Raw genomic sequence first — 50,177 nt, forward strand, 5'->3', positions numbered from 1 at the left:
CCAGCGGCCGTCACCGGAGCCCGACCAGGCCTTCATCAGCTTGGTTGAGCAGATTCCCGGTGTCACCGTCACCGACCCCGCGACGGCCGCCGCGACGGGCCGAGCCGTGTGCTCAAACCTGCAAAGCGGCGGGAATCCCAATGACGCCGCAGCGGCAACCGTGAACGGTAACAACGGCATCACGCCCGCGCAGGCCGCCGCCGGCATCAACGCGGCGATCACCGCCTACTGCCCGCAATACCAGCAGTAGACAGAGCCTGTCCGGCTACAGGCTGATCTTCCCCTCGGCCGCACGCTGCCCGATGTCGGTGCGAAAGTGGCTGCCCGGCAATCGAATCGACTCGAGGATTCGGTAGGCGCGCGCGCGTGCCTCGGACAGGTCAGCGCCGGTGCCGACCACCGAAAGCACCCGGCCGCCCGTGGAGACGATTGCTCCGTCGTCGCGGCGGGCGGTACCTGCGTGCAGAACACCCTCGGCTTCGGATCCGACGACGACGTCGCCGACCCGTGGCCGTCCGGGATAATTCTCGGCCGCCAAGACCACCGTCACGGCCGCGCCGTCGCGCCAGCGCAACGGCTCGAAGTCGGCCAGTTTCCCGCTGCCGGCGGCATGCAGCAACTGGCCCAGCGGGGATTCGAGCAGGGCCAGGACCGCTTGTGTCTCCGGATCTCCGAAGCGGCAATTGAATTCGACCACTGCCGGGCCTTTAGAGGTGATCGCCAAGCCGGCGTAGAGCAGCCCGTTGAATGGGCTACCGCGTCGAACCAGTTCCGCGGCAACGGGTTCGACGATGCCGCTGACGATCTCGCGGTAGACGTCGTCGGGCAGCCAGGTCAACGGCGCGTAGGCACCCATGCCGCCGGTGTTCGGGCCGGCATCGCCGTCGCCGACCCGCTTGAAGTCCTGCGCGGGCAGCAGCGGAACCACCGTCGCACCGTCCAGGACGCAGAACAGCGAAACCTCGGGGCCGTCCAGGAACGACTCGAGCAGCACCGGATGACCCGATTCGAGCAGGCCCGCCGCGTGGGCGCGGGCGGCTTCGCGATCCGGTGTCACCACCACTCCCTTGCCGGCTGCCAGCGAGTCGTCCTTCACCACCCACGCCGGGTCGCCGGCCGGCGGCCCGAAGCGATCCAGGGCCGCGTCCAAGTGGGCCGGGTTGTCCACGATTTCGCTGGCCGCGGTGCGCACCCCGGCCGCGGCCATGACTTCCTTGGCGAAGGCTTTGGAGCCCTCGATGCGCGCGGCGTCCTTACCGGGCCCGAAGCATACGATGCCGGCGGCGCGCAGTGCGTCGGCCACTCCGAGCACCAGCGGTACCTCCGGTCCGATCACCACCAGGTCCGCCTGCACCTTGCGAGCCAGGGCGACCACCCGGTCACCGGCGGTGACGTCGACGTCATGCTGCTCGGCCAGGCCGGCGGTGCCGGCGTTGCCGGGAGCCACAACGAGCCCGGTGACCTGCGGGTCTCTGCTCAGGGCCAGCAGCAGGGCATGTTCACGGGCACCGGAGCCGATCACCAGGACGCGCACGACAGGTCAGACTAGCCGCAACGCGCCACCCGATTGGCCGAGCACCCCCGCCAACAGACACAAAATCGCATGTTGCGACCGCGCAACGTGCAATTTTGTGTCTGCTCGCCCGGCCTAGGCGCCGCCCGAGTGCATCTTCAGGGCGGAATCCACATTCGCCTTCTTGTCCTCCCCCGCGCCCTTGGCCGCGGCCTTCTTGCGCCTGGCCACTACGGTGTCGACGGCACCGTTGAGGGCTGAGCCCAGCGGGAAGCCCAGGTAGTGCGTGAGGAAGACGGCCATTTCCTTCAGCTCGGTCTCGCTGAGTTCCTCGTTGAGCAGCGCCGCGTTGATCTGGATCTCGGCGAGGTCCCGATTGCCGATGGCGGTGACCGCGGTCAGCGTCATGATTCTCTTGTCCCGCATCGACAATCCCGGCCGGGTCCAGATGGAACCGAACAAGTGGTCGACCGTCAGGTCGAAGTAGGGATCGCCCTCGATGTCGGGCATCTCCCAGCCATAGACCTCGTTCATCTTGTCCAGGCCCTTGCGGCGCAGTTCGTCCATCACGCGTCCTTCTGCTCGTCGTGCGGTACCCCAAGTCCGGCGGCCAATCGCTGCAGGGCCAGCTCGGCCAGCGGGAGGTCGACCGAAACCGACTCTCCCAACGCTAGAGCCAGGCTCAGATCCTTCTCCCCCAGCCCGCGGGTATGCAGGAACGGCTGGTAAAGGAAGTTCTCCGGATCCAGCTTGTTCATGTCCTCGCGCACCATGATCGCGCCCGGACCGCCGGTGAGCGCATCCGTGTGGCGCACGACCCGCCCCAGCGCCTGTAGGTCCAGCCCGGCCGCCTCGGCGAGCTTCATGGCTTCGCACGCGGCCGCATACGAGGTGAAGGTCAACATGTTGCGGGCCAGCTTCATTCGTGTGCCGGCCCCCGGCCCGCCGGCGTGGATGACCATCGACGCCCAGTGTTTGAATGCCGGCTTGATCCGCTCGTACACCTCGCGCTCGGCGCCGACCATGGTCGCGAGCTCACCCTTGGCCGCCGCGGCGGCTCCACCGCTCACTGGCGCGTCGACGATGTGGATGCCCTGCGGTTTGAGTTCGGCCGCCAGCTCGACCGCGGTGGTGTCGCTGATGGTCGAGTGGATCGCAATGACCGTGCCGGGCTTGGCGTTGGCGGCCAGCTCGCCGACGACCTCACGCACCTGGGCGTCGTTGAGGACGGTGATGTGGACGATGTCGGCGGCGGCCATGTCGGCCACGCTGTCGGCCGTCCTGGCACCCTTTTCGAGCAGCGGCGCCATCGCCTCGGCGCGGATGTCGTAAACCGTGACACCGCCCGGCCATTCGGTCATCTTGGTGGCCATCGGGGCACCCATGTTGCCCAGGCCGATGTATCCGAGCTTCAGCTGTGTCATGACCGGATTATCTGTCCGCCGTCGACGTTGAAGATCTGCCCGGTGATCCAGCGGGCCTGATCGCTCAGCAGGAACAGGCACATGCCCACCAGGTCGTCGGGAGTTCCCAGGCGTGACAACGGAAGTCCTCTGACGATGTCGTCGACGATCTCCTTGGGCGTGGTGGTCCGGTTGGCTTCGGTGTCGATCGGCCCAGGCGCGATCGCGTTGATCCGGATGTTCTGGCCGCCCAGTTCCCGCGAAAGTTGTTGGGTGAGGCCGTTGATGCCGACCTTGGCCAAGCCGTAGAAGTTGGCGTAGAGCCAGGCCGCGGTGGACGACTGGTTGACGATCGCCCCACCGCCGCGCTTGGCCATCTTCTTGTAGACGGCCCGGGTGCACCACAAGGCGCCGTCGAGGTTCACGCTCATGAACCTCTTGTAGTACTCCGGGTCGACGGTGAGCAGGAAGTCCAGTTTCATGCCGCCGAAGATCGCGGCGTTGTTGACCAGGTAGTCGATGCCGCCGAACTCAGCCAGGGTGCGATCGGCCATCGCTTTGGCCGAGGCCGGGTCCGACACGTCCACCGGCACACTGATGGCGGTTCCGCCGTCGGCGACGATCTGCTTGGCCACCCCCTCGGCAGCCTCGGCGTTGATGTCGGCTACCACCACCGCCGCACCCTCGCGGGCCAGCGCCTCGACGTACGCCCGGCCGATGCCGCCACCGGACCCGGTGACGATGGCCACTTTGTTCTCGAACTGCACGCTGCGCTCCTCTAATTCAGTGCCGTCGCAATGGTTTTGATTTCCAGGTATTCTTCGAACCCGGCCAGGCCCATCTCGCGACCGTTGCCCGACTGCTTGTATCCGCCGAACGGCGCATCCGCGGAGTACCAGACGCCACCGTTGACGTTGACGGTGCCGACCCGCATCCGTGCGGCGAAGCGGGCGGCCCGGTCCGGGTCCGCACTGAAAACGGTGCCGGACAGGCCGTACGGCGAGTCATTGGCGATGCGCAGCGCGTCCTGGTCGCCGTCATGGGCGATCACGGTCAGCACCGGCCCGAAGATCTCCTCCCGGGCCACCCGGGCATCGTTGCCCAAACCCGCGATGACCGTCGGCTCGATGAAATAGCCGACATCTCGGCCCGCGGGGCGGCCGCCGCCGCAGGCGAAGGTGCCGCCCTCGGCGACCGCTGAGTCGAGGTAGCCCTGCACGCGATCGCGCTGCCGCGCCGATATCACTGGGCCGCAGACGGTTCCGGGGTCGTTGGGATCACCCGGCTTGATTCCGGCCATGGTCCCCGCCGCAGCGGCGACGGCGTCGTCGTAGTGGGCACGCGGCACCACCAACCGGGTGGTGATCGCACAGCCCTGCCCCGCGTGCATGGACGCCGTGAACGCCGCCATCGAGCACGCGCCGGCCAGATCCGCGTCGTCGAGCACGACGAACGCCGACTTCCCACCCAGTTCCAGGAACACCTTCTTGATGGTGGCGGCGGCATCACCCATCACGCTGCGGCCGGTGGCGGTAGACCCGGTGAACGAAATCATGTCCACCCGCGGGTCTTTGGCGAGCAACGCGCCCACCCCGTGGTCGCTGGAGGTGACGATGTTGACGACGCCGGGCGGGATGTCGGTGTGCTCGGCGATGAGTTCCCCGAGTACCGCCGCGCACCAGGGCGTGTCGGGCGCCGGCTTCAGCACGATGGTGTTGCCGGCCGCCAGCGCCGGACCCAACTTGGCGAGATTGATCTGGTGCGGGAAGTTCCACGGGGTGATGGCGCCGACCACGCCGACGGCCTCCCGCGCGATGGTGCGCCGGGTCGGAATGCCCATCGGTGCCGCCTGGCCCAGATCCTGGTTCCAATCGTAGTTTTCGGCGGTGTCCGCCGCGAACGCCAGGTCGTTGACCGGACCCTCCAGCTGGGCTATCGAGGTGAGCATCCGCGGCGCACCGACCTCTGCGATGGTGAGCTCCCGGAGTTCTTCGGTGTGCTGCTGCATCGCTTCGCGCAACTGCCGGATGCACCGCACCCGAAGCTCGGTGTTGCGTGACCAGTCGGTGTCGTCGAAGGCGCGCCGCGCCGCTTCGATCGCCCGACCCATGTCTTGCGCGTCGGCATCCGCCGCGACGCCCAGCACCTCCTCCGTCGCCGGATTGGCGGTCGGGAAAGTGCCCGCTCTCCCTTCCGAGAACTTGCCGTCGATGAACAGGGCACTCACGCCGTCGGCCAACAGGGCCATCTACCACTCCCGCCACCTGCGCTCAGCTATCCGGAGCCGAGGCCAATCTGAATGGACAACTGTCCGATATCGTTCCTTCGAACCATAGCTTCGCACGTTGCGGCGACGCAAGGGCCGATCCCTTCAGCAGCCGGATTTGCGTCGGGTAAGCCCTGTTGAAGTGCTCATTCACGACCGGGGGTTGCCCCGTGCCACAACCTTCCTCTAGTTTGGACATGTGTCCAGCGATGCCGCGGTTTCGGTTGCCGACCAGGCTCAGCAGCCGACCGGGAGAACTCCGCGCAACCGCCGCCAGGAGGAAACCTTCCGCAAGGTCCTTGCTGCCGGCATGGAGACCATGCGGGAGAGCACCTACGCGGACCTGACCGTGCGCATGGTGGCAGCCAGGGCGAAGGTGGCGCCGGCCACCGCCTACACCTACTTCTCGTCCAAGAACCACCTGATCGCCGAGGTCTACCTCGATCTGGTGCGACAGGTGCCCTACTTCACCGACGTCAACGTCGCGATGCACGCCCGGGTGGACCAGGCGCTGCGGCATTTGGCGCTGGTCGTCGCCGACGAGCCCGAGGTGGGCGCGGCATGCACGGCGGCGCTGATGGGCGGCGGTACCGACCCCGCGGTGCGTGCCGTCCGCGACCGGATAGGTGCGGAGATCCATCGACGCATCACGTCGGCCATCGGGCCCGGCGCTGAGGCCGGCACGGTGTCCGCGCTGCAGATGGCCTTTTATGGCGCTCTGGTACAGGCGGGCAGCGGCGAGTTCACCTATCACGAGATCGCCGACCGGTTGGCCGACGTGGTGAGCCTCATTCTGACCGGAGCCGAGAAAGGCGCGGATGCATGACGATTCACGTCGGAGATCCAGAATTGGTGCTCGACCCTTACGATTACGACTTCCACGAGGACCCGTACCCGTACTACCGACGGTTGCGCGACGAGGCCCCGCTGTATCACAACGAGGCGCTCGGGTTCTGGGCCGTGTCGCGGCACAGCGATGTGCACCAGGGATTTCGCAACAGCACCACGCTGTCGAACCGCGACGGCGTCTCCCTGGACCCGGTCTCCCGCGGCCCGCACGCGTCGAAGACGATGTCGTTCCTGGCGATGGACGATCCGGCGCACCTGCGGTTGCGCACGCTGGTATCGAAGGGGTTCACGCCCAGGCGGATTCGCGAACTCGAACCCCGGGTCACCGAACTCGCCGTGCAGCACCTTGACGTCATGCTGGAGAAGGCCGGGTCCGGAACAGTGGACTATGTCGCGGAATTCGCGGGCAAGCTCCCGATGGACGTGATCTCGGAACTGATGGGTGTGCCCGTGGAAGACCGCGACCGCATCCGCGCGTGGGCCGACGGCGTCATGCACCGCGAGGACGGTGTCACCGACGTGCCGGCATCGGCGATCGAGGCCTCGATCAACCTGATCGTCTACTACCAGGGCATGATCGCCGACCGTCGCAAGAAATTGACCGACGACCTGACCTCGGCGCTGCTGGAGGCCGAGATCGACGGCGACCGGCTCACCGACGAGGAAGTTCTCGGCTTCATGTTCCTGATGGTGATCGCCGGGAACGAGACGACCACCAAACTCCTTGCCAATGCCGCATTCTGGGGACACAAGAACCCCGATCAGCTGACCCCGCTCTACACCGACCTCTCCCGGATACCGCTGTGGGTCGAGGAAACGCTGCGTTACGACACGTCCAGCCAGATCCTGGCGCGCACCGTGTCCGGTCCGCTGAAGCTCTACGGCACCACTATTCCCGAAGGTGACGTGCTGTTGCTGCTGCCGGGTTCGGCCCACCGCGACGAGCGGGTGTTCGACAAACCCGACGATTTTCTGATCGGCCGTGACATCGGCTCGAAGCTCTTGAGTTTCGGCAGTGGCGCGCACTTCTGTCTGGGGGCTCACCTGGCCCGGATGGAGGCGCGGGTGGCGCTGACCGAGTTGTTCAAGCGAATCCGCGGATTTGAGGTGGACGAGGCCAACGCCGTCCGCGTCCACTCCAGCAATGTCCGTGGGTTCGCTCACCTGCCCGTCACCGTGGAGGTTTCCTGATGCCCCGCTTCGACCCGCATCCCGCACGCCGGCCCGCGATCGTCGCGGGAGCGTCCTCGGGTATCGGTGCGGCGACCGCGGTTGAACTCGCGGCCCATGGCTTTCCGGTGGCCTTGGGTGCGCGGCGGGTGGAGAAGTGCCAGGAGATCGTCGACAAGATCCGCGCCGAGGGTGGCGAGGCGATCGCGCTGCCGCTCGACGTCACCGACCCGGAATCCGTCAAGAGCTTCGTCCGCCAAGCCACCGAGCAGCTCGGGGACGTTGAGGTCCTGGTCGCCGGTGCGGGCGACACCTACTTCGGCAAGCTGCACGAAATCGACAGCGAGGCGTTCGAGTCGCAACTGCAGATCCATTTGATCGGAGCGAATCGGCTTGCCACGGCGGTACTTCCGGGCATGCTAGAGCGTCAGCGCGGCGATCTGATTTTCGTGGGCTCCGACGTCGCGTTGCGGCAGCGACCACACATGGGCGCTTACGGAGCGGCGAAGGCCGGGTTGATCGCCATGGTCACCAACCTGCAGATGGAGCTGGAGGGCACCGGTGTGCGCGCGTCGATCGTGCACCCCGGCCCGACCAAGACCGGTATGGGCTGGAGCCTGCCCGCCGAACTGATCGGCCCGGCGCTGGAGGACTGGGCCAAGTGGGGGCAGGCCCGCCACGACTACTTCCTGCGGGCATCCGATCTGGCCCGGGCGATCACCTTCGTCGCCGAGACGCCCCGCGGCGGATTCGTGGTCAACATGGAGCTGCAGCCCGAGGCGCCGCTGATAGCGCACAAAGAACGGCAGCAATTGAAAGTCGATGAGAAAGCGTTGAATTCATGACGACTACCCTCACTGTGCCACGGGTGTCCGGCGGCGAAGAAGAGCATGGACATCTCGAAGAGTTCCGCAACGACCCGATCGGGCTGATGCGGCGGGTGCGCGATGAATGCGGCGACGTCGGCTGGTTCCAGCTGGCCGGCAAGCACGTCATCCTGCTCACCGGCGCCGGGGCCAACGAGTTCTTCTTCCGTTCTGCCGACGAGGATCTGGATCAGGCCGAGGCCTACCCGTTCATGACGCCGATCTTCGGCAAGGGCGTGGTCTTCGACGCCAGCCCCGAGCGCCGCAAGGAGATGCTGCACAACTCGGCGCTGCGCGGCGAGCACATGAAGGGCCACGCCGTCACCATCGAAGGCGAAGTGCGCAAGATGGTGGCCGACTGGGGCGATGAAGGAGAGATCGACCTGCTTGACTTCTTCGCCGAATTGACCATCTACACTTCGACCGCCTGCCTGATCGGGCTGAAGTTCCGCAACCAGTTGGACTCCCGATTTGCGCACTTCTACCACCAACTGGAGCGGGGCACCGACCCGCTGTGCTACGTCGATCCCTACCTGCCGATCGAAAGCTTCCGCATTCGCGACGAGGCCCGGGTAGGCCTGGTGGCGCTGGTGCAGGAGATCATGGACCAGCGAATGGCCAACCCGCCCGAGGACAAGAGCGACCGCGACATGCTCGACGTGCTGGTGTCGATCAAGGACGAGGACGGCAACCTCCGGTTCTCCGCCGACGAGGTCACCGGCATGTTCATCTCGCTGATGTTCGCCGGCCACCACACCAGTTCCGGCACCTCGGCGTGGACGTTAATCGAACTGATGCGTCACCCCGGCGCCTACACCGACGTCGTCAAGGAACTCGACGAGCTCTACGCCGACGGCCAGGAGGTGAGTTTCCATGCGCTGCGCCAGATCCCGAAGCTGGAGAACGTCCTCAAGGAGACCCTGCGGCTGCACCCGCCGTTGATCATCCTGATGCGGGTGGCCCAGGGCGAGTTCGAGGTGCAGGGATACCCGATTCACAAGGGCGACTTCGTCGCCGCGTCCCCGGCGATATCCAACCGGATCCCAGAGGACTTTCCCGACCCCGACTCCTTCGATCCCGAGCGTTACGAGAAACCGCGGCAGGAAGATCTGGTCAACCGCTGGACGTGGATCCCGTTCGGTGCGGGCCGGCACCGCTGCGTCGGCGCCGCCTTCGCCCAGATGCAGATCAAGGCGATCTTCTCGGTTCTGTTGCGCGAGTACGAGTTCGAGATGGCGCAACCGGCCGACAGCTACCACAACGACCATTCCAAGATGGTGGTGCAGCTGGCCCGGCCGGCAAAGGTCCGCTACCGCAGGCGCATTCGGGGGTAACCGCAATGGGATTCAGGATCGAAGCGGAGCTGGACCTGTGCCAGGGCCACGCGATGTGTGAGCTGGAGGCTCCGGATTTCTTCCGGGTCCCCAAGCGCGGCAAGGTCGAGATCCTCGACCCGGAGCCGCCCGAGGACGCCCGCGACGAGGTCGAGCGGGCCGTCGAATCGTGCCCTACCCAAGCTCTGCTCATCAAGGAGAAGGAAAGCTGATGGCGTCACACTCCCGCGAGGTACTGGAAGACTGGGTCGAGCGCTGGCTGGAAGTGAACCGGGAGGCCGAGCGCAACAGCGATTGGAAGCCGCTCGCCGACTTCTACGCGGCTGACGCGACCTATGGCTGGAACATCGGGCCCAAAGAGGACGTGATGTGCGTCGGCATCGACGAGATCCGCGACATCGCCCTGGGCCTGGAGATGCAGGGGCTGGAGAACTGGCAGTACCCGTACCAGAAGGTCGTCATCGACGACAAGCAGGGCGAGATCGTCGGGTTCTGGAAGCAGGTCGCGATCGACTCCGACGGCGGGCGCTCTGAGATCTACGGCATCGGCGGCAGCTGGTTTCGGCTCAACGCCGACGCCAAGATCGAGTGGCAGCGCGACTTCTTCGACTTCGGCCACGTGCAGGCGCTGTACCTGGACCTGATGAAGGCCGGAAAGCTGTCCCCGGGCATGCAGAAGCGCATCGAGCGCAGCCTGGCCGGCGAGAAGTTGCCCGGTTACTACCCGCTGGGTGAGGCTCCCGCACCGCTCTGGTAAGCCGTTTTCCCGGTCAGCAACACCCAACCAAGCATTTGATTTGTTATACGCGCTATGCTGCCAATCACGAGTGCTCTGTGGCACTCATCACCACGTGCCGGGCATGATGGGGCCAGGCACTCTCAATTCAAAGGCGAAATGGGGTCAGGTCCACCGTGAAGACAAAAGGCGCACTGATCTGGGAATTCAACCAGCCGTGGTCCATCGAGGAGATCGAGATCGGCGACCCCGTCAAAGACGAGGTCAAGATCCAGATGGAAGCGGCCGGCATGTGCCACTCAGATCACCACCTGGTGACCGGCGGCATTCCGATGGCCGGCTTCCCTGTGCTCGGTGGCCACGAGGGCGCCGGCATCGTCACCGAGGTCGGCCCCGGCGTGGAGGACATCGCGCCGGGCGACCACGTGGTGTTGTCCTTCATCCCGTCCTGCGGGCAGTGCCCGACCTGTCAATCCGGCATGCGCAATCTGTGTGACCTGGGCGCCGGGCTGCTGGCCGGTGCCGCCGTGAGCGATGGCACCTTCCGTATCCAGGCCCGCGGCCAGAACGTCTTCCCGATGACGCTGCTCGGCACGTTCTCGCCGTACATGGTCGTACACCGCAGCTCGGTGGTGAAGATCGACCCGTCCGTCCCGTTCGAGGTGGCCGCGCTGGTGGGCTGCGGCGTCACCACCGGCTACGGTTCGGCGGTCCGCACCGCCGACATCCGGCCGGGCCAGGACGTCGCGATCGTCGGGGTCGGCGGGGTCGGCATGGCGGCCCTGCAGGGCGCCGTCGCCGCGGGCGCCCGCTACATCTTCGCCATCGACCCGGTGGAGTGGAAGCGCGACCAGGCGCTGAAGTTCGGCGCCACCCACGTCTATCCCGACATCAATGCCGCGCTGATGGGCATCATGGAGGTCACCTACGGCCTGATGGCCCACAAGGTGATTGTCACCGTCGGCGAACTGCACGGCGCCGACGTCGACACCTACCTCAACATCACCCAGAAGGGCGGCACCTGCGTGTTGACCGCCATCGGCAGCCTGCTCGACACCAACGTCAACATCAACCTGGCGATGTTGACGCTGATGCAGAAGAACCTGCAGGGCACCATCTTTGGCGGCGGCAACCCGCAGTACGACATCCCACAGCTGCTGTCGATGTACAAGGCCGGCAAGCTGAACCTGGACGACATGGTCACCACCCAGTACCGCCTCGAGCAGATCAACGAGGGCTACCAGGACATGTTGGACGGCAAGAACATTCGCGGCGTCATCCGCTACACGGACGCTGATCGGTAACCCTGGTCCTGAGTGACCGGATTTCCGCACCTGTTGGCGCCGGGACGAATCGGCGCCATGACGGTGCGCAACCGGATCGTCATGGCTCCGATGGAGACGATGTACGGCACCCCGGACGGACTGCCGTCCGAGCGCACCCGAGACTATTTCACCGCGCGCGCCAGGGGCGGCGTCGGTCTGATCACGTTGGGCGCCACCGGCGTCGACCCGCAGCACCCCGAGAGCCCCGGTGGGTTGCACATTGGTAGCGATGCCGCCGTCGGCGCACACCGGGCGCTGGTGGCGGAGGTGCACGAGCACGGCGCCAAGATCCAGCCGCAGCTCGTGCACGCCGGGCCGGACGGGCTGGGGCCGGAGATGTTCGGTGTCGCGTCTTTGGGACCGTCGGTGATTCCGTCCTATCTGACCGGCCGCCCGTCGCAGGAGATCACCGCCGCCCAACTGGCCGAGGTGCTCGACTTGTTCAGGGCGGCGGCGCGCCGGGCCGCCGAAGCGGGTTACGACGGCATCGAGCTGCACGCCGCTCACGGCTACATGCTGCTCGGTTCTTTCCTTGCGCCACAACGCAATCGGCGCACCGACTGCTATAGCGGCCACACCGCGCGCGGCAGGTTGCGAGTGGTGCTGGAAGCTCTGGCCGCGATCCGATCCGAGGTCGGCGACGCGCTGCCGATCACCTTGCGCATCTCGGGATACGAACGCGTCGCCGGAGGCCGTCCGATCTACGAAACCGCAGGAACGGCGCCCGAACTCGTGGCCGCCGGGGTCGATGCGTTCCACGTCAGCGGCGGTGTGATCGACCGCCTCGTGACGGGCATGGTCAACGGCGCCGACGCCGGCGACGAACTGAACGTGGGCGCCGCAACCGCGGTCAAGCAGGTTGTCGACGTGCCGGTGATCGCCGTCGGGCGCATCCACGACCCGGTCCGTGCCGAAACGATCCTGGCCGACGGGCGCGCCGACTTCATCGCGATGGGTCGTCCGCTGCTCGCTGATGCCGCACTGCCGAACAAACTGAGCCGGGGGCAGGCACACCGGATCCGCAAGTGTATCTCCTGCGAAAACTGCATCGACGCAATGGAACAACGCTTCTCGGTGGACTGCGCGGTGAATCCGCGCACCGGAAAGGAACGCGCGCTGGCGGCGCCCGCTGTTGTGCGGGCCAAACGTGTGCTGGTGATCGGAGGCGGCCCGGCCGGGCTGGAAGCGGCGCGGGTGGCCGCCGAACGCGGGCATCGCGTGACACTTTTCGAGCGTGGCCGGGCGCTGGGCGGCGCACTGCGCTGGGCAAGCATACTGCATCCCGAGAATCAGCCGTTTCTGCGCTACCTGCGGCAGGAGGTAGCCCTCGGCAGCACCGAAGTTATTCTCGGCCATGCGATTTCGGTACATCATGTCGTCGCGGCGGCGCCCGACGCGGTGGTGGTGGCCACCGGAGGCCGCGTCGCGGTGCCAGCGATTCCGGGAGCCGACCTGCCGCACGTGCTCACCGGACCCGGTCTGCGGAAGATGCTGGACGGCCGACGGTTTCTGCGTCCGGCCGCGGTGCGCATGGCCAGCTTCGCCTGGATGCCCTTCGGCCGCCGGGTCACCATCATTGGCGGCGATCTGGCAGCACTCGAACTGGCCGAATTCCTGGCAGCACGAGGCCGCTTCGTCTCGATCCTCGAGGGCGGCAAGGACATCGCCCCGGAGATCGGCAATAAACGCAAGACCGAACACACCGATCGACTCGACCGCTTCGGCGTCGCCGTCCACGTCCGCGCCGTGGTCGAGCGAATCACCTGCGGCGCGGTGGTGTTCACACCGGCCGGCGGTGCCACCCGAGAAATAGCCGCCGACAGCGTGGTGATCGCCGGCACCCTCGAGCCGGACACCGGCCTGTTCAACGCGTTGGTGGACGCACTGCCCGGCACCCCGGTGCACGCCGCGGGCGACTGCACCGGTCTGGGCCTGATCCGCAAGGCCACCGAAGACGGCGCCCGCGCCGCATGTGCAATCTAAAGGAGAAAGCCGCAATGACCCAAACCGCTCAATCCCCGGCCCTGACCGCGTCTCAGTCGTCTTGGCGCTGCGTGCAAGCCCACGATCGCGAGGGCTGGCTGGCGCTGATGGCCGACGACGTCGTGGTCGAGGACCCGATCGGCAAGTCCGTCACCAATCCGGACGGCACCGGGGTGAAGGGCAAAGACGGCGTGGCCACGTTCTACGACACCAACATCGCCGCCAACCAGTTGACCATCACCTGCGAGGAGACCTTCCCGTCCAGCTCACCGAATGAGGTGGCTCATATTCTGTTGCTGCACAGCCATTTTGAGGGAGGTTTCACCAGCGAAGTGCGCGGCGTATTCACCTACCGCGTCAACGACGAGGGGCTCATCAACAGCATGCGTGGCTATTGGAACCTCGAGATGATGAAGTTCGGGCAGGAGTGACCCCGCGCGAGCAGACGCAAAAGCCCCGAAACAGCACGGTTTTCAGGGGTTTTTGCGTCTGCTCGGCAATCAGCCGATGCGGCCGATCCCGGTGATGTTGCCCTGCATGATCTTGTTGCCCATCAGCACCATGGACGCGGTTTGAATCGGGTCGCTGAGCAGGGTGGCCGACTTCGGTTGCTGGTGTAGCAGTTTCCCGGTGGTCGGGTCGATGACGGCATAGGCGAAGAGATCCGCCGGTGTGGTCTGGTCGAACCCTATGCGCGTGATGGTATAGATCAGTCCGTCGCCGGTGGACAGATGAGGCAGCGCGGCACTGCGAACCTTGCTCTCCCACACCGTGTGACACCCCGGGCCGGGGCTGTCCATGTCGACCCGGGTCATCCCGCCGACGAACGGCGCGGTCGGCGGCACCGCCGGGCCCGCACCCGGCGGGACCGCCGGATACGGATAGCCGTAGGTGCTGGCGATGAACATCGAGTTGCCCGCCCCGATCGGCGAGTTCTCACTGCCCGGCCCGCCCAGGGTCAGAACTGTCTGCTGGCACACGATGTTGCCGGTCCCGGACTGGTAGACCATCGCGTGCACCTGCGGCTCGGCGTTGTCGACGATCGTCACGTAGTCGGCGCCGGTGGGCCCGAAATACGTTGGGGTGGAACCGGTTCCCCAGCTCAACTGGCCCGGCTTGCGGGCCGGTCCACGATCGTAGTTCTGGCTCCACAAGACCTGCGGGTTGCCGCCGCCGTCGAGGTTGATCTCGTAGAGGGCGAAGGTGGTGGCGACCGCGACGCGGTTCAGTGGCGACGCCGAGATGCTGTTGGCCACTTGCTGTCCGGCGGGCAGCTGCAAACTGGCGACGCCGCCGGCGGCTTTGGCTACCCCCACCACGCCCCCGCCGGTGGCGAACCAGACATTGCCCTGGTAGTCCGGAACGACGCCGACCGAGCTGTCACCGGGCGGTATGACACCGGACAGGTCGGTGGTCTGGGTGACGGCCAGCTGCCAGCGGCCCCGTTCGTCCCTGGTGTGCGCGATGCGCAGCAGCCGGTTCGCGCCGTCGATCAGCACCAGCTGATTGTTGTTGTCCAGGTAGGCGTAGACGCCGCCGAGCAGGCCGCCTTTGGTGATATCCATGCTCGCCAGCGGAACGACCTGCGGCAGGATGCCGCCGGGATCGATCAGGTGCACCACCGGAGCTTGTGCGGTGATCGTGGTGCACAACGCCAGCACCAGACCGTCGGTGCCCTGGGTGATCGTCGGACAGGCGGCCAGCAGCGGAAACGCGAAGATCGGCACCAGGCGGGCGCCGGGGCCGGGCAGCGGTCCGGCGTCGGCCGATCCGGCGTCGTTGTGCATGGAGGCCAGGCCGTTGGGCGCCATGTAGGGGTTCGGCGGCCCCAGCGGACCGAACGCGTCGGCGGCCCGGGCCGGCGCGATCGCGGGGAGTACGGACACCGCGCATGCCGTCAGCACCGCCAGTGGAATCGCCAGCAGCGCTTTGGGACACCGCACCAAGGTCCCCTCCCGTAGATTGGGTCACCTGGGATTGTGGCGATCGCTGAGAACGACACGGCAACGGTGCGTTAACGATTCGGCCGCACCGGTTCGCGGCGCTACCCGGGCTGAGGTATGTACACCCCGATCCCCTGTGCCATCTTCTCCAGCGTGTCATAGGCCATCCACATGAATCCTCGCTCGCCCCAGCGCCTTCCGAAGCTGTTCTGGATTCGTACCGCGCCGGCGCCCCTGGCGTCGTCGTATGCGGTGATCACCATCACGTGGCCGACCTTCTTGCCGGACGCGTTGTGCATCCACTGCCCGTTGCCGGCGTAAGGAGACGGCGCGCCGCGATAGTGCGGAAAGTCGCTGTAGAGGTTGACGCCGAAGGCGACGGGCATGCCTTTGGCGATGACGGTTCGCAGGTGGTTCAGGCCGTCCGGACCGGTGATTCTGGTCATCTTGTGCTCGGGGATGCGAAAGATCGGGTCCGGGTCGATGATGCGTGCACCGTACTCGGCCCAGTTGGCTTCACACGATGAGCTGGACTTGCGCCTGCCGATGTTGGGTGCCGTGGCCAACGACGGCGTTCCGCCGTTGGCCCGCAACCAGTTCAGGCACTTGACGATCTGACCGCCCTGGCAGGTGTTCTCGGTGAGCTTGTGGGCGAGTTGGTAGCGGATGTAGGCGTAGTCCGGACCGGCCAGTCGAGCCGGGGTGCTCGGCGGCGTGTTGCTGGTGCGGGCGGCATGGAACGTCGCGAGACCGTAGACGGTGGCCCACACGAAGCAGTTCGGCATGGTCTGCCTGCCCACCGGCGGCAACCAGTCCGTGTTGACCGACGCCGCCGAAGGCAGCATGTCCAGCGGCTTGGGGATCTCGGGGCTGCCCGGTTCCGGAACGTCGGGATCGTAGCCGTAGGCGGTGAGTTCGTAAGGCTCTTCCGCTTCGGTGGCGCACGCCGGCAGCGCCGCGCTCAGGGATGCGGCGGCGGCCAGTGCGAGCATCTCGCGTCGCCCAATCCGGACCTGCATGCGGATGACCTTATTTCGCGGGCCGAACATATGCTGAGGCAATGGCGTCGATCTTCACCAAGATCATCAACCGAGAAATCCCCGGCCGTTTCGTCTACGAGGATGACGACGTCGTCGCATTCCTGACGATCGAGCCAATGACCCAAGGCCACACGCTGGTGGTGCCGCGCGCCGAGATCGATCAATGGCAGAACGTGGACGGCCCGGCTTTCGCCCGCGTCATGGAGGTTTGCCAGCTAATCGGCAAAGCCGTGACGAAGGCGTTCTCGGCTGACCGCGCAGGGGTGATCATCGCCGGCCTGGAGGTGCCGCACCTGCATGTCCACGTGTTTCCCGCCCGCAACCTCAGCGACTTCGGGTTCGCCCACGTCGACCGCAACCCGTCACCCGAATCGTTGGACGAGGCGCAGGCCAAGATCAAGGCGGCGCTGGCCGAGTTGGCATAGCGGCTCTGGCCACGATGAATCTGCATCCAGGGCACCGGTGTGCGGCGTGTCGTCACCCCTAGCGCAGGCTCAAGGCAGCCGGCGCAGGCTGGCCAGGTCGCTCAGCCGACCGGGGCGGGCACGTCACTGACCCGGGGTAGTGCCACCCGGAAGCAGCACCCCTCGCCCGGCGCGGTGGTCACCGTGACGGTGCCGCCGTGCGCTTTCACCAGCGAGTCGACGATCGACAAACCCAACCCGGTGCCGCCGCTCGCTCGCGCCCGCGACGAATCGGTGCGGTAGAAGCGCTCGAAGATCCGGTCCGCGTCCTCCTGACTCATGCCCGGGCCCTTGTCGACGATCTCGAGGACCGCGTCGTCGCGGTCGGTGCCGACCCGGATGGTGACGTCAGCGGTCACCGGGGTGTGCTGGATCGCGTTCGCGAGGAGGTTGCTCAGCACCTGACGCAGCCGCGGTTCGTCGCCCAGCACCTCCGGGGTGCCGGGCCCGTCGAACACCTCCAACGTGATGGTGCGGTTGGGATCCATGGCGCGACCGTCGTGCACGGCATCACTGGCCAGTGCCAGCAGGTCCACCCGGTTGTGCTCCAGGGGCCGCTGCACATCCAGGCGCGCCAACAGCAGCAGATCTTCGACGAGCAACCCCATCCGGCTGGCCTCGCTTTCGATCCGCGAGAGCAGCATCGAGACGTCCCGCGCGGCGCCCTGGCGGTACAACTCGGCGAAGCCGCGGATGGTGGTCAACGGGGTGCGCAATTCATGGCTGGCGTCGGTGATGAACCGGCGCATCCGTTCTTCTGAGTTTCTTGCGGTTTCCGCCGACGACTCCGAGGCGGCTAACGCCGACTGGATCTGAGACAGCATTCCGTTGAGCGCCAGGGAAAGTCGTCCCACCTCGGTGCGCGGGTCGCGCTCGGTGACGCGGCGGTCCAGCTGGCCCGCGGCGATCGCGGCAGCGGTCTGCTCGACTTCGGCCAGCGGCCGCAGGCTGCGATGCACCACCACGAAGCCGGCGATCCCGACCACCACCAGCACCGCGGTGCCGATGCCGGCCTGCAACCAGACCAGCGACCTGACCGTGTGGTCGACATCGGACAGGTCGATGGCCACCGTGGTCAGGCCACCCTGCGGTCCGCGGACCGTGACCGCGCGCCACCGGATGTCCGAGTCACTGACCGACCGCAGCGTCGTCGGATTGGGACCGACGTCGTTGTCGGGGGGCAGCGCGGGTTCGGCGTTGCGGTCGTTGATGGCCGTCATGGTGTGGCCGTCGGGGCTGATCGCGCGCACGTAGAACTTCGACGGGGGCCGGGCAGGATCAAAGCCCTGACCGTTGGCAGTGGTGTGCCGCCACGGAGCCTGCGCCCAGGTGCGGGTGGCGTCCATCAGCGTCGAATCGATCCGGCTGATCAGGCTGTGCCGCAAGATCGACGTGACGGCCACACCCGAGCCGAGCAGCCCACACAACACCAGCACCAGCGTGGCGGCTACCAGGCTTAACCGTAGAGGCACTCCCCGGCGGTACTGGGCGGACATGCTCAGCGTGGTTCGCGCAGCACGTAGCCCACGCCGCGCAGGGTGTGCAGCAGCCGCTTCTCCCCGGTGTCGATCTTGCGGCGCAGGTATGAGACGTAGGACTCCACCACGTTGACGTCTCCGCCGAAGTCGTAGCGCCAGACGTGGTCGAGAATTTTCGGCTTGCTCAACACGGTGCCGGCGTTGATCACGAAGTAGCGCAGGAGCGTGAATTCGGTGGGCGACAAGGACACCGGCTGGCCGGCTTTCCACACCTCGTGGGTTTCCTCGTCGAGTTCGATGTCGGCGAACGTCAACCGGGAATTGCGGGGTTCGTTGCTGCTGCCCTTTCCGGCCCGCCGCAGGATCACCCGCAACCGGGCAACGACCTCTTCGAGACTGAACGGCTTCGTCACATAATCGTCGCCACCGAGGGTCAGGCCGGCGATCTTGTCCTGCAACGAGTCCCGGGCGGTCAAGAACAGCGCCGGGGCGTCGATGCCGTCGGCCCGCAGCCGGCGCAACACGCCGAAACCGTCCATTCCGGGCATCATCACGTCGAGGATCACCGCATCCGGCCGGGCTTCGCGGGCGCGGTCGAGCGCCTGTGTCCCATTGCTGGCGGTGATGACCTCGAACCCCTGGAATTTCAGGCTCACCGAGAGCAGCTCGACGATGTTGGCCTCGTCGTCGACGACGAGGATGCGCGCCTCTGGTGGTGTGGTTTCTCCGGGGTGTCCCACTGTCATCGTCAGTCCCCCAACCCGAACTTGAGTACTAGCTTCAAATTCATTGAAAACTTCCTGAAAGGTCGTTGCAAGTAATCTGCTAGCAGTCTGCCAGGAGCCGCCGTATCGGCTGGTATCCGCGCGGTGTTGTCCCGCCATCGGTCGCGAATAGACTCGCAGAATGAACCTCGGCAGAACCATCGTGGCCCTTGCGACCGCTCCGGCGCGCACCGGTCTTGCCGCCGCGGAGGCCAGCCTCAATCTCGCCGGCGCCGCGGTGGCCCTGGCCAAGCAGGCACTGGGCGACGCCAGTGGTCCCAGCGGCTCCAACGCGATGGCCAACATGCTGGGGATCGACGACGCACTGGCACGGGCCAACCGCCTGGCGCGGCTGCTGGACGACGACATGCCACTGGGCCGCGCGGTGGCGCCGAACGGGCCGATGGACCGGATGCTGCGCCCGGGCGGGGTGGTGGATCTGCTGACCGCCGAGGGAGGGCTGATCGACCGGCTGACCGCCGAGGGCGGCGGCCTGCAGCGCGCCCTGCAGCCCGGAGGTCTGGCCGATCAGCTGCTGGCGGCCGACGGCATGATCGAGCGGGTGCTGGCCGAGGACGGGCTGGCCGACAAGCTCCTGGCCGAGGGCGGACTGATCGACAAGCTGACGGCCAAGAACGGGCCGCTGGAACAGCTCGCCGACGTGGCCGACACGCTGGCGCGCCTGGCCCCCGGCATGGAAGCGCTGGAACCCGCGATCGCCACCCTGCAGGACGCGGTCATCTCGCTGACCATGGTGGTCAATCCGCTGAGCAACATCGCCGACCGCATTCCGTTGCCGGGGCGGCGGCCGCGTTCGTCGTCGCGGCCGGTGCGCTCGCAACGCATCGTCGAAGGCGAGCCGTGACCAGTTAGGCTGGCACCGGTTTCACCGGCCTCCTTAGCTCAGTGGTAGAGCACTCGCCTTGTAAGCGAGCGGTCGTCAGTTCAATCCTGACAGGGGGCTCAACCTTTATGTATGACCTCCACTCATGCTTGACAAATCCGCTTCCCGCGAGCCTGACAGTATTTCGGCTGATGCTTGACAGATGTTTCGGTTGTTGCTTGACCCTCCCTCGATGAGGGAGCTAACCGTGGTCGAGGAGCGGTTCAGGCCGTGAAGTCAGTTGATGCCGAAGGGCCGCTGTTCGCCGGCTACGTCAACCCGTCCAGGCCGAACAGCAGCCCTCCGGCGCCGGGGGTGCCACCGGTGCCCGGCGTGAAGCCAACCCCACCCTTACCGGCGTTACCGCCGTTGCCGATCAGCACGGCGTCGCCGCCGGCCCCGCCGGTACCGCCGGTCCCAAAGCTCTCGCCGCCGGCGCCGCCGCCACCGCCGTCGCCGAACAGCCCGGCCTTGCCGCCGGTGCCGCCGGCCCCACTGGTAGCGACTCCGAACCCGCCGGTGCCGCCGGCGCCGCCATCGCCGGAGAGGAGGCCGGCGTTGCCGCCGGCCCCGCCGGCGCCGCCGATGGCCCCGACGCCGGTGGCGAGCCCGCCGACCCCGCCGCCGCCGCCGGAGCCGAACAGGATGCCGGCATTCCCACCGGCCCCGCCGGCCCCGCCAATGCCGCCCGAAGCGTTGTTGCCGCCGGCTCCGCCGGCCCCGCCGTTGCCGAACAGCAAGCCGGCGCCGCCGGCCCCGCCGGTGCCGCCGGTGCCCGCTAACTGGCTGAGTCCGCCGGCCCCACCGGGCCCGCCCATGCCGAACAGCCCGCCGACCCCGCCGGCCCCGCCCACGCCGCCGAGCCCGACGTTGATGGCGCCGGTGCCGCCGGCGCCGCCGATGCCGAACAACAACCCGCCCGCACCGCCCGCCCCGCCGGCCCCGCCGCCGACGAGGGCGGAGCCGCCGGCGCCGCCGTTGCCAAACAGCCCGGCGGCCCCCCCGGCACCGCCAACCGTGCCGGACCCGCCCGCGCCACCGTTGCCGTACAACCATCCGCCGGCCCCGCCCGCGGCCCCGGACCCCGCCGCCGCGTTGGCGCCGTTGCCGATCAGCGGACGCCCGGTAGCCGCCAGGAAGGGCGCGTTGATCAGGTTCAGTAGCGGACTGGTTATTGACTCGGCGCTGGCGGCCTCGGCGCCGGCATAGGACCCCGCACCCGCGGTCAGGGCCTGCACAAACTGGCCATGAAAGACCGCAGCCTGCGCACTCACCGCCTGATAGGACTGGGCGTAACTGCTGAACACCGCCGCCACCGCCGCCGACACCTCATCAGCGCCCGCGGCCAGCACCGCCTCGATGTTGCCCGCCGCCGCGGCGTTGGCCGCCCCGATCGTCGAACCGATACCCGCCAAATCCGTGGCCACTGCCGCCATTAGGTCCGGCACGGCGATCACAAACGACATCGGACACCTCCCACTGGATCATGACCCAATAAGCCAGGACAACCCGGGAGATGCCCGGGTCACCGTCGACCCTTGGGCAGGAGCGAATCATATCGCTGTGCGGGGTGCGGAATCCCGACTTCGCCTGAATCATCCGAAATGCCCGCGTGGCCGTCCGATCTCACGTGTCCTCCGTTTGACCGGGGGGCTCCGAGTTTCTCTGTTTTGGGGTTTGCTGCGTGGCCTCACGAGGACGAAGATGAATGCGGATAACCGGCGTTATCTCGTCAGGGGTGACACGACGTGGACGATCGGGACGGCGCGGCATCGGTCGACTCGCTACTGGACCGGGCGGTGGCGGCGCTGGGCAGTGGCGATCATGTCGCGGCGACGACATTGGCGGGGCGGGTGCTGGCGGCCGACCAGGGCAATGCCGACGCCGAGGAATTGCTCGCCGCCCCCGCTCACGGCGGCGAGATCCGGCGGCTGACAATACTTTTCGTCGATCTGGTGGATTCCACCGCGCTGTCGACCCGCGTGGAGCCGGAGACGTACCGTCTCGTGGTCGGCCGCTACCGCGAAGAGGTGCTGGCGATCGTGAACCGGTTCGGGGGCCACATCGGCTCGACCGCGGGCGACGGTTTGCTAGCGGTGTTCGGTCACCCGGTTGCGCACGAAGATGACGTGCGCCGGGCGGTACTGGCCGGTTTGGAGATCTCCCGGGCCGTGCCGAAGCTGAGCGCGAAGGCCAGGGCCCGCTTCGGATTCGAGATCAGTGCCAGAGTCGGGGTGCATCGCGGAGTCGTCTACCTGGACACCACTCAGGCGGACGTGTACGGGCTGGGCGCCAACCTGGCGGCCAGGGTGTGCGCCCTGGCACCCCCGGGGGCGGTGGTCGTCTCCGACCCGGTAGCACGACTGGTGCACGACGCGTTCGAGCTGGAGGCTCGCCCCGCTGCACCGGTGAAGGGCGTCGAAGGTCTGATCGACCACCACCGGGTGCTTGCCGAACGCACCTCACCGAGCCAGGTGGCGTCGGGCCCATTGATCGGGCGGTCGCGCGAATGGCAGCACCTGCAGCAGGGTTGGGCACGGGCGCAGGCGGCACAGTCGAACTCGCCGGTGGTGTTCTGCGGTGAACCCGGCATCGGCAAGAGCCGGCTGGTCGCGGCGGGCGAGGGCCTGGTCGCCGGGTCCGGCGCAACGGTGATCGAGCTGACCGGCTCGCCCCTGCACGCCGATGCCGGATTGTATCCCGTGCGCGCTTTGCTCGAAAGCCGTTGTGGGATAAATCATCTCACGGATCGATCCGACCGGCTGCGGCTCCTCGGCGCGGAGCTGGCCAGGGTCGGTTTGGATCCGGCTCGATTCATCCCACTGCTCGCACCGGTGCTGAGCATTGCCGCCCGGCACGGCTATGAGGCCGTTCCCGACGAAGGCCCCGAACTCTACGACCTGATCACCGACGCGGTGCAGGACTACCTGTTGGCCTGCCTGGGCGGTGCGCCCGGCTTGCTGATCGCCGAGGATGCGCACTGGTTCGATGCCACCAGCCTCGAGATGCTTGGCGGGCTGCTGCACGCGGCGCAGGGTCGCCTGCTGCTCGTCGTCACCGGGCGGGACAAGGGATGGATGCCCGACAGCTGGCGGGCAGAGGTGTTCGACCTCAAGCCGTTGACCGACCAGGAGTCCGACGAGCTGATCGTCGCGCTGAATCCGGGGCTGACTGCGCAAGAGCGGGCGACCGTCCGAACCCGTTGCGACGGCGTGCCTTTCTACCTCGAGCAGGTGGTGGCCGGAATGACCGAAGTCGGCGTTCCGGAGGCCCTCTACGAGCCGTTGTTCGCCCGGCTTCGGGCGAGCGCCCAGGTGGTACCGGTGGTCGAAGCGGCAGCGGTCATCGGCCGCTATGTCGATGCCGGCCTGCTACGGGCCGTCGTCGAACTGGACGCGGGCGACCTGCAACAGGCCGTCGACCGGCTCGCCGACGCGCGGGTGCTCGAACCCTGGAGCGCGCACGGCTGGCGGTTCCGCCACGAACTGCTGCGCGAGGTCGCGACGGAGCTGGCGCCACCCAGCGTGCGCCGCAAGCTGCACGCCAGAGTGGGCGACGCCCTCTGCGGCTTCGGTGGCGAGCCGGACTGGGGCCTGGTCGCCAACCACTACAAGCACGCCGAGCGATTCGACGACGCCGCGACCGCTCACCAGAATGCGTCAGCGGCGGCACGGCGGCGCGGCGCCCTGTCCGAGGCGCGTGCCCATCTCAGCCACGCCCTGACCCAACTGGACCTGTGCCCACCAAGCCCCGAACGCGACCGCCGGGAGATCGCATTCCGGCTGGGCCGGGGCTTCCTTACCGGTAGCGCCGTAAGTCCGTCGAGTCCCGTCGTCGCGCCTGACCTGGAGCGTTGCCTGGAACTGATCGGCGCCGACGTGCCGGTCGCGGGGCGAACGTCGACCGCGGAGGAACTCTTCTCCACCCTGGGCGTCCTGACCGGGTACTACACCGGCCGCGCGGACTTGAGCCGCGCGACCAAAGCACTCGAATTGCTACGCGCCGCGCTCGAGCAATGGCAGCCCGGCGCGTGGCCGCGAACCGACGCCTGGGCCGGTGTGTTGGCCTTTCTGCGCGGCGAATTCGTCACAGCGCGAACGAAACTGGAACTGGCCACCGACCCCGGCGCCACCCAGAATCGCAAGACGGAGACGGTCGGCTACCTGCCGATAGACCCGATCGTCGCGGCCCGCATTCACCTGGCTCTGGTGCGCCTGATTCAGGGCAGCCTGCCCGCGGCGGAGGCAGAGTTGGCGCGCGCCGCGCAATCGATCGAAGGCATCGGGTTCCCGCAGGAGCCGTACAGCCTCGCCTACTTGCGCTTCGTCGAGATCTGGGTGCGCATCGAGGCCGGCCAACTGGACCGGGCCTCGGCCCTGGCCGTCGATATGGTCGAGGACGCCCAGCGGCACGGCTTCGATCAATGGCGGCTGCGGGGCATCATCCAGCGAGCCGTGGCAGACGCATTGGCAGCACTCGCAACACAAGGACCGTCGCCGGCGCTCGACGACCGGATCGCGGAGATCACCGGCCGGGTCGACGAACTGCGCGCTGCCGATCTCAACGTCTACCTGACCTTCTTCCAGGGTGCGCTGGGCCGGCTGATGAGCGCCGCAGGGCAACAAAAGCACGCCGAGGCCCGGCTGGATGCCGCCCTCGCACTGGCCCGGGAGACCGAAATGACCTTCTACGACGCCGAACTGTTGCGGCTCCGGTCACACATCCATATCGACCGCACCGCTCGCCGTGCCGACCTCGAAGATGCCCTCCGATTGGCCCGCAGCCAGGGTGCACGCTTGTTCGAATTACGTTGCGCCCTGGACTATTTCGAACTGTGCGGGGAATCGGCGGGCACTGCCCTGTCCGAAGCGGTCAGCCGGGTGCCGGCAGACGGCGCCCTGGCCGAGTCGGTTCGCGCCGCCGACACGCTGACCGCGGCCGGACCGCCTTGATGCATCCGCCGCCAAACTCCTTCTGTCACAGGGCTTCACCGATGTCGGGTAGCAGGGAGATATCCTCCGGCTGGCCATTTCGGAAAAGAGCGGCGGCACCCGGTTGCGACAGCTGGTCGAGCATCTCGGTCAGGTTGCGCGGCTGGCGTTGACCGGTCGCCCGACCTGCGGCGGCGTGGCCCGTGACAGGCAGCAGGTCTTGCGCAGCATCGACGTTGAGCCCATTGCCGATCGCGCGTTGTACCTCCTGGATCTGGCCGGCGACATCGTTTTCGGCGGCCCACCACTTGGCCGCCTCGGCTTTGAGTTCGGCCTCCGCGGCGGCAACCGCTTCCGCGTTTGCTTTGGCAGCTTCCTCGCCGGTCCCCTCGGGCGGGGTGTAGGTGATCGACAGGTCTTCATTGACCTGCACCCCGGCATGCGTTTCGGCGTTGGCGATGATCTGCTTGGCGGTGGCCAGCGGGGGCATCAGGCTGGCACTGACCAGGTTGCTGATGCGCCGGGCCGCGGCATCGACGGCGTCACGCACCCCGGCCACTGCCTGGTAGTCCCGGTGGGCCCGCTCCTTGGCCGCCTCAGCAGTCCGCCCGTCACATGACGAGCCCCCGGGTCGCTGCACATAACCGAGGTAGGTTTCCGCCTGCTGCTCCAATGCCGCCACGGTCGTCGTCCAGCCGTCGATCAGGTCGAGGACCTGGTGCGGGTCGGCGTTCAAGACCTGCGACTTGGTCGGCAAGGCGGTCGTTACCTGCCGGGCGGCAGCAGGCTGGGCATCGCGTTCACCGCTGTAAGGAGTTGTTCCTCGGTGGCCAGGAACCCCTGGCGCGCGAGTTCGATCATGTCCGCGACTTTGGTGAATCGACCGGCCACCGCCGCCTTCATCGCCGGCACGGTGCGGGCCGACATATCCTGGGCAGCTGCCAATGACGGAGCCTCCGCCGCCGTCGCACCGCCGGCGATCTCGCCATGACCGGCTCGGGTGACTTCCCCGGCCAACTGTTCGACCTGCGGCTGCAACCGCGCCAGCGCGTCCAGATCAGCTTGCAGGACTTGATCGGTCACCCTTCGCCCTCCCCCGCGAACCCCTGACTGCGGCAAAGTTTACCGGCGCCAGACATAAAACCCACGCCTGCGGTCGGGCCGCGAGCACCGACGCCGCGGCTGTCGGCAGTGGATCGGCCAGGGTTCTTTTAGAAGGAAGCAAGAAACGTACAAGGTCGCCGTCACAGACTCACTTCACCAGGAATTATCCGTCCACACCGAAGTGACCGAGCAGGCCGAAATGACCAATCTCCGAACGATCAATGTGCATGGCGAGCGTGTCGCGTACCGCGACGAAGGCGCCGGTGAGGTGCTGTTGTTGGTCCACGGCATGGGTGGCAATTCGAACAACTGGCGCGACATCATCCCGGCGATGGCCAGCAAGTACCGGGTCATCGCGCCGGACCTACTGGGCCACGGTCACACCGCCAAGCCGCGCGGCGACTACTCGCTGGGGGCCTTCGCGGTCTGGTTGCGCGATTTCCTTGACGCGCTTGGCATTCCCCGGGCCACCGTCGTCGGCCACTCGCTGGGTGGCGGCATCGCCATGCAGTTCGCGCATCAGCACCGCGACTACTGCGAGCGGCTCATTCTGATCAGCAGCGGTGGACTCGGCAACGAAGTGAACCGGACGTTGCGGCTGGTTTCGTTGCCCGGGTCGGGATTCCTGTTGCAGCTGGCTTCGTCGAAGCCGGCGATCAAAGCGCGTATGGCGATTTCAGGGCTGGCAAACCGCGACGAGTCCGACCTCAGCCACCACTGGGAAGCCCACGCGGCGCTGGCGAACCGGGAGAACCGGGCGGCGTTCCTGCGCACGTTGCGGGCCGTCGTCGACCGTCGCGGCCAAGCGGTCTGCGCCCTGAACCGCCTGCACTGCAACGCCGACAAACCGGTGCTGATCATCACCGGCGACCAGGACCCCGTGATCCCGGTCGAGCACGCCTACGCCGCCCACCAGGCCATGCCGCACAGCCGCATGCACGTCATCCCCGGCGTGGCGCACCATCCGCACACCGAATGCGCCGCGGTCGTGGCGAGCCTCATCGACGACTTCATCGGCTCCGACGAGGAGCACAGGAACGCGGCGGCCGTCTCCCTGGCGGACTGGTCGGCGTCGCCGCAGCGCGCCGGCCTGCGGTCCGCAGCGGTGGTCCAGCGGATCAGCCGCCGGCGCACGAGACGGCACCTGCAGGTGGTCCCGGCGCCGAACAAGTCCCTTTGCGGCTGACCGCGACACGTGTGTGAAATATATGACTATGCTCTGAGTCCTCTCGGCAACGGTCCAGTAGGTTCACTTTGCGGCTTCAATCTGTTCGCAGGATCGTGACGTTCGGTTTCAGGGAGAGTTGTGGACGACGAAGGCACGCCGTTCGGCCGATATCGGCTGATCGAGCTGATTGGCCACGGTGGCATGGGCGAGGTCTGGCGAGCCTTCGACACCGAAACGCAGCGTGTGGTCGCTGTGAAGGTGCTGACGGCGAATCTGGCCAGCGACCCGAGTTTCGTACAGCGGTTTCGACGGGAGGCGCTGGCCGCGGCGGGGCTCAACGACCCGCACGTCATACCGATTCACCATTTCGGTGAGATCGACGGCCGTCTTTATGTCGACATGCGCCTGATCAACGGTCGTGATCTGCAGAGCATCATCGCCGACGGCGTGATGGATCCGGCACGCGCGGTGACGATCATCGAACAGATCGCCTCGGCGCTGCACAACGCGCACCAGATCGGCCTCGTGCACCGCGACGTCAAGCCGTCGAACATCCTGGTCACGCCGAACGATTTCGCCTATCTGATCGACTTCGGCATCGCCAGCGCGGCCGGGGAATCCCGGATGACCAACACCGGCAGCGTGATTGGCACTTGGGCTTACATGGCCCCCGAACGGCTGAGTCAAGGCCAGGCGGACCCGCGCAGCGACATCTACGCCCTCACCTGCGTGCTGCACGAGTGCCTGACGGGCAGTCAGCCGTACCCCGGAACGAGTATCGAACAACAGATCGGCGGCCACCTCGGCTTGCCGACGCCGCGCCCCTCAGCTTTTCGCAAAGGGCTGCCGATACAACTCGACGGTGTGATCGCGATCGGGATGGCCAAGAATCCCGACCAACGCTATTCCAGCCCCACTGAGATGGCGGCCGCGGCCCGGGCGGCGATCAGTCAACCGGCCAAGGCGCCCGGCTACCCGCCCGGTGCCGAGCCGACCCAGCACAACACCCAGGTGGTGTCGGGGCAGGCGAGTGTGCCGCGCAACTACTACCCCGCGGCGCCGGTGTCCAACACCGATGCGACCCAGTACCGGCAGTACGTGCCACCGCGCGGTGCGGATGTGCCCGCCGGCCCGCCCCCCGGCCCCACCCCGACACCCGCCGCCCCTGGCCGGCCGACGGGCTCCTCCGGCTCACCCTCGAACCGATCCTCGAACCCCAAACGTCGACGCCTCCTGTTGGCCGGCGGCATCGCAGCGGTGATAGCGGTGATCGCTCTGGTCGCCGCGTTCACCTTGCTGCCCGGCGACAAGTCCGGTACTGCGAGCACCGCGGCGGCAAACTCCGGACCGATCACCGGCACCTACACCCTCAGTTTCGGCCCGAGCATCGGCTTGAACGGTAAGCCGGAGTCGGGGATGGAGCCGCCCGGCCAGGAGACCTGGAAGCTGCGGTCGGAATGTGGCGCAAAGGGCTGTGTGGCCACCGGAACCAGGACCTCCGGATCCTTCAAGCACCCAACGAATTTGGTGTTCGATGACATCAATGGGCGCTGGATCGCGGTGGCGCTGGATACCGAAAGATGCGGCAACGAGGACATCGAGGAATGGCATTGGGTTTATCTGCTGCCACGCCCGGACGGCAGCCTGGCAGGTGAATGGATCGACGACTCGGTCAAGTGCTACAGCAAACGCAGCGTCACGTTCAGCCGGACCGGTGACGCCGACATCGCCGGCCTGCCCGACCCGGCGTCGCTGCCCGCGCGGGTGGCGTCCCCGGCTCTGGGACTGCGCGGCTTCTATCGCTCCAGGGTCACCACGGCAACCGGGCAACCCAAGCTGGGCGACCAGGATTTCAGCGTGGACACATTCTGCCTTCGTGCCGGTGACCGATGCCTGAGTCGGTTTGTCCTCACCGATTTCAGTGACCACCAACTGTTCATCTTCGCCAACAACGCCTGGACGGAGAACTCCGAAGAAGACGTCCCCTGCCCGGCCGGTGGCACCAGTCGCGTCCGGATGACCGGCGTGTTCCCGCTGCCCAAGCCGGCGGCGGACCCGATCACCTCGATCTCGGGCCATGGGATGGAGGATGTTTCGGGCAGCGCGTGCAAGGGCGGTCCGTACGACCAGGTCTTCACCCGGATCAGGGACTAGCGGCACGCCGGGGCGTCAAACCGCGACAGGCAGCCCGGTCAGGTCACTCAAGCTCGGGTTCGACAGGGAGTCCACCAGGTCTTCGGCCACCTCGAAGGGGAAGTTGAACGCCGCCGTGCCGACCCCTTCGAGGCCGTCCCGGACCGCGATCGCGAACGTGGTCGGATCGCCGGACAGCAGGCCCTCGAAGGCATTCCAGATCGCAACCTGGGGCGGCACGATCAGGTTGCGGAAGTCGACGAAAAGCTTGGTCGGCAAGTTCGCCGGCCCAACCGGGACACCGTCCCAGCTGACCAGGTTCCAGCCGCCGCTGGGATCGCCCTGCACCACCACGACACTGGTGTTGTTCAACTGATGAGTAAGCAGCAGTAGGGGATTGGGATTGTTGACGTTCATCAGCGTCCCGACCTCGATCGTGAATGCGCTGGAGTAGGCGACGTCGGTGATGTGGCCGGTCGCCGGAGAAACGACCGGGTTGGCCATCGCCGTCTCGTACATCGTCTGGACCGACCCGGTGAAGGCGCGGTTGAACACGATTCCGTTGAAGTCGGTGGAACCCGGGGCCAGCATCGGGAAGAGCGGGAATCCGAGCACCCACGCCAACGGTGCGACGAGATACGGTATGCCGAAGGGTATTTGGGGTAGACCCTCCAGCAGCCCGGCGTTGATCTCGTTGAGGCCGGGCAGTATCTGCGGGTTGGGAGTCAGCGCCATGGCCGTCTGCTGCGTTCGCAGCAACTCCGAGGCGAAGATTCCGGCGTACTGGTTCGGGGGCGCAAGGACATTGGCGATCGCCACCGCTTGTTGCTGACCCAGCGCGGTGAGTGCAACGCCGGGCACCGCCGTGTCGATCCAGCCCTGGGCGTTGGCGATCGACTGAGCGTGCCGCACGAAGTCGATCTGGATCGGCGTGCCGGCGCCGCCGGTGGGGGCCGCGCCCGCACCGGCTACGCCGAGGAACAGCCCGCCCCGGCCACCCACCCCGCCGGTTCCTGCGGCGCCGCCGTTGCCCAGGAACAATGCCTGGCCACCGGTGCCCCCCGCACCGCCGGCGCCACCCGGGCCACCGTTACCCATCAGCCAGCCGCCGACGCCGCCGGTGCCGCCGGTCGCGCCGCCGAAGCCGGCACCGCCTGCTCCGCCGGTTCCGATCAGGCCGGCGTTCCCACCGGCGCCGCCCGGCGTAACGCCCGCCGTCGGGGAATAGCCTGTCCCGCCGTCACCGAACAGGATGCCCCCGTTGCCGCCGGTCGGGTTGGCCGCGGTCCCGGTGGCACCGTGGCCGATCAGTCCCCGTCCGAACAGTAAAGTGGTGGGCGCGTTGATGATCGGGTTCAGCGTCTGACCCAGCGGGCCGGCAATCCAGGCTTCGCCGGCCGCGTGAATCGGAGCGTAGACAAGAGTCTGAAATCCGTTGGCGAGAGCCGAATCCACGGTTGAACCCAGACCGGTCAGCGCTTGGGCGGCCGCCGCCTCGGCGCTCCCGTATGCGGCGGCACTGGCACTCACCGCGCCGATGAAATGCTGGTAGTACGCAGCCGCTTGTACGGCCGCCGCCTGATACTGCTGACCGTGCGTGCCGAACAGCGCCGCGACGGACGCCGAGACCTCGTCGGCGGCCGCCGCGGCCAGCTCGGTCGTCGGAATGACCGCCCCCAGATTTGCCGCCCCCAGCGCCGCGCCGAGGTGCGCCAGGTCCGTCGCCGCCGTCGACAACAAGCCCGGCGCCGTCGTCACAAATGACATCGCGTCACCCCCGTTGGTCTCGCGCTTCTCGTCATCATCGCGCCCCACGACGGAAAAAAAGGGCATATCGGAGAATTGGGTGAACAAACGGTGAGCGTGCGGTTGCGACTAAGTGTTTGGGGTCTTCCGGTGGAGAAATGCCTGCATATGCCGCTGCGGTTCGCCGGTGAGAAACGCGGTCCCGAACTCTGCCACGCTGTCTTCGACCGCCGCGCGGACCGAGATGTCGAACCACTTGTTGAGCAGTCGCTTCTGTTGCCGAAGCGCGGCCGGTCCGAATCCGCGCAGCCGCGCGGTGAGCGCAGCGATGCGGTCGTCCAACGCATCCGGCTCGACGACCTCGTGGACCAGACCCCACGCAGCAGCCGTGCCGGCGTCGATCGTCTCGCCGGTGAGCAACATCCAGGACGAGTGCCCGGCCCCGATCAGCGCCGGCATCAGCGCCGCATGGATCACCGACGGAATTCCGACCGCCACCTCCGGCATCCCAAACCTGGCACCGGACTCGGCGATCCGCAGATCGCAGGACATCGCGACTTCCAGGCCACCGCCGAGGCACCACCCGGCGAGCCGGGCGATGACCGGAACCGGGCATGCTCGGATCGCCTCGCACAGGTCCGCAAGCCGGCGGATGAACACCTCCGCGCCGGCTTGGTCGAGGTTGACCATCTCGTTGATGTCGGCCCCGCCGATGAACGCCTTCTCACCCGACCCGCGCAACACGACGACGCGCGCCTCACTGCGTTGCCCGGCGCTGCGCAACTCGGCGGTCAGCTCCGAAATCGCCGGGCTGCCAATGATATTCAGGGGCTCGGCGTTGATCAGCTCGATGGTGGCCACGCCGGCCTGGTGCCCGGCGCGCACGAAACGGTTTTCCGTCATCGTCACACCCCCGAACTGGCGTCCTCCAACTCGTCGAGTGCCTCACCGGTGTAGACCGCCAGTCGCTGCAGGTGCGGCAGGGTGTCGCGGCAGCCGATGAACCCGAAGTTGAGCGTGCCGGCGTAACTCTGCAGGGTGATGTTCAGCGCCTGGCTGTGTGCGACGAGGGAGACCGGGTAGGACGCCTCCATTCGACTGCCCCGCAGGTAGAGCACGTCCTGCGGCCCGGGCACATTGCTGATGGTCAGATTGAAGGCGTGCGGCAATGGCGTGTTCACCCCGGCGAGCGCAGTGGCCACCTGCATGATGAACGGCGCCATCAAGGCTCCGGTGTAAGCCAGGATCGCATCCCGGTTCATCTTCGCCAGTTCGGCCTTCGCCATTCGGGTCGTCGCGGTGACCGCCGCCAACCGCTCCAGCGGGTCGGCGATGTCGGTGCCCATCGAACCCAGGATGGCGGCGACGGCGTTGCCGCCGCCCTCGTCGTCCTTCGGCCGCACGTTGACCGGCAACATTGCGATCAGAGACTTCTCGGGCAACTCCCCCAGTTCGTCCAGGAATCGGCGCAGACTGCCGCCGCAGATCGCCAGCGCGACATCATTGACCGTCGAATCATTTTCTGCCCCAATCTTTTTCAGACGATCCAGCTCGTACTGCTGAGTGGCGAACCGACGGTTGCGGCTGATCCGGGTGTTGAGGATGCAGTGCGGAGCCTGCACCGAGCCGATCAGGTTGCGGTACTCGTTGTCGCTGCGCAACTGAGTGTTGACCAGCGCCTTGGTGAGATCGAGTGTGGACCGTCCCGCACCCGCAACCGAACCCAGCACGCTGCCCACCCCGCTGACCATCCCACCGAGGTTGCCGACCACGCCACCAAGAGTGTTCAGCAGACCGCCCGCGATACCGCCGCCGGAATCCGCCTTCTCCGCCGAGACCCGGCCGGGGGTGCGGATGTTGAAGAAGAGCGGATGCGTCGTGTCGTGTGGATCTGTCGACAGGCTGCGGGCCAACATCTTCTGCCCGGTGTAACCGTCGATCAGCGCGTGGTGCATCTTCACGTAGATCGCGAACCGTCCACCCTCGAGGCCCTCGATGAAGTGCATCTCCCACGGTGGGCGGCGCAGGTCCAAGGCATTACTGTGCAAGCGCGACACCAGGATTCCGAGTTCGCGCTCGTCGCCGGGGCTGGCCAGCGCCGACCGCCGGACGTGGTAGTCCAGGTCGAACTTGTCGTCATACACCCAGGACTGAATCGGACTCAGCAGCATGTCCGGATGGCTCAGCTTCAGATTCCACGGCTCGACGACGTCGTTGGCCTTGCTCTCGTCGACGAGCTGACGCAGGAAGTCGCGCGGTGCATCGGGCGGCGGGGCGAACGGCATCAACCCACCGACGTGCATCCTGGTGCTGGACGTCTCGCCGTAGAGGAACAACAGGTCTTGCGGACCCAGCCGCCGGGCCGTCTTGGTCACGGGCTACTCCTTCTCTGGCGATTTCACCGATGTGACCGTAGCCCAAAGTCGGCACCGTCGACCGTGTGATCTCCGTCTTCTGCCAGCAGCGGTAGGACAGCTCGCCGGTCAGTCGCGAACGTGCCTGGCCAGGAAATCCAGGACGGCTCCGGCGAAGATATCGTTGCGGTCGCCGGCGACCATGTGCCCGGCGCCGCGGACATCGGTGAACTCGACCTCCGGGAAGCGCGTCAGGAACTCTTCGGCGCGTTCGCGGCTCACCAGGTCGCTCATCTGGCCACGAACCAGCAACATGGGCAAGCCGTTTTGCAGGATCGCCGCGACGGCGGTGTGCATGCGGTCGGCGTCGGTGACCTCGAACGGCGGGAATGCCGCGGTGCCGCTGATGAACTGCGGATCCCAGTGCCAGTACCAGCGGTCACCTCGGCGACGCAGATTGGTGGTCAGCCCTTCGAGGTCGGTGGGCCGTGGCCGGTGCGGGTTGTAATCGGCGATGGCGTCGGCGACTTCTTCGAGCGACCCGAAGCCGGACTCCACCCGCTCCGACATGAAGGCATGGATCCGGTTCGCCCCGGACTGTTCCATGTTGGGCACGATGTCGACGAGCACGACGGCGCCGGGCAGGTCCGGCGCGATCTCACCGGCCAGCAGCATCGAGGTGAACCCGCCGAGGGAGGCGCCGACCAATACCGGCCGGGGCGGCAATCCACGCAGCACTTCGATGACGTCGCCGGCGAAGCTGACCACGCGATAGTCACCGTCGGCGGACCAATCGGATTCGCCATGGCCCCGCAGATCCACGGTGACGGCTTGATACCCGCGCCGGGCGACGGCGGCCGCCGCGCGGCTCCAGGAACGCCGGGTTTGCCCGCCGCCATGCAAGAAAACCACCGCCCGCGCCGCCGGATTCCCCTGGCGATCGGAGACGATGCGCACACCGCCCAACCCCTGGGTGGCGAACGACTCGGGTTCGGTTGCCATCAGAGGCGATACTAGGACCCGCCCGTTTGACGGCACCGCTAGCGGGTGTGGCTGCCCGGTCAGGCGCGCGAACCCGGCACCAGCTTCAACAGGCGCCGGCCGATGCGGGTCAACGGGTTGCCCGCCGACCGGCGGGAGTCGTTGATTCTGTTCAGCGTCTGCTTGCCCTCGGCCGCATAATCCTTGACTGTTTCGTCGCCTTCTTCAGCGCGCATACCCGGTCTCCGTCCTTGATGGTGGGCTCGTATCGCGGCGCAGTTCAGCACCGCTGCACGGCGGGCCGCATTCCGTCCGGCCCGACCAACCGGGTGCCTACCCGCCGCGCTCGCCTTTCCAAACAACCGACGACCACCCCGCCGGGCGCTCGGGCGGTCGACGAGGTCCCCGCAACGCCGTCCCGCCAGCGTCCTATCTGGTCTTTTTCCCCTCAGCTTCGCCATGTTGACCGGCCTCGGACTTGATATGCGGTACGCCCGACGCCATCTTCAGGACCTTGTCGGCCATGGGGTAGTCGCCGCCGTCCGTGCGCGACTCGATGTAGCGCCGGACTCTCTCGTTGGCGAACAGCGCCGCGCCGGCCTGATCCATGTACTGGCGCATCTCGTCGGTGTCAAGCAGAACCAACTCGTCCTCCCCGCGCCAGCCGAACGCGATTTGCAGCACCCGGGCAGAGAGGTTGAAGGCCTCGCCTATCGCGATCAACTCCGCGTAGTTCGGGAAATCGTCAGCTTCCTTGCGCCGCGAGTAGGTGGCTTTGGCGAGGTTGAGGGCGGACCCGATTTCGCCGTCCGGGACATCCCGATTGAGCAGCCACTCCAGGACGCGGGCCAGATCCCTCCCGGCCTTGTTTGTCCTTGGCATCTCATAAACGTTAGCGGCAGCCCAGAAGTCAGTCAAAGGACTCAACGCAGCGATGTTTGAACCGATGGACGACTTGTTGAATCGATTTTTGTCTATATGTTTCATTTTTGGAACTCTGTGTTGTATTCTGTTGTTCAGTGCCTCTCATGGCACAAGAGACGCACTACCGGAATCGCAACCGAACCACCGGGAGACACCATGCACAACCGTTCCGGCCACGGCCGCCCCCAGGGATCTACCGCCAAGCGACTGGTGATTCTCGCGATCGCCCCGGTGGCAGCTGCCGTCATGGCGGCCGGCAGCGCGACTGCCGAACCCGTTGAAAGCGCGCGCGACGGCGGCACCGGCGAGAACAGCCGGTCGTATCAGCTTGGCTATACCAAGACGTTCAACGACCTCGACATCCTCGCCAGTCGAATGCGAGCCGAGGGATTTGCCCTGGAAGACGTCGACATCTCCAGCCGAATCCCGGCCGTCTGCGCCAACGAGGCGCAATCCGTCGATGAGTCGACGGAATTCGATGGTCCCGACTTCATGCGGGGCTGCGCCGACGGAATCGACAGCCTGGTCCAGGCCGGCCTCGTGTCCTGAGACCCTGCAAGGCGGGCGCCGGAGCCGCGCAGCGCACCGTCGGTGGGTTTCAGCCCCCGGTGCGGTTGAACTTCATGTCGTAGGGCCCGCCTTTGCAGGCGCTGCCCGTCTCGTCCTTGGTGCCGCTGCCGGTGAGCACCATGATCGGGTCCTGCTCCGGTTGCGGGAGCGGAAAGGTGCCCTTGATCCTGACGTGCGACGTCCCGCCGGTTGGACAAGACGCGTCGTATTCGTCGTCCCGCGTCCACACATTGTTGGCGAACAGCAGCAGTTGCGTGCCACTGGTGCCGTTGCGGACGAACCGGCTCAGGCAACGATCCCCGGTGCGCAGGCAGATGGTGTCCACGTTGTAGTCGGCTTCCTGCGGCTTCGGCGCGTTCGGGCCGGTGTAGGTGGTGACCAGGTGGTAGAAGCCGTGCAGCGCCTGGGCCGGCGAGATCTCGCGGGCTGACTGCTCAGCGGGGTTGGGCAAGATGGACAGATCAGCGTCGCCGACGCGGGTGAACGTCACCGACCGCTTGCTGTAGCAGTCCAGGGAATCGGTAATCCACTCGCCGACCATGGTGCCGTCCGCGTGCGGCTGCAACCAGACGTAGTTCCATTTCTCGATCGGCTTGTCGTTGCAGTTGCCGCCCTCGAGCGCCACCGCTATCCATCGTCCGCGGACGTCGTCGAAAACCAATTTCGGTGTGTGGTTGTAGGGCCCGTCGGTGCGCTGCGCGGTCGCGACGCATCCGGTGCCGTTGTTACCGTTGCAGGCCGAGTGCAGCACCCAGGTTTCCTGCGCCGGGGGTTCGGAATTGGGCACCTCTTTGCCTGAAAGGGAAAGCTTCGGGCCGAAGTCCGCCGTGTACGTACCGGTGAAGGCACCATCGTTGGCCGCGCCGGCGGGTTCGGCGGTCCCAGAGGGCTCGGCCGCCTGGCCTTCGCCACTCTTGCCACCCCCGCCGGCCAACACGATGCCGGCGACTACTGCAATCACCACCAACAACGCGCCTGCGCCCGCCAGAATCAGCGGGGCGCGGCGTTTCTTGCCCGTCTTGGCGGGCGGGGTTTCCCCGGACGAAGACGGCGACGACGATCGGGCCGCCGACGGCTGCGGGTCGCCGGCCAACCGGTACTGGGTGGGATCCTCGTTGCCGGAGCGGAGCGGGTTCGGGTCGGAAGTGGGCCGGCGCAGGGTGGGATCGGTGGCAGGCCGCTGCGGGCCGGGCTCCTGCGGCGGCGGCCGATACAGTTTCGGGTCTGATGGCGGACGGTACTGATTCGGGTCCGGACCGGGGCGGCGTGAGGGGTCGGAGTGCGGGCGCCGCTGTCCTGAGTCCGGGTAGCCAGGGCCACCGCGCCGCGGTGGCTGCGGCCGCGGCGGCGGAGGCGGCGGCTGCTTGGGCGGGGGCGCGAGTTGGGTCCGCTGCTGGACCGGCTCCGGGCGGCGCAGCGGGATCGGCCGGGTTCCGGTGACGGCTTCCCGAGCGGCCGCGGCCATGTCGGTTACCGTCGAATAGCGCTGGTCCGGGCTCTTGGCCATTGCGGTGGCCACGACGTTGTCGAGTTCTTCAGGTATGCCGCGCCGAAGGGTGGACGGCCGCGGCGGCGGCAGGCTGAGGTGTCCGCCGATCTGCTGTTCGAGGCTGTTGCCGGGGAACGGTTGACTGCCCGTCAGACACTCGTGCAGGACGCAACCCAGTGCGTAGGTGTCGCCGCGCGGGTCGGTCTGGCCGGTGGTCACCCGTTCCGGAGCCATGTAGGCCCAGGTACCGATGACGTTGCCGGTCCCGGTCATGTGGGAATCGCCCGCCGCCCGGGCGATGCCGAAGTCGATCAGATAGGCGAAGTCGTCCTCGGTGACCAGAATGTTGGACGGCTTGACGTCGCGGTGGACCAACCCGATCCGGTGCGCGGCGCGCAGCGCCGAGGCGATCTGCTCGATGATGTTGACCGCACGTTCCGGGTCGAGGGGACCCTCGGCGATGATCGCCTGCAAGTCGCGGCCGACGACGAGGCGCATGTCGACGTACAGCCGGCCTTCGATTTCGCCGAAATGGTGGATCGGCACCACGTGCGGATCGTTGAGTCCGGCGGCCGCCAGCGCTTCGCGGCGAAACCGCTGTTCGAACGTCGGGTCGTTGGCAAGGTTGGCGGGCAGGACTTTCACCGCAACGACACGTTGGGTCTCGGTGTCGTAGGCGCGCCACACCTCACCCATACCGCCGCGACCCAGCAACTCGATGAACTGGTAGCGGCCGAATGTCGTCCCTTGCACTCCGCCCCCCTCAGCGAAAGTCGCGGTGGATATTCAGCAGAACCCATTAAAGCCGCGTCAGCGGGGTAGCACGGCCGTATTGCCTAGCTAATCACGAAACCGCGACGGCCGGGATAGCGAGCGCGGCGCCGTTCCCTGAGCGCAGACTGAAACGGAAGGCCGGAAACTCCCGATGTAGGTCGAGGGGGTGCGCACATGGCATTCGACAAACCGACCCCGGTGACGGAGTTGACGCAGGAACTGCGGCTCGCCACCACGATGACCGGTGGGGTGAGCCTGGCGCTCTGGATGGCCGGCGTCGCCCGCGAGATCAACCTGCTCGCGCAGGCGTCACAGTGGCGCCGACAGGGCGGAACGTACCCAGCCGACAGCCGGCTCACCAAGGAGTCAGCCGCGTCTCTGCGGCTCTATGCGAGCCTCATCGATCTACTCGATGTGATTGTCGACGTCGATATCCTGTCCGGAACGAGCGCGGGCGGCATCAACGCGGCACTGTTGGCGTCGTCGCGGGTGTCGGGCGCGGATTTGGGCGGGGTGCGTGACCTCTGGCTCGACCTCGGTGCCATGATCGACCTGCTGCGCGACCCCCGCGACAAATACACCCCGTCGTTGATGTACGGAGACGAGCGGATGTTCGCCGCGCTGGTGAACGAGATTCCCAGGCTGCAAACCGGACCGTTTCCGCCTGTCGCGTTCCCCGGCGGCGCGCGGATCCCGTCCACCACCCTTTACGTCACGACCACGCTGCTGGACGGCGAGACCAGCCGGTTCACCGACTCCTTCGGCACGCTCATTCAGGACGTCGACCGGCGGGGACTGTTCACCTTCACCGAGAACGAGCTGACAGCTGCCGGCACGGCTCGCGCCCTGGCACTGGCCGCGCGCAGCTCGGCGTCGTTCCCTATCGCTTTCGAGCCGTCGTTTCTGCCCTTCTCCAGCGGCACGCCCGCCGAGGGGAGGGTGCCGGCCCGACCGGCGATGGCACCGTTCACCAACATCACCCGGCCACACTGGTCCGCCGACGGTGGCCTACTGGACAACCGGCCGATCGAGGTGCTGCTCAAGCGCATCTTCGATCGACCGGCCCGCCGCCCGGTGCGACGGGTGCTGCTGTTCGTGGTGCCGTCCGCGGGCCCGGCACCCGACTTGATGACCGAGACCGTGTCCGCGGACTCAGACAAACCTCCGGGTTTGCTCGATGGGCTCCTCAAGGACTTGGGAGCGATCACCACCCAGTCGATCGCGGCCAGTCTGCGGGCGATCCGGGTTCACCAGGACCGAATGCAGGCGCGCACCGACACCAAGCTTCGCCTGGCCGAAGTCGCAACCGCGATGCCGCGCGGTTCGAGGCTGCTCACCGCCGCGCTGCTCGCCGACTATGCGACCCGGGAGGCCACCCGGCACGCCCATGCGCTCACCGATGCGTTGTTGCGCCAACTCGGCACGTGGCCCCCGGCGTCGAGTGAGCGGCGCAAGAATGCCTCCGCCGACAGCATTCCGGAGAACTGGGAGTCTGAGCTCGCTATCGGCGGCGATTCCGAGCGGGTGTGCCGGTGCGAGATCACCGAATCGATCACGAGCCGCTGGGCGCTGCCGCCCGATCGGTCGCTGCCGGAAGGGCACACCGACCTGGCCCGGTACGGCCAACCCGCTTACGACCTGGCCAAGACTTGCGCGCTCGCCATCGTCCGGGCCGCATATCCGCTGGCCCAGTCAAACGCGGACATCACGGCTCTGGCCGAACTCACCAGGGGTGTGCATGCGGCCTGGCCGCCGCCGGAGCCGGTTGACCTCGGTGCGTCGGTGCGCGCGGTGTGCACCAACCCGGCGGTTCGGCAGGGATCTCTGAAGAATGCGGCCACCCTTATTGCCGCGGACTACCTGCAGCAATCCGCGGTGCCCCCCGAAGTATGGAGGAAGTTGGGCGGGGTGCTGTTGGACAGCTTCGGCACTTTGAATCGGCTGGTGGCCAATGGTTCGGCAGGGGGAGCGCAGCTGCGAACCTATCTCGCGTATCTCGGGCAGGAGCCTGATGCCGAGGGCGTGGCCTTGAAGTTGTTCGATTTGGCTGCGACGCAGCGGGCGATGCTTCCGGCGGAGGCGGATATCGAACAATCCGTTGAACTGGTGCAGGTGAGCGCCGATACGCGTAGCTTGCTCGCGCCGGACTGGCAGACCGCCCAACAGAAGCTCACGGGTATGCAGTTCCACCACTTCGGGGCTTTCTACAAGCGCTCGTGGCGGGCCAACGACTGGATGTGGGGCCGGCTCGACGGTGCCGGCTGGCTCGTGCACGCGCTGCTGGATCCGCGCCGGGTGCGCTGGATGGTCAGCCGGTGCCGCGCCGGCGACGATGCGGAACGCCCAGCGTTCCGAGGAGAAGCGGCGCCGACCGACCCCGCCGGCGAGTCCGGCGCGCGATGGTTCCTCGATCGCCTCAAAGCCCTTGGCGCTCCGGCCATTCCACAGTCCGGCTATCGGCTGCCGACCGGTATCGCTGAGGAGCGGTTGACCGAGGACATGCTGCTCGCCGAACTCGCCTTCGTCGACGACACGTCGATGCAGGTGCCACCGAGCCTGCCACTGACATCGCTGTGGTTGGCGCAGATATGGCAGCAGCGAGTCCTCGACGAGGAATTGGACGAACTGGCCGCCACCGTGATCCATACCGAACTGGGCGAAGAACCCGACTGGAGTCCGGCGACGTCGCGGAGCTGGGCCAAGAAGGTACTGGCCGCGAACCCGGGCCCGGCCAAACATGCCCTGCTCAACGAAGATCCGGTGGCCACCGAGACCTTCGCCAGCGACCGGGGCTCGCCACTGATGGCGCACACCATCTCCAAGGCAGCCGCAACGGCGTCCGGTGCGGCGGGCTCCATTCGGCAACTGCCCAGCGTCGTCAAGCCACCGCTGGCCACATTGCGGACGGTGGCGCTCGGCGGATTTCGGGTGGTGTCGTTGACTCGGGGTGTGGCCAGGTGGACACTGCTCGTCGGCGCGGCGCTGCTCGTGCTCGGCACGGCGGCCGCGATCGCCTCGGCGGGCACGGTCGGGGCCGTGGGGCTCCTCGCGGCGGGCACCGGGGGGTACCTCGTGGTGCTGGCTACGTGGCAGTTCTCCGGCCGGCTCCTGTTCGCGCTGTTGTCGATGACGGTTGTCGGGGCCGTACTGTCACTGGCCACCCCGGTGGCGCGGCGGTGGCTTTTCGGCGATGCGGCGCATCCGGGCTGGGTAGGTGCGAACGCGTACTGGCTGGGCGCACAGTGGTGGCACCCACTGATTGTCGTAGGAGCGATCGCGCTGTGTGCCACCCTCGTGTGCGCCGCCAAACCCGGCCGCAAATGACGGGCCCACGTCAGCGGGCGGCGAAGAATTCCTTGTTCGACGGCAACATCCCCAGCACCAGGATCGGCACTGCACCTAGCAGATCCAACAGTATCAGGGCCGTTGCCGCGAATGCGTGTCCGTGCGCGCCGGCAGGGATGGCCAGGCCGGTAAGGGCCAGATGCAGCACGGCCGCGGACAGCAGCACGACTCTGCTGCGCCCGCTCAACGCGGCCACGGCACCCCAGATGTAGAGGGCACCGACCGCGAGCCGGCATGCCGTAACGGCGTACATCACCGTGAACGAACCGGTATCCGCGGGTGCGACCCCGCCGCGGGAATAGGCGAAGAGTGCGAGCAAGGTCCACCCGTGGGCGACGACGAGCAACCCACCCACCACAATTGCGAGCACCGCGGCAGCGCAGACGGCAGCGGGGCGCCGCATGCCCGGATGGGTCATGTCAGAGCGCTGATTCCGTTGTGGAGCACCATCAGGCCGATCAGCACCAAGACCGCGGCCAGCATTGCCGCATGGTTCTTCTCCATCCACTGCTTGAGCCGCTCCAGCGGTGCGTCGAGACGGTCGCCCGCACTCACGTAGCCGAGGATGGGCAGGGCAACGGTGGACCCGGACAGAACGACGAACACCGCCGCGAACACCCACTTGCCGGCCACACCGAGCCCGCTGGTGCCGATGGCCAGTCCGCCCGCCAGGCACAGGATCGACACCTCGAGGCGCACCACCGTCAGCACCAGCGCCGTGATGCCGGCCCGCACCGGGGTGATGGTGTCGAACGCCCGCATCCACCGCGGCGCCTGCGAGTGTCGGTGCCGCGTCACCCACCGGTAGATGCCGAACAGGATGAGTACCGAGCCCAGCACCACGCGCAGCCAGGACGCCCACTTCGGCGGCGACGTCTGCAGACCTGCGAACAGGCCGGACCCGGCAACGAAGATGCCGGTCAGCGCCGCCAGCCCGAGCATCCAGCCACCGAGAAACGCCAGGCTCGTCGGCCTCGGCCGCGGCGCATGCAGCACCAGCACCGCCGGGATGATCGTCAACGGGGAAACCGCGATGACCAAAGCCAGCGGAATGAGCGTGGCAAGCAGTGCGCCCCAATTTCCTGTCACGGGCAGCAATCTTCGCATTGAACACGTGTGTGCACCCGCCAAACGGGGTGCAGGCGCGGCTGCGCGTGTAATGATCCCGCCAGGACACCGTTGTGGGAGGGGATTGGCGTGACAGCTCAGGTCCATCTGGGGCACGTCTTCCATCTCGCCGGGCAACCGCTGGTGACCGACGCCGCAGCCGCGCTGGTGTCGATTCCGGATGGCGCGTTGGCGATTGGCGACGACGGCCGCATCGCGTTCTGCGGTGAACGTGCTGACATCCCGCCGCAGTACCGGTCCGCGCCGGTGTCCGATCACCGCCCCGGTTTTCTGCTGCCCGGTTTCGTGGACACCCATGTGCACTTCCCGCAGACGTACGCCGGGGCCTCGCACGGTGGCGGGCAGTTGCTGGAGTGGCTGACGCAGTGCGTCTATCCGTCCGAATCACGTTATGCGTCAACAGATTTCGCAAAGCAAGCAGCGAAGTCCTTCTGTGACCGGCGAATCGCGGTGGGCACCACCGCGGCAATGGTGTTCGGATCGGCGTTTCCGCACGCCCAGGACGCCTTGTTCGACGAGACGCTGCGTCGGGGCCTGCGGGTGGTCAGTGGGCGCGGCATTCAGACCGGCGGCCCGCCGTCGGCCGCGGCGTTGATCACGTCGGAAGAAGAGGCCATCCGGCTGACCCGCGAAGAAATCGACAAGTGGCACGCCGCGGACACCGGCGATGTGCGGACCGCGCGCCTGCATGTTGCCGTCGTGCCGCGATTCTCTCTCGCGGTGAGTACACAGACCCTGAAAAACCTTGGGGCCCTGTATGAGTCGGTTCGCGATCGAGGGGTGTACTTCCACAGCCATCTCAACGAGAACGATCGCCCCGGTACCGGCGAGGTGGCCGAAACGAAGGAGGCCTATCAGGTCGACTCGTACCTGGACACCTACGACGGGAAATTCCTGCCCGGCTCGACCGTTGGCGGGGCAAGCATGCTCGGGCGCCGCAGCATCATGGCCCATGCGGTGCACTGTCAAGACGTCGAGCTGGCGCGCATGGCCGAGACCGGCACGTCCATCGCACACTGTCCCGTCTCGCAGCAGTTCCTCGGTTCGGGAACCATGCCCTGGCTGCGGACGGTGGCCTCGGGTGTGAACATCGCGGCGGGAACCGACTACGGCGGCGGTGACGAGTGGCTCATCCCCCAGGTGCTGGGGGCGGCTTTCAAGGTGCACATCTCCGAGCCCGGCGACGACGGTGTCTCGATGCATCCGGCCGAGATGCTGTTCCTCGGCACTCTCGGCGGCGCCCGCGCCTTGGACATGGAGGACCGTTTCGGCAACTTCGACGCCGGAAAAGAAGCTGACTTCGTGGTCGTCGACCCGCGACGCACCCCGGCACTGCAGGGGTTGCTGACCTACGGCGTGCGTTCCGACGATCCCGCGATGGCACGCGACCAGACACTGTTCGCGTTGCTGATGGGCATTCGCGAGACCACTATCGCGCAGACTTACGTTGCGGGCCGCCGATTGGACTGACCGGCTTGTCCTTGCCCGCTTTGACCGGGTCCGAACTCGGCGCCACGGTGAGCAGATTGCCTCGCAGACTACCGCGCGCGGTGCGGAAAGTGACCAGGATCCAGGTCAGCAACAGGCCCAGATAGGCGACTGCGGCCGCGACCTTGAACGCCGGCAGGTGGGTATGCACGGCCAGCTGGGAGGTGCCCGTGACGAAGGTGCCGACCGGAAATGTGAGGCTCCACCAGGTCAGGGCGAAAGGCATACCGCGTCGCAGCGTACGTACCGTGAGCGAGCTGGCCAGGGCGATCCACAGCACCCCGAAACCCCACACCGGCACCCCGAAGATGACGGCGAAATCGTTCATGGCGGCCGCGAGCTCGCGGTCCACCGCACCGGTCGACGCTGCAGTCGCGAGAAGCCCTGCGGCAGTGATGGATTGACCCAGCGGACCGAGCACGATCCACAGCGTCGGCACCCGCGCCGAGCCGGAAGTGCCGTACAACACCAGTCGGCTCCAGATCATCGCGATGATGTTCAGCGACGCGATCAGGGACAGCCCGAACATCGCATAACAGCCGTACAGCATGGTCTCGCGGCCGGTGCCCGGCGGCAGGTGCGGCAGCAGCAGCGCGCCCGTCGCGGCCGAAACCATCGGCGGCACCACCGGCATCAGCCATCCGCCGAATGCGGCGTCGGGCTCGACGTGCAGTTGGGTGAACATCAGGAACGGGATGCTGACGGCGGTGAACAACCCGCCGGCCGTACCCGCCGTCCACAGCACCCAGTCCAGATCGACGGCGATGCGCTCGCCGATCAAGTCCCCACTCACCAATACCGCTCCGGCACCGACGGTCATCAGCGCCATCGGCGCGGCACCGTAGAAATGCGCCATCTGAGGGTTGCGGGCGTGGGTGCGCGCCACCGTCGGGTTGCGCAGCCAGTGGCCACCGACCAGGACGATCAGCACTGCCAACAGGGCCGCGGCGAGTACCCACACACCGTGCGTGAACCCCCGCAACCCGGCCACATGGACCGGCAGGGTGGCGCCGGCGATGGCCACAATCCCGGTGCCCATGACCGAGGCGAACCAATTGGGCCCGATGTTGCCAAGAACCTCGATGCGGGTGTGCGGCGCGGTGGGGGCAGCAGGCACGGCGTCCGGGCCAGGTGTAGCCATAGCTGAGCAACCTACTGCGTGCGCCGCCCGGCCGCCGGGCGACCGGGCCCGGATCACCTAGACTGCCGGGCGTGTCGAAGGTTCGCATTTCGATGACACAGCCGGTGGTGATCGGAGTCTCCGTGCTGCTGGTGCTGGCGGCGCTGGCGATGCCGATCAAACAACGATGCGGTGCACCGGGCCGCTCCTGCGCCACCACGGTGGACGCCAACGGAGACGTACACTATTACTACGAAGTCGAACCATTGGGCGTCCTTCTTTTCGAAAATATGATGGGTTCGAATATCCCGTTGTATTACACGTCCGGCGAGGAGATCGTGAGGGTCCGCTGAATGGCAGGGCACGCTCGCTTAGCGGCACTCGTCGTGTCGGCGATGTTGATCGGCGGTGCCATCGCGTCGGTACCGGTGACCGACATCTCACTGGTCACCGCGCACGAGAGCGTCTGCGGAGCCAGCTACCTGTGTCCCACAGATCCCGCGCCTGACGGCGGCGATCAAACCACCGCTGAACGCCGGATCATCGACGGCTACGTGTCCAAGCAGGCGGGTTGCACACCCGATCTACCGGCCAACCCGCAATCGGTGACCTGGGATCCGCCCGGGTTCACGCCCAACACCGGCGGTTCGGGAAACATCAACGACTCCGATCCGCGTCTGGGCGGCCACTTTGTCGCCGACTACGTCAACGGCCGCTGGCACATCGACTACCAGTACTGCTGACGTGGCGGGCCGGCGAATCTCAGCCCCGGCACACCTGAGCCGCGAAGCGCACCGTCGTCGTCGATGGAGTGTCGAACTGTGCATTGAGGGTGATGGCGGGCCGCACCGGTGCGTTGTCTACGTCCAGCCGGGTGAGGTCGAGCAGTATCTGGATGGTGTCCGGTGCGATTCTGCGGGCGTTCGTATCCCGGTCCGGCCGCATCCGCGAGTCCGTGCCCTCGGCGGCGAGGGTGCTGGTGATGGCCAGATCGTCGGTGTCGGGTTCGGGCCCCAGCTCGGCGAACTTCTTGCCGTTGTTGGCGACGCTGTAGTTGAGCACGTAACCGACGAACTTGGTCGACTGCATTGCTGCGGGCGACGGCGGCAGCGGCTTGGCGAAGCGCACGATCAGCTGCAGCACATTGCTACGGGGATGCTTCACCTCGACACCGGACACGCTGATGCTCTCGGGCGGCCTGGGGCCGTCTTCGAGCTGGCAGCTCAGCCGGTTCGGCACACCGGCCCAGTCGTCTTGCGCCGGATCCGACCACAGGGTCCAGCCGACGCCGGCCAACGCCACGACCAGTACGACCGCCAGGGCCGCCCGCAGCGGCACCGGCAGAGCACCCCAGCGTTGGCGTAACCCGGTGGTCTGCACCGGTGGCGTTGGACGACGGCGCTCCGTCCAGTGCCCGCCGTCCCAGTAGCGCTGGCCGCCGGATCCGTCGGGATCGGCGTACCAGCCTGCCGGTGGTGCACTCGGCACGGTCATGCTCCATTCGATCGGCGGAACTCGGGGCGGGGACGAACGCGCCTTACGGCGGTGCGTCCAAAGCTTCCGGCGGCGAATCAAGCATCTGCACCTTGTCGCCCTTCCACTGGAACCCGACGATGGTCAAAGTGCCGTCGGTGCACGTCGAACAACTCTGCCGGGTCCGATAGGTGAGGACCACGGTGTCGTTGGTGGAGGCCGGCGCCTCCAACTCGGTGAACGGGTAGGCCGTTGGTGTGGCGGTTCCGACGAACGCGCCGCGGTGGAACATCAAGGCAAGGTCCGGTGAACTGCTGGTCCCGTCCTGCACCGTCACCACGATCGCGGACAGGTCCGCGCAGGCGTTGTAGTTGCTGGACGCCGGGTTGCGGTCCCACGGCTTGCCGGTCCTGCGGTCCGGTGGCACCCGGCCGAGCGCCTCGGACAGCGCCGTCGCCTGGTCCGGCCCGCAGGGGGTCGACGGTGAGTCGGCGGTCTCGATGGTGGTAGGCGCCGGCGGGGAGTTCGTCGGGGAGGGCTCGGATCTGGCTGCCCGCGGGTCCTGGTCGTCGCCGCCGAACACGAACACCGCCACGGCGCCCAGGCACACCAGAACAACCAGCGCCGCCACCACCCAGATGCTGCGCCCCGGCGCCTTCTTCGGGTCTTCGGACGGGTCGTACGCCGGCGGCGGCCAGTCCGGGTCGACCTCCTCAGCAACCATGCCTGATACAGACCTTCCGATCAGATTGTCACCTGCCGGCTCTCCCTGCCCGCCGAGCTTGGCGGATTGTAGCCTGAAGCTGCTGGTAGCGACATTTTATCGACCCCGTTACCGGCTGCGTGTCCAGGTGAATCTGCCCACATCAGCAACTTTTTGTTGGGGGGTTCGCAGCAAGCTACCGCATACTAGACGGCATGCGTCGAACGACTTCACCGCAAACCGCCGGCACGTCGCCGGCCGGTGAGCCGGTGTTCGGTCGGGTCTGCTAGTGGCGCGTTCCGGCGGTGCACACCGCCTAAAAAAGGATCGGCGTGCCGTCCGGCGGTCGTCGCGGCTCCGTAAGCGGCTGTCGCGCAGCTTTATGACGCTGGTCTCGGCGGTGGCGCTGGGAATGACCGGCGCGGGCTATTACGTGGCGCACGGCGCGCTCGGTGGCATCACCATTTCTCAGGCATTGACCGCAGAAGACCCCCGGTCCACCGGCAACACCATGAACATCCTGCTGATCGGCCTGGACTCCCGCAAAGACCAGGAAGGCAACGACCTGCCCTGGTCGATCCTCAAGCATCTGCACGCCGGCGATTCCGATCAGGGCGGATACAACACCAACACCCTGATCGTCGTGCACGTCGGCGCCGACGGGAAGGTGATGGCCTTCTCCATCCCCCGAGATGACTGGGTGCCCTTCAACGGGGTTCCCGGCTACAACCACATCAAGATCAAGGAGGCGTACGGGCTCACCAAGCAGTACGTCGCCAACCAGCTCGCCAACCAGGGCGTGAGCTCCCAACACGAACTCGAGACGCGGGGACGCGAAGCCGGGCGGGCCGCCACATTGCGCGCGGTACGCAGCCTCACCGGCGTACCCATCGACTACTTCGCCGAGGTCAACCTGGCCGGTTTCTACGACCTGGCCCAGACCCTGGGCGGCGTCGAGGTGTGTTTGAACCACCCCGTCTACGACTCGTATTCCGGAGCCGACTTCCCGGCCGGCCGCCAGCGACTGGACGCCTCGCAGGCGCTCGCCTTCGTCCGGCAGCGCCACGGCCTGGAAAACGGCGACCTGGACCGGACCCATCGCCAGCAGGCGTTCCTGTCATCGGTCATGCATGAACTGCAGGACTCCGGCACGTTCACCAACCTCGACCGGCTCAACAGCCTGATGGCCGTCGCACGCAAGGACGTCGTGCTGTCCGCCGGTTGGGACGAGGCGTTGTTCCGCCGGATGGGCGACCTGGCCGGCGGCGACGTGGAGTTCCGAACGCTGCCGGTGGTGCGTTACGACAACATCGACGGCCAGGACGTCAACATCATTGACCAGGCAGCGATCAGGGCCGAAATCGCGGCGGCGCTCGGGACGGCCTCCCCGTCCGCCGCACCCACCACCACGAGCGCCAAACCGAGCCCGTCGACCATCGTCGACGTCGTCAACGCCGGCAGCATCGGCGGCATGGCGACGCAGGTGTCCAATGCGCTCAAGAAGCGCGGCTACACCGCCGGACAGGTTCGCGACCGGGAGTCCGGTGACCCGTCGACCACCACCATCCAGTACGGCATGGGTGCGGAGACGGACGCCCAGAACATGGCCACCGAGCTCGGCGTAGATGCCCCGAAGCAACCCGACCCGTCGATCGCACCCGGGCACATCCGGCTGACCGTGGACACCACCTTCTCCCTGCCGGCCCCCGACGACACTTCGGACGCGACGAGCGGCACGACCAGCACGACCACGACGTCCACCACCAAGCCCAGCAGCGACGGCTACTACTACAACGGCACCTACACCACTTATCCGACGCCCGATCAGGGAAAGCCGATCGACGGCGGCGGGGTGCCCTGCGTGAACTAGGCGGGTCCGGCCTCAGGCGTGCGTGCCGCCGTCGATCCGGATCTCGGTCCCGGTGATGAACTTGCCGTCCTCGGACACCAGCATGGCGATGACGCCGGCGATAACGGACGGGTCGGCCATTCCGGCGCCGCTGGACTTCTCCGTGGTGGGCAGGATCGGCATCAACCGGGTGAACAGCGACCAGTCGGCGTCTCTGGGAATGTAGCCGCCGGTGGCATCGGTGATGCCGGACTTGATGCTGCCGGGCGCCACACACACAGCGCGCAGTCCGGCGGCGGCGTATTCCAGAGCCAGCGAGTGCGTGAAGGCTTGGACGCCGCCCTTGCTGGCGGCATAGGCGGCCATGTACGGGTGGGCGAAGCTCGCCGAGGTGGAGCTGAAGTTGACGATCGTGCTGCGCGCATTGGTCAGCAGGGTGGGCAACGCTTCGCGGACCACCAGGAAGGTGCCGGTCAGGTTGACGGCGAGGATGCTGTCCCACAACTCGAGGCTGGTCTGATGGGTGTGCGCGGCGCGCAGCATGCCGGCGGCGTTGACCAGTGAATCAAGCCCGCCGAGGGTGTCGATCGCACTGCGCACCCCGGCGGTGACGGACCCCTCATCGGCCACGTCGATGACGCTCGTGGTGAACCGCTCGGCGGCCGCCGCCGCCCGGTCGCGCGTGGCGGCCAGACCATCGACCGCGACGTCGGCACCCACCACGGCTGCACCCTCGTCGAGCAGGCGCAGTGCGGTGGCCCGGCCGATGCCCGAGCCGGCGCCCGTCACCAGGATCCGCTGACCGTCCAGTCGGTTCATCACTCGCTCCCCTGCTACGTCGCGCGGCTACGGCGCGAGCGTAACGGGTTCGCGTCAGTTG

Annotated in this window: 45 protein-coding genes, 1 tRNA gene and 1 pseudogene (1 of these 47 cut by a window edge); 22 read left to right on the top strand and 25 right to left on the bottom strand. The window is 67.1% G+C overall.

All coding sequences use genetic code 11. The features are described 5' to 3' along the window. A protein-coding gene (locus tag AC5Y7D_RS12885; protein ID WP_499924376.1) for a serine/threonine-protein kinase crosses the window boundary here: on the top strand, positions 1–250 show its 3' portion. The gene continues 1,316 nt to the left of window position 1, outside the view; 250 of the gene's 1,566 nt are visible here — the last part of the coding sequence; its start codon lies beyond the left edge, outside the window; the stop codon is at positions 248–250. Positions 251–265: 15 nt separating this feature from the next. On the opposite strand, the gene purD is transcribed toward AC5Y7D_RS12885, so the two are convergent. From purD to AC5Y7D_RS12910, 5 genes are all read right to left on the bottom strand, one after another. Next, positions 266–1,534, bottom strand: a complete 1,269-nt coding sequence (gene purD, locus AC5Y7D_RS12890; RefSeq protein ID WP_499924377.1) for a phosphoribosylamine--glycine ligase — start codon at positions 1,532–1,534, stop codon at positions 266–268. Positions 1,535–1,648: 114 nt separating this feature from the next. After that, complete coding sequence (locus tag AC5Y7D_RS12895; protein ID WP_499924378.1) at positions 1,649–2,080, bottom strand: carboxymuconolactone decarboxylase family protein; 432 nt, start codon at positions 2,078–2,080, stop codon at positions 1,649–1,651. Continuing rightward, a complete protein-coding gene (locus AC5Y7D_RS12900; RefSeq protein WP_499924379.1) occupies positions 2,080–2,937 on the bottom strand; it encodes an NAD(P)-dependent oxidoreductase in 858 nt (285 codons plus the stop codon). Before AC5Y7D_RS12900 ends, AC5Y7D_RS12895 begins: the two co-directional genes overlap by 1 nt. Beyond that, the gene (locus AC5Y7D_RS12905; RefSeq protein WP_499924380.1) at positions 2,934–3,683 is read right to left on the bottom strand and encodes an SDR family oxidoreductase; all 750 of its coding nucleotides are present in this window, start codon (positions 3,681–3,683) and stop codon (positions 2,934–2,936) included. The genes AC5Y7D_RS12900 and AC5Y7D_RS12905 overlap by 4 nt, the downstream gene beginning before the upstream one ends. An 11-nt stretch (positions 3,684–3,694) precedes the next feature. Further along, positions 3,695–5,164: an aldehyde dehydrogenase gene (locus AC5Y7D_RS12910; RefSeq protein WP_499924381.1), complete on the bottom strand. Its 1,470-nt coding sequence runs from the start codon at positions 5,162–5,164 to the stop codon at positions 3,695–3,697. A gap of 217 nt (positions 5,165–5,381) precedes the next feature. Between AC5Y7D_RS12910 and AC5Y7D_RS12915 the strand changes: the two genes are divergently transcribed. The 9 genes from AC5Y7D_RS12915 (at position 5,382) to AC5Y7D_RS12955 (ending at position 13,876) form a co-directional block, all read left to right on the top strand. Then, the gene (locus AC5Y7D_RS12915; RefSeq protein ID WP_499924382.1) at positions 5,382–6,008 is read left to right on the top strand and encodes a TetR/AcrR family transcriptional regulator; all 627 of its coding nucleotides are present in this window, start codon (positions 5,382–5,384) and stop codon (positions 6,006–6,008) included. Beyond that, positions 6,005–7,222, top strand: a complete 1,218-nt coding sequence (locus tag AC5Y7D_RS12920; protein ID WP_499924383.1) for a cytochrome P450 — start codon at positions 6,005–6,007, stop codon at positions 7,220–7,222. Before AC5Y7D_RS12915 ends, AC5Y7D_RS12920 begins: the two co-directional genes overlap by 4 nt. Then, entirely contained in the window at positions 7,222–8,046 is an 825-nt protein-coding gene (locus tag AC5Y7D_RS12925; protein ID WP_499924384.1) for an SDR family oxidoreductase, read from the top strand. Before AC5Y7D_RS12920 ends, AC5Y7D_RS12925 begins: the two co-directional genes overlap by 1 nt. Beyond that, positions 8,043–9,401, top strand: coding sequence for a lanosterol 14-alpha demethylase (gene cyp51 / locus AC5Y7D_RS12930; RefSeq protein ID WP_499924386.1), 1,359 nt, complete (start codon positions 8,043–8,045; stop codon positions 9,399–9,401). The genes AC5Y7D_RS12925 and cyp51 overlap by 4 nt, the downstream gene beginning before the upstream one ends. A 5-nt stretch (positions 9,402–9,406) precedes the next feature. After that, complete coding sequence (fdx, locus tag AC5Y7D_RS12935) at positions 9,407–9,613, top strand: ferredoxin Fdx (RefSeq protein WP_499924388.1); 207 nt, start codon at positions 9,407–9,409, stop codon at positions 9,611–9,613. After that, positions 9,613–10,158 carry a nuclear transport factor 2 family protein gene (locus tag AC5Y7D_RS12940; protein WP_499924389.1) on the top strand — a complete coding sequence of 182 codons (546 nt, stop codon included), beginning with the start codon at positions 9,613–9,615 and terminating at the stop codon, positions 10,156–10,158. The genes fdx and AC5Y7D_RS12940 overlap by 1 nt, the downstream gene beginning before the upstream one ends. Before the next feature lie 155 nt (positions 10,159–10,313). Continuing rightward, entirely contained in the window at positions 10,314–11,441 is a 1,128-nt protein-coding gene (locus tag AC5Y7D_RS12945) for an NDMA-dependent alcohol dehydrogenase (protein WP_499924390.1), read from the top strand. 12 nt (positions 11,442–11,453) lie between these two features. Further along, positions 11,454–13,445, top strand: coding sequence for an FAD-dependent oxidoreductase (locus tag AC5Y7D_RS12950; RefSeq protein ID WP_499924391.1), 1,992 nt, complete (start codon positions 11,454–11,456; stop codon positions 13,443–13,445). Between the two features lie 14 nt (positions 13,446–13,459). Continuing rightward, positions 13,460–13,876, top strand: coding sequence for a ketosteroid isomerase family protein (locus AC5Y7D_RS12955; protein WP_499924392.1), 417 nt, complete (start codon positions 13,460–13,462; stop codon positions 13,874–13,876). A 69-nt stretch (positions 13,877–13,945) separates the two neighbouring features. Here AC5Y7D_RS12955 and AC5Y7D_RS12960 read toward each other — a convergent pair whose 3' ends face one another. Next, positions 13,946–15,388 (bottom strand): hypothetical protein, encoded by a 1,443-nt coding sequence (locus AC5Y7D_RS12960; protein WP_499924393.1) that lies wholly within the window; start codon positions 15,386–15,388, stop codon positions 13,946–13,948. A 101-nt stretch (positions 15,389–15,489) separates the two neighbouring features. Beyond that, complete coding sequence (locus tag AC5Y7D_RS12965; protein WP_499924395.1) at positions 15,490–16,407, bottom strand: C1 family peptidase; 918 nt, start codon at positions 16,405–16,407, stop codon at positions 15,490–15,492. 41 nt (positions 16,408–16,448) lie between these two features. Here AC5Y7D_RS12965 and AC5Y7D_RS12970 point away from each other — a divergent pair, with 41 nt between their 5' ends. Further along, the gene (locus AC5Y7D_RS12970) at positions 16,449–16,853 is read left to right on the top strand and encodes an HIT family protein (protein ID WP_499924396.1); all 405 of its coding nucleotides are present in this window, start codon (positions 16,449–16,451) and stop codon (positions 16,851–16,853) included. A gap of 101 nt (positions 16,854–16,954) precedes the next feature. Here AC5Y7D_RS12970 and AC5Y7D_RS12975 read toward each other — a convergent pair whose 3' ends face one another. Together AC5Y7D_RS12975 and phoP are read right to left on the bottom strand one after the other, a co-directional pair. Continuing rightward, on the bottom strand, positions 16,955–18,388 hold the full coding sequence (locus AC5Y7D_RS12975; protein ID WP_499924398.1) for a sensor histidine kinase: 1,434 nt from the start codon (positions 18,386–18,388) through the stop codon (positions 16,955–16,957). A 2-nt stretch (positions 18,389–18,390) separates the two neighbouring features. Beyond that, the gene (phoP, locus tag AC5Y7D_RS12980; protein ID WP_499924399.1) at positions 18,391–19,116 is read right to left on the bottom strand and encodes a two-component system response regulator PhoP; all 726 of its coding nucleotides are present in this window, start codon (positions 19,114–19,116) and stop codon (positions 18,391–18,393) included. 160 nt (positions 19,117–19,276) lie between these two features. Between phoP and AC5Y7D_RS12985 the strand changes: the two genes are divergently transcribed. Further along, positions 19,277–19,999 (top strand): hypothetical protein, encoded by a 723-nt coding sequence (locus AC5Y7D_RS12985; protein ID WP_499924400.1) that lies wholly within the window; start codon positions 19,277–19,279, stop codon positions 19,997–19,999. Positions 20,000–20,026: 27 nt separating this feature from the next. Further along, a tRNA-Thr gene (locus AC5Y7D_RS12990) sits at positions 20,027–20,098 on the top strand. Between the two features lie 854 nt (positions 20,099–20,952). On the opposite strand, the pseudogene AC5Y7D_RS12995 reads toward AC5Y7D_RS12990, so the two are convergent. Further along, positions 20,953–21,483: pseudogene (locus tag AC5Y7D_RS12995) on the bottom strand (PE family protein); the annotation flags it as partial. Between the two features lie 282 nt (positions 21,484–21,765). Here AC5Y7D_RS12995 and AC5Y7D_RS13000 point away from each other — a divergent pair. Continuing rightward, positions 21,766–24,969 (top strand): adenylate/guanylate cyclase domain-containing protein, encoded by a 3,204-nt coding sequence (locus AC5Y7D_RS13000; protein WP_499924401.1) that lies wholly within the window; start codon positions 21,766–21,768, stop codon positions 24,967–24,969. Positions 24,970–24,994: 25 nt separating this feature from the next. Here the strand turns inward: AC5Y7D_RS13000 and AC5Y7D_RS13005 are convergent, their stop codons facing one another. Then, entirely contained in the window at positions 24,995–25,705 is a 711-nt protein-coding gene (locus AC5Y7D_RS13005) for a hypothetical protein (RefSeq protein ID WP_499924402.1), read from the bottom strand. Between the two features lie 8 nt (positions 25,706–25,713). Continuing rightward, on the bottom strand, positions 25,714–26,031 hold the full coding sequence (locus AC5Y7D_RS13010) for a hypothetical protein (RefSeq protein ID WP_499924403.1): 318 nt from the start codon (positions 26,029–26,031) through the stop codon (positions 25,714–25,716). A 220-nt stretch (positions 26,032–26,251) separates the two neighbouring features. On the opposite strand from AC5Y7D_RS13010, the gene AC5Y7D_RS13015 reads away from it, so the two are divergent. Continuing rightward, entirely contained in the window at positions 26,252–27,238 is a 987-nt protein-coding gene (locus AC5Y7D_RS13015) for an alpha/beta fold hydrolase (protein WP_499924405.1), read from the top strand. 120 nt (positions 27,239–27,358) lie between these two features. Beyond that, positions 27,359–29,374: a serine/threonine-protein kinase gene (locus tag AC5Y7D_RS13020; protein WP_499924406.1), complete on the top strand. Its 2,016-nt coding sequence runs from the start codon at positions 27,359–27,361 to the stop codon at positions 29,372–29,374. A gap of 15 nt (positions 29,375–29,389) precedes the next feature. Here the strand turns inward: AC5Y7D_RS13020 and AC5Y7D_RS13025 are convergent, their stop codons facing one another. From AC5Y7D_RS13025 to AC5Y7D_RS13050, 6 genes are all read right to left on the bottom strand, one after another. Further along, entirely contained in the window at positions 29,390–31,120 is a 1,731-nt protein-coding gene (locus AC5Y7D_RS13025) for a PE domain-containing protein (protein WP_499924408.1), read from the bottom strand. A 108-nt stretch (positions 31,121–31,228) separates the two neighbouring features. Next, on the bottom strand, positions 31,229–32,002 hold the full coding sequence (locus AC5Y7D_RS13030) for an enoyl-CoA hydratase (protein ID WP_499924409.1): 774 nt from the start codon (positions 32,000–32,002) through the stop codon (positions 31,229–31,231). A gap of 2 nt (positions 32,003–32,004) precedes the next feature. Further along, on the bottom strand, positions 32,005–33,474 hold the full coding sequence (locus tag AC5Y7D_RS13035) for a WS/DGAT/MGAT family O-acyltransferase (RefSeq protein ID WP_499924412.1): 1,470 nt from the start codon (positions 33,472–33,474) through the stop codon (positions 32,005–32,007). 108 nt (positions 33,475–33,582) lie between these two features. Continuing rightward, positions 33,583–34,455: an alpha/beta fold hydrolase gene (locus tag AC5Y7D_RS13040; RefSeq protein WP_499924413.1), complete on the bottom strand. Its 873-nt coding sequence runs from the start codon at positions 34,453–34,455 to the stop codon at positions 33,583–33,585. 59 nt (positions 34,456–34,514) lie between these two features. Further along, positions 34,515–34,670, bottom strand: a complete 156-nt coding sequence (locus tag AC5Y7D_RS13045; RefSeq protein WP_499924415.1) for a hypothetical protein — start codon at positions 34,668–34,670, stop codon at positions 34,515–34,517. A 193-nt stretch (positions 34,671–34,863) separates the two neighbouring features. Next, positions 34,864–35,421 (bottom strand): hypothetical protein, encoded by a 558-nt coding sequence (locus tag AC5Y7D_RS13050; RefSeq protein WP_499924416.1) that lies wholly within the window; start codon positions 35,419–35,421, stop codon positions 34,864–34,866. A gap of 93 nt (positions 35,422–35,514) precedes the next feature. Between AC5Y7D_RS13050 and AC5Y7D_RS13055 the strand changes: the two genes are divergently transcribed. Beyond that, on the top strand, positions 35,515–35,907 hold the full coding sequence (locus AC5Y7D_RS13055) for a hypothetical protein (protein WP_499924418.1): 393 nt from the start codon (positions 35,515–35,517) through the stop codon (positions 35,905–35,907). 49 nt (positions 35,908–35,956) lie between these two features. Here AC5Y7D_RS13055 and AC5Y7D_RS13060 read toward each other — a convergent pair whose 3' ends face one another. Beyond that, on the bottom strand, positions 35,957–38,170 hold the full coding sequence (locus AC5Y7D_RS13060; RefSeq protein ID WP_499924419.1) for a serine/threonine-protein kinase: 2,214 nt from the start codon (positions 38,168–38,170) through the stop codon (positions 35,957–35,959). A 195-nt stretch (positions 38,171–38,365) separates the two neighbouring features. Here AC5Y7D_RS13060 and AC5Y7D_RS13065 point away from each other — a divergent pair, with 195 nt between their 5' ends. After that, complete coding sequence (locus AC5Y7D_RS13065) at positions 38,366–41,515, top strand: patatin-like protein (RefSeq protein ID WP_499924420.1); 3,150 nt, start codon at positions 38,366–38,368, stop codon at positions 41,513–41,515. 10 nt (positions 41,516–41,525) lie between these two features. On the opposite strand, the gene AC5Y7D_RS13070 is transcribed toward AC5Y7D_RS13065, so the two are convergent. Together AC5Y7D_RS13070 and AC5Y7D_RS13075 are read right to left on the bottom strand one after the other, a co-directional pair. Continuing rightward, positions 41,526–41,954: a hypothetical protein gene (locus tag AC5Y7D_RS13070; protein ID WP_499924422.1), complete on the bottom strand. Its 429-nt coding sequence runs from the start codon at positions 41,952–41,954 to the stop codon at positions 41,526–41,528. Next, complete coding sequence (locus tag AC5Y7D_RS13075; protein ID WP_499924425.1) at positions 41,951–42,643, bottom strand: GAP family protein; 693 nt, start codon at positions 42,641–42,643, stop codon at positions 41,951–41,953. Before AC5Y7D_RS13075 ends, AC5Y7D_RS13070 begins: the two co-directional genes overlap by 4 nt. A gap of 90 nt (positions 42,644–42,733) precedes the next feature. On the opposite strand from AC5Y7D_RS13075, the gene AC5Y7D_RS13080 reads away from it, so the two are divergent. Beyond that, positions 42,734–44,134, top strand: a complete 1,401-nt coding sequence (locus AC5Y7D_RS13080) for an amidohydrolase family protein (RefSeq protein ID WP_499924428.1) — start codon at positions 42,734–42,736, stop codon at positions 44,132–44,134. On the opposite strand, the gene AC5Y7D_RS13085 is transcribed toward AC5Y7D_RS13080, so the two are convergent. After that, on the bottom strand, positions 44,094–45,293 hold the full coding sequence (locus tag AC5Y7D_RS13085; RefSeq protein ID WP_499924430.1) for a TDT family transporter: 1,200 nt from the start codon (positions 45,291–45,293) through the stop codon (positions 44,094–44,096). The genes AC5Y7D_RS13080 and AC5Y7D_RS13085 overlap by 41 nt on opposite strands. 92 nt (positions 45,294–45,385) lie before the next feature. Between AC5Y7D_RS13085 and AC5Y7D_RS13090 the strand changes: the two genes are divergently transcribed. Beyond that, positions 45,386–45,625: a hypothetical protein gene (locus AC5Y7D_RS13090; RefSeq protein WP_499924464.1), complete on the top strand. Its 240-nt coding sequence runs from the start codon at positions 45,386–45,388 to the stop codon at positions 45,623–45,625. Beyond that, the gene (locus tag AC5Y7D_RS13095) at positions 45,626–46,015 is read left to right on the top strand and encodes an integrase (RefSeq protein ID WP_499924431.1); all 390 of its coding nucleotides are present in this window, start codon (positions 45,626–45,628) and stop codon (positions 46,013–46,015) included. It abuts the gene before it with no gap. Between the two features lie 19 nt (positions 46,016–46,034). On the opposite strand, the gene AC5Y7D_RS13100 is transcribed toward AC5Y7D_RS13095, so the two are convergent. Next, the gene (locus AC5Y7D_RS13100) at positions 46,035–46,766 is read right to left on the bottom strand and encodes a DUF2510 domain-containing protein (protein ID WP_499924432.1); all 732 of its coding nucleotides are present in this window, start codon (positions 46,764–46,766) and stop codon (positions 46,035–46,037) included. Positions 46,767–46,809: 43 nt separating this feature from the next. Next, entirely contained in the window at positions 46,810–47,469 is a 660-nt protein-coding gene (locus AC5Y7D_RS13105) for an LppP/LprE family lipoprotein (RefSeq protein WP_499924435.1), read from the bottom strand. A gap of 268 nt (positions 47,470–47,737) precedes the next feature. Here AC5Y7D_RS13105 and AC5Y7D_RS13110 point away from each other — a divergent pair, with 268 nt between their 5' ends. Beyond that, a complete protein-coding gene (locus AC5Y7D_RS13110) occupies positions 47,738–49,318 on the top strand; it encodes an LCP family protein (RefSeq protein WP_499924436.1) in 1,581 nt (526 codons plus the stop codon). Between the two features lie 12 nt (positions 49,319–49,330). On the opposite strand, the gene AC5Y7D_RS13115 is transcribed toward AC5Y7D_RS13110, so the two are convergent. Next, positions 49,331–50,116 (bottom strand): SDR family NAD(P)-dependent oxidoreductase, encoded by a 786-nt coding sequence (locus AC5Y7D_RS13115; protein WP_499924438.1) that lies wholly within the window; start codon positions 50,114–50,116, stop codon positions 49,331–49,333. Positions 50,117–50,177: the final 61 nt, after the last annotated feature.

This window comes from Mycobacterium sp. NGS49 (genome assembly GCF_059812565.1).

Excerpts from the sequence above, each read along its gene's own strand:
- AC5Y7D_RS12900 (WP_499924379.1), bottom strand. The coding sequence starts at position 2,937 with ATGACACAGCTGAAGCTCGGATACATCGGCCTGGGCAACATGGGTGCC.
- cyp51 (WP_499924386.1), top strand. The coding sequence starts at position 8,043 with ATGACGACTACCCTCACTGTGCCACGGGTGTCCGGCGGCGAAGAAGAG.
- AC5Y7D_RS12910 (WP_499924381.1), bottom strand. The coding sequence starts at position 5,164 with ATGGCCCTGTTGGCCGACGGCGTGAGTGCCCTGTTCATCGACGGCAAG.
- fdx (WP_499924388.1), top strand. The coding sequence starts at position 9,407 with ATGGGATTCAGGATCGAAGCGGAGCTGGACCTGTGCCAGGGCCACGCG.
- AC5Y7D_RS13065 (WP_499924420.1), top strand. The coding sequence starts at position 38,366 with ATGGCATTCGACAAACCGACCCCGGTGACGGAGTTGACGCAGGAACTG.
- AC5Y7D_RS13090 (WP_499924464.1), top strand. The coding sequence starts at position 45,386 with ATGACACAGCCGGTGGTGATCGGAGTCTCCGTGCTGCTGGTGCTGGCG.
- AC5Y7D_RS13025 (WP_499924408.1), bottom strand. The coding sequence starts at position 31,120 with ATGTCATTTGTGACGACGGCGCCGGGCTTGTTGTCGACGGCGGCGACG.
- AC5Y7D_RS12975 (WP_499924398.1), bottom strand. The coding sequence starts at position 18,388 with ATGTCCGCCCAGTACCGCCGGGGAGTGCCTCTACGGTTAAGCCTGGTA.
- AC5Y7D_RS13095 (WP_499924431.1), top strand. The coding sequence starts at position 45,626 with ATGGCAGGGCACGCTCGCTTAGCGGCACTCGTCGTGTCGGCGATGTTG.
- AC5Y7D_RS13040 (WP_499924413.1), bottom strand. The coding sequence starts at position 34,455 with ATGGCAACCGAACCCGAGTCGTTCGCCACCCAGGGGTTGGGCGGTGTG.
- AC5Y7D_RS12940 (WP_499924389.1), top strand. The coding sequence starts at position 9,613 with ATGGCGTCACACTCCCGCGAGGTACTGGAAGACTGGGTCGAGCGCTGG.
- AC5Y7D_RS13115 (WP_499924438.1), bottom strand. The coding sequence starts at position 50,116 with ATGAACCGACTGGACGGTCAGCGGATCCTGGTGACGGGCGCCGGCTCG.
- AC5Y7D_RS13030 (WP_499924409.1), bottom strand. The coding sequence starts at position 32,002 with ATGACGGAAAACCGTTTCGTGCGCGCCGGGCACCAGGCCGGCGTGGCC.
- phoP (WP_499924399.1), bottom strand. The coding sequence starts at position 19,116 with ATGACAGTGGGACACCCCGGAGAAACCACACCACCAGAGGCGCGCATC.
- AC5Y7D_RS13050 (WP_499924416.1), bottom strand. The coding sequence starts at position 35,421 with ATGAAACATATAGACAAAAATCGATTCAACAAGTCGTCCATCGGTTCA.
- AC5Y7D_RS12955 (WP_499924392.1), top strand. The coding sequence starts at position 13,460 with ATGACCCAAACCGCTCAATCCCCGGCCCTGACCGCGTCTCAGTCGTCT.
- AC5Y7D_RS13085 (WP_499924430.1), bottom strand. The coding sequence starts at position 45,293 with ATGGCTACACCTGGCCCGGACGCCGTGCCTGCTGCCCCCACCGCGCCG.
- AC5Y7D_RS12970 (WP_499924396.1), top strand. The coding sequence starts at position 16,449 with ATGGCGTCGATCTTCACCAAGATCATCAACCGAGAAATCCCCGGCCGT.
- AC5Y7D_RS13105 (WP_499924435.1), bottom strand. The coding sequence starts at position 47,469 with ATGGTTGCTGAGGAGGTCGACCCGGACTGGCCGCCGCCGGCGTACGAC.
- AC5Y7D_RS13100 (WP_499924432.1), bottom strand. The coding sequence starts at position 46,766 with ATGACCGTGCCGAGTGCACCACCGGCAGGCTGGTACGCCGATCCCGAC.
- AC5Y7D_RS12985 (WP_499924400.1), top strand. The coding sequence starts at position 19,277 with ATGAACCTCGGCAGAACCATCGTGGCCCTTGCGACCGCTCCGGCGCGC.
- AC5Y7D_RS12895 (WP_499924378.1), bottom strand. The coding sequence starts at position 2,080 with ATGGACGAACTGCGCCGCAAGGGCCTGGACAAGATGAACGAGGTCTAT.
- AC5Y7D_RS13045 (WP_499924415.1), bottom strand. The coding sequence starts at position 34,670 with ATGCGCGCTGAAGAAGGCGACGAAACAGTCAAGGATTATGCGGCCGAG.
- AC5Y7D_RS13070 (WP_499924422.1), bottom strand. The coding sequence starts at position 41,954 with ATGACCCATCCGGGCATGCGGCGCCCCGCTGCCGTCTGCGCTGCCGCG.
- AC5Y7D_RS13075 (WP_499924425.1), bottom strand. The coding sequence starts at position 42,643 with ATGCGAAGATTGCTGCCCGTGACAGGAAATTGGGGCGCACTGCTTGCC.
- AC5Y7D_RS13055 (WP_499924418.1), top strand. The coding sequence starts at position 35,515 with ATGCACAACCGTTCCGGCCACGGCCGCCCCCAGGGATCTACCGCCAAG.
- AC5Y7D_RS12965 (WP_499924395.1), bottom strand. The coding sequence starts at position 16,407 with ATGCAGGTCCGGATTGGGCGACGCGAGATGCTCGCACTGGCCGCCGCC.
- AC5Y7D_RS12925 (WP_499924384.1), top strand. The coding sequence starts at position 7,222 with ATGCCCCGCTTCGACCCGCATCCCGCACGCCGGCCCGCGATCGTCGCG.
- AC5Y7D_RS12920 (WP_499924383.1), top strand. The coding sequence starts at position 6,005 with ATGACGATTCACGTCGGAGATCCAGAATTGGTGCTCGACCCTTACGAT.
- AC5Y7D_RS13015 (WP_499924405.1), top strand. The coding sequence starts at position 26,252 with ATGACCAATCTCCGAACGATCAATGTGCATGGCGAGCGTGTCGCGTAC.